General features: G+C 50.7%; 50 protein-coding genes, 1 tRNA gene and 1 pseudogene (1 of these 52 running past the window's edge). 30 read left to right on the top strand and 22 right to left on the bottom strand.

Translation table 11 applies throughout. From position 1 onward, the window contains the following. Nucleotides 1-272 precede the first annotated feature (272 nt). A complete protein-coding gene (gene tmpT / locus CRO03_RS08895; protein WP_097111294.1) occupies nt 273-911 on the top strand; it encodes a thiopurine S-methyltransferase in 639 nt (212 codons plus the stop codon). Nucleotides 912-1034: 123 nt separating this feature from the next. Beyond that, complete coding sequence (locus CRO03_RS08900; RefSeq protein ID WP_097111295.1) at nt 1035-2309, top strand: O-acetylhomoserine aminocarboxypropyltransferase/cysteine synthase family protein; 1275 nt, start codon at nt 1035-1037, stop codon at nt 2307-2309. A gap of 48 nt (nt 2310-2357) precedes the next feature. Here CRO03_RS08900 and CRO03_RS08905 read toward each other — a convergent pair whose 3' ends face one another. Then, nucleotides 2358-3662: a glycerophosphodiester phosphodiesterase family protein gene (locus CRO03_RS08905; RefSeq protein WP_097111654.1), complete on the bottom strand. Its 1305-nt coding sequence runs from the start codon at nt 3660-3662 to the stop codon at nt 2358-2360. Between the two features lie 279 nt (nt 3663-3941). On the opposite strand from CRO03_RS08905, the gene mtgA reads away from it, so the two are divergent. Beyond that, nucleotides 3942-4631, top strand: coding sequence for a monofunctional biosynthetic peptidoglycan transglycosylase (gene mtgA, locus CRO03_RS08910; RefSeq protein ID WP_097111296.1), 690 nt, complete (start codon nt 3942-3944; stop codon nt 4629-4631). Here the strand turns inward: mtgA and CRO03_RS08915 are convergent. Continuing rightward, nucleotides 4611-6533: a putative bifunctional diguanylate cyclase/phosphodiesterase gene (locus CRO03_RS08915; protein WP_097111297.1), complete on the bottom strand. Its 1923-nt coding sequence runs from the start codon at nt 6531-6533 to the stop codon at nt 4611-4613. The two genes, mtgA and CRO03_RS08915, sit on opposite strands and share 21 nt — an antisense overlap. Nucleotides 6534-6767: 234 nt before the next feature. Between CRO03_RS08915 and CRO03_RS08920 the strand changes: the two genes are divergently transcribed. The 4 genes from CRO03_RS08920 to CRO03_RS08935 all read left to right on the top strand — a co-directional run bounded on the left by CRO03_RS08920 (nt 6768) and on the right by CRO03_RS08935 (nt 10991). Continuing rightward, complete coding sequence (locus CRO03_RS08920; protein ID WP_097111298.1) at nt 6768-7598, top strand: DNA ligase; 831 nt, start codon at nt 6768-6770, stop codon at nt 7596-7598. Nucleotides 7599-7760: 162 nt separating this feature from the next. After that, the gene (locus tag CRO03_RS08925) at nt 7761-8168 is read left to right on the top strand and encodes a BlaI/MecI/CopY family transcriptional regulator (RefSeq protein ID WP_097111299.1); all 408 of its coding nucleotides are present in this window, start codon (nt 7761-7763) and stop codon (nt 8166-8168) included. A 1-nt stretch (nt 8169) separates the two neighbouring features. Further along, nucleotides 8170-9558 carry a M23/M56 family metallopeptidase gene (locus tag CRO03_RS08930; protein WP_097111300.1) on the top strand — a complete coding sequence of 463 codons (1389 nt, stop codon included), beginning with the start codon at nt 8170-8172 and terminating at the stop codon, nt 9556-9558. A 65-nt stretch (nt 9559-9623) separates the two neighbouring features. Beyond that, on the top strand, nt 9624-10991 hold the full coding sequence (locus CRO03_RS08935) for a peptidoglycan DD-metalloendopeptidase family protein (protein WP_097111301.1): 1368 nt from the start codon (nt 9624-9626) through the stop codon (nt 10989-10991). A 111-nt stretch (nt 10992-11102) separates the two neighbouring features. Here CRO03_RS08935 and CRO03_RS08940 read toward each other — a convergent pair whose 3' ends face one another. The 5 genes from CRO03_RS08940 to CRO03_RS08960 form a co-directional block, all read right to left on the bottom strand. After that, nucleotides 11103-12983, bottom strand: coding sequence for a hypothetical protein (locus CRO03_RS08940; protein WP_097111302.1), 1881 nt, complete (start codon nt 12981-12983; stop codon nt 11103-11105). Between the two features lie 112 nt (nt 12984-13095). Beyond that, a complete protein-coding gene (locus CRO03_RS08945; protein ID WP_212682397.1) occupies nt 13096-13401 on the bottom strand; it encodes a hypothetical protein in 306 nt (101 codons plus the stop codon). 131 nt (nt 13402-13532) lie between these two features. Beyond that, on the bottom strand, nt 13533-14459 hold the full coding sequence (locus CRO03_RS08950) for a DMT family transporter (protein ID WP_097111303.1): 927 nt from the start codon (nt 14457-14459) through the stop codon (nt 13533-13535). A gap of 88 nt (nt 14460-14547) precedes the next feature. After that, nucleotides 14548-15447, bottom strand: a complete 900-nt coding sequence (locus tag CRO03_RS08955) for an AraC family transcriptional regulator (protein ID WP_097111304.1) — start codon at nt 15445-15447, stop codon at nt 14548-14550. A gap of 122 nt (nt 15448-15569) precedes the next feature. Then, complete coding sequence (locus CRO03_RS08960; protein WP_097111305.1) at nt 15570-16184, bottom strand: TetR/AcrR family transcriptional regulator; 615 nt, start codon at nt 16182-16184, stop codon at nt 15570-15572. 412 nt (nt 16185-16596) lie between these two features. Here CRO03_RS08960 and CRO03_RS08965 point away from each other — a divergent pair, with 412 nt between their 5' ends. From CRO03_RS08965 to CRO03_RS08975, 3 genes are read left to right on the top strand one after another with little or no spacing between them, the layout of a single operon-like run. Continuing rightward, nucleotides 16597-17868 (top strand): efflux RND transporter periplasmic adaptor subunit, encoded by a 1272-nt coding sequence (locus tag CRO03_RS08965; protein ID WP_097111306.1) that lies wholly within the window; start codon nt 16597-16599, stop codon nt 17866-17868. A 6-nt stretch (nt 17869-17874) separates the two neighbouring features. Further along, nucleotides 17875-21078 carry an efflux RND transporter permease subunit gene (locus CRO03_RS08970; protein ID WP_170948994.1) on the top strand — a complete coding sequence of 1068 codons (3204 nt, stop codon included), beginning with the start codon at nt 17875-17877 and terminating at the stop codon, nt 21076-21078. Then, entirely contained in the window at nt 21071-22453 is a 1383-nt protein-coding gene (locus tag CRO03_RS08975) for an efflux transporter outer membrane subunit (protein ID WP_097111308.1), read from the top strand. The genes CRO03_RS08970 and CRO03_RS08975 overlap by 8 nt, the downstream gene beginning before the upstream one ends. A gap of 188 nt (nt 22454-22641) precedes the next feature. On the opposite strand, the gene CRO03_RS08980 is transcribed toward CRO03_RS08975, so the two are convergent. Further along, nucleotides 22642-23088 (bottom strand): SRPBCC family protein, encoded by a 447-nt coding sequence (locus tag CRO03_RS08980; protein ID WP_097111309.1) that lies wholly within the window; start codon nt 23086-23088, stop codon nt 22642-22644. 219 nt (nt 23089-23307) lie between these two features. On the opposite strand from CRO03_RS08980, the gene CRO03_RS08985 reads away from it, so the two are divergent. Continuing rightward, on the top strand, nt 23308-23931 hold the full coding sequence (locus CRO03_RS08985; protein WP_097111310.1) for a LysE family translocator: 624 nt from the start codon (nt 23308-23310) through the stop codon (nt 23929-23931). 8 nt (nt 23932-23939) lie between these two features. On the opposite strand, the gene CRO03_RS08990 is transcribed toward CRO03_RS08985, so the two are convergent. Both CRO03_RS08990 and CRO03_RS08995 read right to left on the bottom strand, forming a co-directional pair. Beyond that, a complete protein-coding gene (locus tag CRO03_RS08990; protein WP_097111311.1) occupies nt 23940-24551 on the bottom strand; it encodes a DUF502 domain-containing protein in 612 nt (203 codons plus the stop codon). A 129-nt stretch (nt 24552-24680) separates the two neighbouring features. Beyond that, entirely contained in the window at nt 24681-25754 is a 1074-nt protein-coding gene (locus CRO03_RS08995; RefSeq protein WP_097111312.1) for a DUF2891 domain-containing protein, read from the bottom strand. A gap of 206 nt (nt 25755-25960) precedes the next feature. On the opposite strand from CRO03_RS08995, the gene CRO03_RS09000 reads away from it, so the two are divergent. From CRO03_RS09000 to CRO03_RS09015, 4 genes and pseudogenes are all read left to right on the top strand, one after another. After that, a complete protein-coding gene (locus CRO03_RS09000) occupies nt 25961-27121 on the top strand; it encodes a phage tail sheath family protein (protein WP_097111313.1) in 1161 nt (386 codons plus the stop codon). Nucleotides 27122-27265: 144 nt separating this feature from the next. After that, nucleotides 27266-28726 (top strand): aminoacyl-histidine dipeptidase, encoded by a 1461-nt coding sequence (locus CRO03_RS09005; protein WP_097111314.1) that lies wholly within the window; start codon nt 27266-27268, stop codon nt 28724-28726. A 177-nt stretch (nt 28727-28903) separates the two neighbouring features. Then, nucleotides 28904-29503: pseudogene (locus CRO03_RS09010) on the top strand (alternative oxidase); the annotation flags it as partial. A gap of 240 nt (nt 29504-29743) precedes the next feature. Next, nucleotides 29744-30721, top strand: a complete 978-nt coding sequence (locus CRO03_RS09015; protein WP_170948986.1) for a S1 family peptidase — start codon at nt 29744-29746, stop codon at nt 30719-30721. Nucleotides 30722-30817: 96 nt separating this feature from the next. On the opposite strand, the gene CRO03_RS09020 is transcribed toward CRO03_RS09015, so the two are convergent. Continuing rightward, nucleotides 30818-31483, bottom strand: coding sequence for a peptidoglycan recognition protein family protein (locus CRO03_RS09020; protein WP_097111317.1), 666 nt, complete (start codon nt 31481-31483; stop codon nt 30818-30820). A gap of 341 nt (nt 31484-31824) precedes the next feature. On the opposite strand from CRO03_RS09020, the gene CRO03_RS09025 reads away from it, so the two are divergent. Beyond that, nucleotides 31825-33189 carry an MBL fold metallo-hydrolase gene (locus tag CRO03_RS09025; protein WP_097111318.1) on the top strand — a complete coding sequence of 455 codons (1365 nt, stop codon included), beginning with the start codon at nt 31825-31827 and terminating at the stop codon, nt 33187-33189. A 198-nt stretch (nt 33190-33387) separates the two neighbouring features. Here the strand turns inward: CRO03_RS09025 and CRO03_RS09030 are convergent. The 4 genes from CRO03_RS09030 to rpsU all read right to left on the bottom strand — a co-directional run bounded on the left by CRO03_RS09030 (nt 33388) and on the right by rpsU (nt 38001). Then, nucleotides 33388-33464, bottom strand: a tRNA-Ile gene (locus CRO03_RS09030). Nucleotides 33465-33953: 489 nt separating this feature from the next. After that, nucleotides 33954-35795, bottom strand: a complete 1842-nt coding sequence (gene rpoD / locus CRO03_RS09035) for an RNA polymerase sigma factor RpoD (protein WP_097111319.1) — start codon at nt 35793-35795, stop codon at nt 33954-33956. Nucleotides 35796-35881: 86 nt separating this feature from the next. Continuing rightward, nucleotides 35882-37639 (bottom strand): DNA primase, encoded by a 1758-nt coding sequence (dnaG, locus tag CRO03_RS09040; RefSeq protein WP_097111320.1) that lies wholly within the window; start codon nt 37637-37639, stop codon nt 35882-35884. Between the two features lie 146 nt (nt 37640-37785). After that, nucleotides 37786-38001 carry a 30S ribosomal protein S21 gene (gene rpsU, locus CRO03_RS09045; RefSeq protein WP_019675131.1) on the bottom strand — a complete coding sequence of 72 codons (216 nt, stop codon included), beginning with the start codon at nt 37999-38001 and terminating at the stop codon, nt 37786-37788. A 238-nt stretch (nt 38002-38239) separates the two neighbouring features. On the opposite strand from rpsU, the gene tsaD reads away from it, so the two are divergent. Beyond that, complete coding sequence (gene tsaD / locus CRO03_RS09050) at nt 38240-39253, top strand: tRNA (adenosine(37)-N6)-threonylcarbamoyltransferase complex transferase subunit TsaD (RefSeq protein ID WP_097111321.1); 1014 nt, start codon at nt 38240-38242, stop codon at nt 39251-39253. Nucleotides 39254-39434: 181 nt separating this feature from the next. Here tsaD and plsY read toward each other — a convergent pair whose 3' ends face one another. Further along, on the bottom strand, nt 39435-40040 hold the full coding sequence (gene plsY / locus CRO03_RS09055; protein ID WP_097111322.1) for a glycerol-3-phosphate 1-O-acyltransferase PlsY: 606 nt from the start codon (nt 40038-40040) through the stop codon (nt 39435-39437). 137 nt (nt 40041-40177) lie between these two features. Between plsY and folB the strand changes: the two genes are divergently transcribed. Genes folB through CRO03_RS09070 form a run of 3 tightly spaced genes read left to right on the top strand, consistent with a single transcriptional unit; the run spans nt 40178 to nt 41858 of the window. Continuing rightward, the gene (folB, locus tag CRO03_RS09060) at nt 40178-40558 is read left to right on the top strand and encodes a dihydroneopterin aldolase (RefSeq protein ID WP_097111323.1); all 381 of its coding nucleotides are present in this window, start codon (nt 40178-40180) and stop codon (nt 40556-40558) included. Next, entirely contained in the window at nt 40558-41055 is a 498-nt protein-coding gene (gene folK / locus CRO03_RS09065) for a 2-amino-4-hydroxy-6-hydroxymethyldihydropteridine diphosphokinase (RefSeq protein WP_097111324.1), read from the top strand. Before folB ends, folK begins: the two co-directional genes overlap by 1 nt. Further along, nucleotides 41052-41858 (top strand): undecaprenyl-diphosphate phosphatase, encoded by an 807-nt coding sequence (locus CRO03_RS09070; RefSeq protein ID WP_097111325.1) that lies wholly within the window; start codon nt 41052-41054, stop codon nt 41856-41858. The genes folK and CRO03_RS09070 overlap by 4 nt, the downstream gene beginning before the upstream one ends. A 25-nt stretch (nt 41859-41883) precedes the next feature. Here CRO03_RS09070 and CRO03_RS09075 read toward each other — a convergent pair whose 3' ends face one another. Continuing rightward, complete coding sequence (locus tag CRO03_RS09075) at nt 41884-43104, bottom strand: multifunctional CCA addition/repair protein (protein ID WP_170948987.1); 1221 nt, start codon at nt 43102-43104, stop codon at nt 41884-41886. A 79-nt stretch (nt 43105-43183) separates the two neighbouring features. Between CRO03_RS09075 and CRO03_RS09080 the strand changes: the two genes are divergently transcribed. Then, a complete protein-coding gene (locus CRO03_RS09080) occupies nt 43184-44119 on the top strand; it encodes an ExeA family protein (protein ID WP_097111327.1) in 936 nt (311 codons plus the stop codon). Between the two features lie 30 nt (nt 44120-44149). Continuing rightward, on the top strand, nt 44150-44893 hold the full coding sequence (locus tag CRO03_RS09085; RefSeq protein ID WP_097111656.1) for a general secretion pathway protein GspB: 744 nt from the start codon (nt 44150-44152) through the stop codon (nt 44891-44893). 11 nt (nt 44894-44904) lie between these two features. Here CRO03_RS09085 and CRO03_RS09090 read toward each other — a convergent pair whose 3' ends face one another. Beyond that, on the bottom strand, nt 44905-46050 hold the full coding sequence (locus CRO03_RS09090; protein WP_097111328.1) for an HD-GYP domain-containing protein: 1146 nt from the start codon (nt 46048-46050) through the stop codon (nt 44905-44907). Nucleotides 46051-46317: 267 nt separating this feature from the next. On the opposite strand from CRO03_RS09090, the gene CRO03_RS09095 reads away from it, so the two are divergent. Then, nucleotides 46318-46815: a winged helix-turn-helix transcriptional regulator gene (locus CRO03_RS09095; RefSeq protein ID WP_097111329.1), complete on the top strand. Its 498-nt coding sequence runs from the start codon at nt 46318-46320 to the stop codon at nt 46813-46815. A gap of 14 nt (nt 46816-46829) precedes the next feature. On the opposite strand, the gene CRO03_RS09100 is transcribed toward CRO03_RS09095, so the two are convergent. Continuing rightward, the gene (locus tag CRO03_RS09100) at nt 46830-47447 is read right to left on the bottom strand and encodes a TIGR04211 family SH3 domain-containing protein (RefSeq protein ID WP_097111330.1); all 618 of its coding nucleotides are present in this window, start codon (nt 47445-47447) and stop codon (nt 46830-46832) included. Nucleotides 47448-47588: 141 nt separating this feature from the next. On the opposite strand from CRO03_RS09100, the gene CRO03_RS09105 reads away from it, so the two are divergent. Both CRO03_RS09105 and glnE read left to right on the top strand, forming a co-directional pair. Further along, a complete protein-coding gene (locus tag CRO03_RS09105) occupies nt 47589-48536 on the top strand; it encodes a CYTH domain-containing protein (RefSeq protein ID WP_097111331.1) in 948 nt (315 codons plus the stop codon). Next, nucleotides 48533-51334, top strand: coding sequence for a bifunctional [glutamate--ammonia ligase]-adenylyl-L-tyrosine phosphorylase/[glutamate--ammonia-ligase] adenylyltransferase (glnE, locus tag CRO03_RS09110; protein ID WP_097111332.1), 2802 nt, complete (start codon nt 48533-48535; stop codon nt 51332-51334). The genes CRO03_RS09105 and glnE overlap by 4 nt, the downstream gene beginning before the upstream one ends. On the opposite strand, the gene CRO03_RS09115 is transcribed toward glnE, so the two are convergent. The 3 genes from CRO03_RS09115 to tolC all read right to left on the bottom strand — a co-directional run bounded on the left by CRO03_RS09115 (nt 51331) and on the right by tolC (nt 54342). Continuing rightward, on the bottom strand, nt 51331-51912 hold the full coding sequence (locus CRO03_RS09115) for a TcpQ domain-containing protein (RefSeq protein WP_097111333.1): 582 nt from the start codon (nt 51910-51912) through the stop codon (nt 51331-51333). The genes glnE and CRO03_RS09115 overlap by 4 nt on opposite strands. 2 nt (nt 51913-51914) lie before the next feature. Further along, nucleotides 51915-52874 (bottom strand): LpxL/LpxP family Kdo(2)-lipid IV(A) lauroyl/palmitoleoyl acyltransferase, encoded by a 960-nt coding sequence (lpxL, locus tag CRO03_RS09120; protein WP_097111334.1) that lies wholly within the window; start codon nt 52872-52874, stop codon nt 51915-51917. Between the two features lie 109 nt (nt 52875-52983). Next, nucleotides 52984-54342 (bottom strand): outer membrane channel protein TolC, encoded by a 1359-nt coding sequence (gene tolC / locus CRO03_RS09125; protein ID WP_097111335.1) that lies wholly within the window; start codon nt 54340-54342, stop codon nt 52984-52986. Nucleotides 54343-54458: 116 nt separating this feature from the next. Between tolC and nudF the strand changes: the two genes are divergently transcribed. The 5 genes in view from nudF to parE are tightly spaced (at most 24 nt apart) and all read left to right on the top strand, a layout consistent with a single transcriptional unit that may run on beyond the window. Beyond that, nucleotides 54459-55106, top strand: a complete 648-nt coding sequence (gene nudF / locus CRO03_RS09130; protein WP_097111336.1) for an ADP-ribose diphosphatase — start codon at nt 54459-54461, stop codon at nt 55104-55106. Beyond that, the gene (locus CRO03_RS09135; protein ID WP_170948988.1) at nt 55093-55551 is read left to right on the top strand and encodes a DUF1249 domain-containing protein; all 459 of its coding nucleotides are present in this window, start codon (nt 55093-55095) and stop codon (nt 55549-55551) included. Before nudF ends, CRO03_RS09135 begins: the two co-directional genes overlap by 14 nt. Continuing rightward, nucleotides 55551-56321, top strand: coding sequence for a metallophosphoesterase (locus tag CRO03_RS09140; RefSeq protein WP_097111337.1), 771 nt, complete (start codon nt 55551-55553; stop codon nt 56319-56321). The genes CRO03_RS09135 and CRO03_RS09140 overlap by 1 nt, the downstream gene beginning before the upstream one ends. A 24-nt stretch (nt 56322-56345) precedes the next feature. Next, entirely contained in the window at nt 56346-56936 is a 591-nt protein-coding gene (locus CRO03_RS09145) for a YqiA/YcfP family alpha/beta fold hydrolase (protein WP_097111338.1), read from the top strand. Nucleotides 56937-56955: 19 nt separating this feature from the next. Beyond that, nucleotides 56956-57671 carry the start of a DNA topoisomerase IV subunit B gene (gene parE, locus CRO03_RS09150; protein WP_097111339.1) on the top strand. It continues 1177 nt past the right edge of the window, so 716 of the gene's 1893 nt are visible here — the first part of the coding sequence; it begins with the start codon at nt 56956-56958; its stop codon lies beyond the right edge, outside the window.

Genomic DNA, 57671 nt, shown 5'->3' on the forward strand with positions numbered 1-57671 from the left:
ACGGCCTCCTTGGAAATAGTTTTTTTCGACGGCAATCAAAAAATAGCTATTAACTCGGAGGCCGTCCAAGGCCACTTAGGCTAGATGATTATCAGATCAAAATTATCCTTGCCCAAACCTCAAATCAAACTCCATTTAGTGCCAGAAGCCAGCTGAGTTAGTGCCAAAGCGTGTGCAAGAATCAGTGCAAACAATGTTAATATCGACGGCAAATGGGTTGTGCGAAATGGCATTGCCGAAGTAACTGACAGCAACACAGTAAAGGAGGGCGCGTGGACCCGGATTTCTGGCAGGAAAAGTGGCAAAAAAGAGAGATTGCCTTTCATCAGGCAGCGGCTAATCCGTTGCTGGTAAACCATTTCAGTCAACTATCAATAGCACCTGGTGCCAGGGTGTTTCTGCCCCTTTGTGGGAAAAGCCTGGATAGTCACTGGTTGCTGGCATGCGGTTATCGGGTAGTTGGTGCAGAGCTAAGCGAAGTTGCGGTAAAAGAACTCTTTGCTGAGCTGGGGCTAACACCGAGCGTTAGCACAGTTGGTAAATTGCAGCATTATAGTGCAGATAAGCTTGAAGTATTTGTCGGCGATATTTTTGAATTGTCAGAAGCCACCTTAGGCCCGGTTGCCGCGATATATGACCGCGCTGCGCTGGTGGCGTTGCCAGATACCATGCGCCAACGCTATGCCCAGCACCTGATAACCATCAGCCAGGGCGCGCCGCAACTGGTTATTTGCTTTGAATATGATCAAGCGCAGCTGGCAGGGCCGCCTTTTTCGGTTGATAGCGCAGAAATGCATAACCTCTATAGCAATGCATATCATCTTAACTGCCTGGAGCAACGTGAAGTGCCGGGTGGCTTAAAGAAAAAATGTCAGGCCACAGAGCTTGCCTGGTTTTTAAGCAAGCAATAACCTTGTCTGTAATAAGTTGGCGCTGGTTATCTGCCACTCTTTTTTTAGACGTCCAGATGTGTAGATTGACATATTATCAAGGCTATGCTTTGATGAAAGTCTATTTATTCTGGAAGATTGGCGATGAAAAGAGAAACGATAGCACTACATCATGGTTACCAGCCCGATAATCAGCATTCGGTAGCCGTACCTATTCACCAAACCAGTTCGTTTAGCTTTGACAGTGCCCAGCACGCGGCAGACTTGTTTGATTTAAAAGTGACCGGCAATATCTATTCCCGCATCATGAACCCTACTTGTGAGGTACTGGAGCAGCGCATCGCGGCTCTGGAAGGCGGTATAGGTGCGCTGGCAGTGGCATCCGGCATGGCGGCTATTACCTATGCCATTCAAACTATTGCAGAGACCGGCGATAATATTATTTCAATTAATGAGCTTTATGGTGGCACTTACAACTTATTCGCGCACACTTTTCCTCGCCAGGGCATTGAAGTGCGCTTTGCGAATAAAGACGACTACCATGCTATAGAGCAATTGATTGATGCGCGCACCAGAGCCGTATACTGCGAAAGCATTGGTAACCCCTCTGGCAGTATTGTTGATATTGAAAAACTGGCGGAACTGGCACACCGCCATGGCTTACCTTTAATTGTTGATAACACTGTTGCTACGCCATTTTTGTGGCGACCTATTGAGCATGGAGCCGACATAGTGGTGCATTCGGCGACCAAATACATTGGCGGCCATGGCACTACTATAGGTGGCCTGATTGTCGATTCCGGCAAATTTCCCTGGGCTGAACATGCCAAACGTTTTCCGTTATTAAACGAGCCGGATATTTCTTACCATGGGGTTAGTTACACCCGCGATGTTGGCGAAGCTGCCTTTATTGCCCGCGCCAGGGTAGTACCGCTGCGTAATATGGGAGCGGCGTTAAGTGCCCAGGCTGCCTGGAACTTATTGCAGGGGCTGGAAACACTGGCTTTACGTATTGAGCGCGTTAATCAAAACACGCTGGCGGTGGCCAGCTGGCTTGAGCAGCAACCCCAGATTGGCTGGGTGAAATATGCTGCTTTGCCGCAGCATAAAGACCACGCTTTAGCCCAAAAATACATGCAGGGGCAGGCATCAGGTATTCTTAGTTTTGGCATTAATGGCGGTCGGGAAGCCGCAGCCCGCTTTTACGATGCATTGCAGCTTATCCTGCGGCTGGTCAATATTGGTGATGCTAAAAGTTGTGCTGCTATTCCTGCTGCAACAACCCACCGCCAGCTGAACGATGAAGAATTGGCTGCGGCAGGGGTATCGGCTGATATGGTGCGTTTATCCATTGGCATTGAGCATATTGATGACTTACTGGCTGATTTACAGCAAGCCTTGATTGCGGCTTCTGCCTGATAACGTCAGTCCGGCTACCCATATGGGTAGCCGACAACCGCAGTCTGGTCAGGGCAGGCTCATGCAGTTGGCATAGTAGCTAACGGTAGCAGGCCAGTCTGAGAATACCCCTGTTACGCCGACGTCTTGCGCCATAACGTGCAGCACTTCCAGCATATCGCCATCGTTGTTAATCACCGGGTTGACCGTTTGGTAATACCAGCCGCCGCCATTGTCTAACGGCCCGGAGCGCTCGAATGACCAGGCGATAATGTCCAGCCCGGCATCTTTAGCGTTACGGGCATAAACAGAGGGTACGATGTTGTTAGCTGCGTCCAGTTCCAGCAGGGCCCACATCGGCGGTGCCACAATGTTAATATTTTCAGCGGCATAACCTTGCAGTTCTGTCGCTGATGGCAGATCGACAGGCGTATTCGCATCATCCAGATAGACAGCCTGCCGGCCGAATGCAGGCTCGTTGGCTATCCAGTAGCGAATGTCGGTAATATCGAATGACTGCGGCCAGACGTCTTTCGGTTTTACACCGGCGGCACGATACTCATCGATAAGCTGCTGGGCATAGTCAGTCTGGCTGTATGTGCCCTGATACGGCATGGCCACCTCTGCCGCTTTTAATTCCGGGGTAAATTTAACGCCCAGTTGTTTAAACAAGGTAATGCTTTCTGCGTGGGTAAGCAGGGTGCCGGTGTTGGCGTACAGATCGGTGCGCCAGGGTGGTGTGCCTTTCATATACTCTGCAGCGGTCGTCGCCTGTGGGTTAAAGGCGTCCATTTTGCCCTTTAACATTTTAAACTCGGCCAGCGTCAGGTCACTGGTGCAGCACCTGGCGCTGGCCGGCGTACCAGCGGCAAGGTCTGCCGGGGTAAAGGGTTCGCTGCATTTTGCTGCCAGTTCCGGTATCGCCAGAATGTTAGTGGTTGTGTGCAGGTCGCATTGGGAATGGCGGCAAACCAGCTCGGTGTCTTTGGTAAAGGTGACATCACACTCCATGATGCCGGCGCCCATACTGGCTGCTGCTTCATAAGACTCTCTGGTGTGCTCCGGAAACTGCAACGGCGCACCACGGTGACCAATTGAAAACATTGTCTTTTTTAACTTACGGCCGGTATTACAGCTTTGCAGGCGCTCCTTTAGCGGGCTCGGGTCCATATTATCAACCAAGTATGCGGGGCGGGGCCCGAACTGCACAGCATATTTGTCGGGTACTTTAAGAGAAGGACTACTGATATTAGTCTGGCTATCGTTTTTTCTGAGAACGGTGGTAGTATCGCCGAAGGCAAACACCGGGCTCAGTAATAGGGCGACATGCAGGGTGGATATGCCAAGACCGCGCAAGATCTTTAAATTGAGCATAAAATTTTCCTTGGTAGTTAGTTTAACAATAGCAGCATTAAGGAACGCATTTAACAGCCGATTCACTGCACGGCAGTGCTACCCTAGCCAATCTTTGTGAATTAAAAGCGCAAATTTAATGACGATAATGTGATCAGCTTATCTGCGCCGGCTGGTATGGATCTTTGTTTTTACAGTTCAGTCTACGGTAGGCTTAAAGCCTGTATGCTTGAACATTGCGAATGGCAGCGCCGTACAGCGGCTTTTTTCTGGAATCTGACATCGGGTGGTAAAGAGTGAATGACCCAGGGTGAACGCGGTTTTGTAGGCTGGACATGGTTTGTGCTGTGGCGCGTCGTGCTGGGCATGGTGCTGTTGTTGTTGATCCTGCTGCTGACACTGCGGTTTGTGCCGCCTCCCACATCGTCATTTATGCTGCAAAGCCCCTATCCGGTGCGCCAGCAGTGGGTAAGCATTGATACGTTGCCCGGACATGTGGCACTGGCCATGGTTGCCTCTGAAGATCAGCGTTTTCCAAAGCATTTCGGTGTTGATCTGTCTGCGATAAGTGATGCCCTTGAGCAATCAGAAGAGGGGGGTGGCCTGCGTGGCGCCAGCACTATCAGTCAGCAAACCGCGAAAAACCTGTTGCTATGGCCCGGCCGCAGCCTGGTTCGAAAAGGCATGGAGGCGGGGTTGGCAGTGAGCCTGGAAGTTATCTGGGGCAAAAAACGCATTTTAGAGGTGTATTTAAATATTGCTGAATTTGGCAAAGGCATTTACGGCGTAGAAGCGGCCAGCCAGCATTACTTTGCTAAACCGGCCAGCAAACTAACCATTAACGAAGCCGCCCGCCTGGCGGTGCTGTTGCCAGGCCCGCGTAGCCGGGATGCCCGCCAGCTAACCCCTTACCTACGGCAGCGCGTGGCCTGGGTTGAACGGCAAATGCAGCAATTGGGCGCTGGCTATCTAGACACCATCTTCAATTAACAAATTGGTATTGCTAGTGGCTGGCGAAGCTTGAGCGGATAGCTGCAGTGCCGTAAACAAAGCGGGTAGCTGTTCTATTGGCACGGCGGGTGACCAGTAAAACCCCTGGCCCTCATTACAGCCCAGGGCTTGCAGCTTGCGGATAGCATCTGCACTTTCAATGCCTTCTGCTATGGTATTTAAACCCAGACTGACTGCCATCTGAATAATGGCTTGCACCAGGGGGGCGTTGGCTTGCCATTGCTCTTCTGTTGAGATAAACGAGCGATCTATTTTCAGCGTGCTGGCATTAAAACGGCGCAGATAACTTAAATTTGAATAGCCTGTCCCAAAGTCGTCAATTGCAATGGTAACACCCAGCTGGCTCAACGTATCCAGTTGTAACAGAATATGCTCGGTATCGTCAGCCAGCAATGACTCGGTTAGTTCCAGCTCAAGCGCCTCTGCCGGCAATTCAGCCTGTTGCAGCGCAGCGTGAACAGTGCCCGGCAACAAGCCATCTTTAAACTGAATGACGGACAAATTCACCGCAACCCGCAATTCAGCAAAACCTTGCCGGCGTAATAGTGCACAATGTTGGCAGGCTTGGCGCAGTACCCAACTACCCAACTCACAAATTAAACCACTGCTTTCGGCCAACGGAATAAATTGATCGGGGCTTATCATGCTACCGTCGGCCTGAGGCCAGCGCAGCAGGGCTTCAACTGCGGTTATCTGGCCACTGCCTAAAGCAATTTGCGGTTGATAGTACAGCCGGAATTGCTGCTCAGTTAATGCCAGGCGCAGCAGTTGCAATAATTTGAATTTGTCATCGTTGGCTTTATCTAGGCTGTCATCGTAAAAGTGGTACGTATTACGGCCATCTTCTTTAGCGCGGTACATGGCAATATCAGCTTTGCGGCACAACTGTTTAAAATCATTACCATCTGCTGGCGCACAGGCAATCCCGATAGAAGCAGACACCGTAACCTGGTTCTGTAATATGTTGAATATTGCAGTAACGTTTTTAATTATGTTAGCTGCTAACTTAATTAAGTGATCGCGACCGGCTGGGCCCGGCGCCAATACCAGAAACTCGTCACCACCAAACCGGATAAGGTGATGGTCACCAGGTAATATATCGCTAAGACGACGGGCGAGTTGCTTTAGTAATTCGTCTCCGGCGGCATGGCCTAAAGCATCATTAACCGGTTTAAAGTTGTCCAGATCGAGAAACAGCAGGGCAAGTTGCTGCTGCTTGCGCTGGCAATATTCTAATTTTTGCTGAAACAACTGCTCGCCATATAACCGGTTTGCTAAGTTTGTCAGCGCATCGTGATGAGCCAGGTGCTGAATTTTTACCTGGCTGAGTTGCACTTTGGAATTTTCATGTTGCAACGACAGCATCAGCCGCTTCATGTCTCGTACTAAAATATAAACACTAAACCCCGTGATAATAAAAATAATCAGAATAAACACCAGGTGCGGCCAGCTTAAACTGGGGATATTTGGGGTGATATGGTCATGCAGGGTAAGCCAGGTAAGCAAGATACATTGCGCAATAATAAACGACAGTATTGATACGAACAGGCCAATATTGCCCAGTATGGCAGCGAAAATAAGTAAACATGGGTAGCCCAGAATTGCCAGATCAAACAAGCCGGCGCCGGTTAGTGCGAATGCTGACAGCATCGCAGCCAGTGACCAGAGTAAAATGTGGGCCGATATTTGTAGTTTATGCTGAAAGGCAAACCCAAAAGCCAGCAGCAGGCAGCCCAGACCAGTAGCAAAAATAATAAAAGTAATGCCATTAGCCACAGCTAACGCAATAAGTAAACCGAGCGCCGATATCGCGCAAATCTGCATTAGTCTGCGCCGACGAACCAGGCCGAAATTAACATTTTGTTCGATAATCTGCTGCATAGTTCCCGTTGCGTTATAAGTTGGGGTCATTGCACATCGTCGGCCGTACTATGTCATTCACTTTACCGTGTAAATTCAGAAATACCAACTGTTATGCCAGGCACGCCGAAAAGTAAGCGAAGTAGATGATGTCCGGCCCAATCTGCGGGCAAGTCCTGAATGTTTCCAGTAGTTTGCTTGCTGCAGCACCAATCCTCACTATACTTTCAATTTTAAATGAAAGGATGCTGAGTAGTGATTAGATTGTTAACTTTTTTGCTGGCGCTCTGCAGTGTTCAGATCACAGCTACTACGAAACCCGACTTGTTACTGGCCGAAGTGTATCAGGAGAATATTGAGGTACAGCAGTATTGGGTCAGTGAAAAGCTCGATGGCGTACGGGCCTTCTGGAATGGCGAGCAGCTTATTTCCCGCGGCGGCAATATTATAGCGGCGCCAGAGTGGTTTACTGCCGGTTTTCCTGAGCAACCCTTAGATGGTGAACTGTGGCTGGGCCGTAATAAGTTTGCAGATACCTTAAGTATTGTCAGTAAACAGCAGGCGGTAGCTAGTGAATGGCAGCATATTCGTTATTACCTGTTTGAACTACCCAATGCCGCAGGCACGTTTAGCGAACGTAGCAGGGCGCTACAAACTATTGTTCAGCAGCAAAACAGCCGCTATTTAATGGTAGTGCCGCAGTTTCGGATTAAAGATAACACCGTACTACTGGCTAGACTTAACGAGCTTGAAAGCGCTGGCGCTGAAGGCTTAATGCTGCATCATCAGGATGCGTTATACAAAACCGGTAGAAGCAGCGATTTACTAAAGCTGAAAACCTATCAGGACAGTGAAGCCCGGGTTATTGGTTATCGGCCGGGTAAGGGCAAGTATCGGGGGATGGTGGGGGCTTTAGTGGTTAAAACCCCTGACGGCAGAGAGTTTGCCATTGGCAGTGGCTTAACCGATGCACTGCGCCAGAGTCCGCCAGAAATTGGCGCTACGGTGACCTACCGCTATAACGGCCTGACTAAAAACGGCTTACCCCGCTTTGCCCGGTTTTTACGGCTGAACCAGCCGTTTTAAGTGGGTTAGGCGGGCGTTATTTGGCTTAGGGTAAATTTCTTCACCTTTTAAAACTGCCGCTGTGACAACTGTAGCTGCGACAACTGTCGCAAATTTTGCTTGACATAACTGTGACAAATGTCGCACTCTGGCGCCACTTAATGACTAGCTGACAACATTGCTATGCACCAGCCCACGGCGCCAGAACTGGAAATTCTTAAATTACTGTGGTTAAAACAACCGCTTACTGCACGTGAGCTGCATGATGAGCTGGCGCCTGTGCTGGGGTGGGGCTATTCGTCTACCCGCAAAACCCTGGAGCGGATGGCGGCGAAGGGATTTATTGCCTGTACCAGTTGTGCTAATAAAAACACTTACACCGCACTGCTGGATAAAATGCCTACGCTGGCGGCTTTTGTCCAGGATTTCGCCAACCGGGTATTTGAGATAAACGGGCCCTTGCCGGTAGCGATGTTTGCCAACAGTAAATTGGTTAATGCCAGTGAAATAGCTGATCTGGAGCTGCTGTTGCAGAAGTTAGCCCAGGAGCCGGCGGCCGACCCTCACCCTGCGGCCGGCAAGGACAACTGAGATGGCCCAGCAACTGCTTATTTCATTAGGGCTATGTAGTGTCTGGGCGGCACTGTTGTGGTGGGCCTGTCCGTTTTTACTGAGAAAAATACCCGGTCTGCAGCAATGGCCGGCCTTTTACTGGTGGCTGCTGGCCCTTTGTTTCCTGCCATTGTTACCGTTACCGCAACTGGGGCAGCAATGGGTGGTGCCCTCTGTGTTGTTGCAGGACACGTTCATTATCATGCAAACGCTTACCGCTCAGCCCGCGCATCCTGCGCTTAACCATCAGCCTGCCGCACTTCAGCAATACTGGGCTGAGCTGCTGCTGTTATTGCTGGCGATGGTAAGTTTCTGGCAACTGGCGCGGCTAAAAGCACAATGGCAAAAATTACAGCAGTTGGTGGCGCTGACCGAACCCTTGCCGCTGGCCAGCCTGTTAAGCGCGGCGCAGCGGGCTGCACTGCCGGCAGATGTTGAAATTCGCCAGACGCAGGCCGCATTGTCGCCTTTTACGGCGGGCTGGAGGCAGAAGGTCATCGTAGTGCCGGCCTATATCTGGCAGCTGACAGAGCAACAGCGCCAGCTACTGCTGACTCATGAGTGGCTGCATTTGCAACGGCGCGATCCGCAGCAACTGTTGTTACTGCGCATGCTGGTCGCTGCATGTTGGTTTATACCGGCCCTGAAACATATTGAACAGGCATTTATTCGCACTATGGAGCTGGCGGTGGACCAGGCAGTACTTGCTAAGCAACCCGAGCTGGCAACGCTTTATGGCCAGACATTACTGAGCTGTTTGCAGCTAAGCCGTTCTGGCCAGTTGTCTGGTCTCTCGGCAGGTTTTATTCATGGTAATGCCGGTAAGGGCTTTTATCAGCAACGCTTTCAGCAGCTGTTTCAACGCCCGGATGGCTTATCTGCCTGGCAACGCGGGCGGCTTTTTGGCATGTTTGCTGGCAGCGCAGTATTGCTGCAGCTTAGCACTGCGGCCTTTAGTTACAGCGAGCCCCCAGAGCAGTGGTTGCTGCCGGTCGAAAAGCCGGTAATTAGCTCTTTTTATGCGCAGCAGCACCCATTCAGGCAAAACCGTCCTCACCAGGGGCTGGACTTTGCTGCCGCCCGCGGCGTTGTCATCAGGGCCAGCCAGAGCGGTAAGGTACTGCTTGCTGACGCCAGCAGCCTGAATAGCCGCTATGGCAAAGTAGTGTTAATTGACCATGGCCATGGCTACCAGACTTTATATGCCCACCTGGATAGTTTTTCTGTCAAAGCGGGCCAGCGGATTGCCGCCGGCGAGCCAGTAGGTACGGTAGGAAGCAGCGGCCAGGTAACCGGTCCGCATTTACATTTTGAAATACTGGTTAACGGCCGGCAACAGGATCCGGCGGCCTACCTGAAATTACCCTGATAGCCGCAACGATGTATTCATTTATTTACCGCAAGCAAAACACCTTAATTATGGAGCGCTAACCCATGTCCAGCAACGGATCGCAGCTTAATCCGCGTCTTCTGCGCTTGTCGCTTATTCCCGCCCTGCACCGGCGGGCGATGCTGTTACTGATGTTATTAACGCTGATTATTCTGTTATGGCCGGCCCCGCGCAGCAGCTCAGCGCCGGTTGCTGCCCCGGTTACTGCTTTGGCAATACCCGGTTTGCTGGCCGACGGCTGGCGCGACTGGCAGCTTGCGCAACTGGCGGCCAACTGGCAGCGGGTCCAGCAGGCTGTTAGCGCAGTGCACAGCGCCATAGTCGCGGATGCACGGCTGCGTCATTATGCCATCGAGCCTGGAGATAGTCTGAGCCGGATATTCTCCCGCCAGGGCTTTAGCCAGCAGCAATTGCAGCAGGTATTGGCGGCTGATCAGTCTTTACTGGCGCTGGATGTGTTACGCCCGGGACACAGCCTGACTTTTACGCTGGATGACAAGCTGCAGTTGCAGGCCATGGAGCTGTATGTTCACGCCGGCAACCGGGTACTGTATCGGCGCGAAGCTGATGGCGAGTTCAGTTATCAGGAGTTGCTCGACCCGGGTGAGTGGCACAGTACTACGTTGGCAGGAACTATTAGCGGCAGCTTTTACCAGTCAGCGCAACAGGCCGGCCTGACAGATGCTGAAATTGCGACAGTGCATCAACTTTTCCGGGATAAACTTAATTTTTCCCGCGACATTCAGGCCGGTGCCCGTTTTCAGGTAGTACGCAGTGACAACTATGTTGGCAGTACAGCTACCGGCCAGAGCCGGATTGAAGGGGTGCGGCTGTTTAACCGCCGCCAGCAGCTCAATGCGTTTCTGCATGATAATGGCCAGTTTTACGATGCCAGTGGCGAAAGTTTAGAGCGGGCTTTTATGCGGCTGCCATTATCCCGTACTTTCAGGGTAAGTGACGACTTTAATCCGCGGCGGTTGCATCCGGTAACCGGCCGGGTGCGACCGCATAACGGTACTGACTTTGCCACCCCTACCGGCACTGCGGTGCTGGCGGCGGCTGAGGGCAAGGTGATCCGGGTTGAAAATCATCCGTTTGCCGGCCGTTATATTGAAATTCAGCATCATGGCCAGTTTAAAACCCGTTATCTGCACTTGCAAAGGGCGTTGGTGCGCCCGGGCCAACGGGTTGAGCGGGGCCAGCGCATTGCTCTCTCCGGCGCCAGCGGCCGGGTAACCGGCGCGCACCTGCATTACGAGCTGCACGTTAACAACCGGCCGGTCAATCCGATGACGGCCAATATTCCACTGGCAGAGCCAGTCCCGGATGATAGCCGCGACGCCTTTTTGCAGCGGGTGGCCTTTATGATTGAGCAAATGGAGCAGGAGACGGCGCTGGCGCAGTTGTTCTGATGGATTGATGTCAGTCCGTCTGGCTGCCAGCTACTATTTACCTGGGTAGTTTAGCTGTGTATTGCCCGCATGCCGCATCGGCGGCAGCGGGGAAATTCAGCGCAGACCGCTTTACTGTTTGGCGGGTTCAGCCTGTAGGTTGAGGCTGGCTTCAGCATCTTGTTGCGGGCTGGCCAGGCTGGCCTGGTCCGGGGTTACCGGCATAGCTCGCGACTGCTGATTAATCTGATAAATTTGCTCAGTATTAGATAAATCCTGGGCGTTTTTAACATTGGCAATAGTTTCACGCGCTGATAAAAAGCTCTGAATATCATCAATTATTGCCTGCATTTCCTGCGGGTTATCCTGCATTTCCAGAATATGCCGGGGGTGCTCTACATTCTTAGCGCCGCTGTCTGCAAAAGTACTGCTCATGATACGTGAGCTGATGACCCATGGCGTTAACGATGAGCGCATGACATAGTTTTCCGATGAAGTTGAGTCGTAAATGCCTTTACCCGTGGTCAGTTTGCTTTGGGTATAAGTTCCTTCGCATTTCAGATATACCAGTAACGAATCAAAGTTCAGTTCAGCCCAGAAAGTGTGGCTGTAATTTTCCAGCAGGCGGCCAAAGCTGTGGCAGATAAGCCAGCTGAAAATCAGGCTTAAGATAAACTGACTTTCATTAAACAGATTAACTACAAAGCTCTGGGTTACAGCATCACCGGGCCGCGCCAGCGCAGTAAATTCGCGTACCAGGCTCAGGACAGTTTGTGCCTCAAACAGCAGATAAAACAAAATAAAGGGGCCAATCAGTAGCAGCAACTGGCCAGTGATGGTCGCCCATATCCGTAAGTGCTTAAATAAGGCAGTATGCTGCAGCGGAGCATAAGCGGGCTGAGTTTCAATCATCACTTCGCCATTAAAATCGCCTTTGCTTTCAGATTGTTCGTTCAGGTTCGGTGCCAGTTCGCGATAGACGCGGTTGGGTATTTCCATATAGCGCCGGTTTGCCATCACAATATTGTCGATATTTACAAACAGTTCGCGCGGATGAATATTTTCCTGCCAGTTAGCACGATACTCAGATACTTTCGTCTGCGCCTGCACCTTGGCCGTGCGCTGTTTTAACAGCAGAAAAATAAAGGCGCCACTGATAGCGCCAAAAACCAGCACCAGCAATAACTGCGGCATCACTGCGAAGCTTTGTAGTTCAGCGGTCTGTAATTCACTGACAAAGTACTGCACGTCGGGCTGCTGTAACAGGAAGTTAATGGCTAACCCCAACAATACCGGCGCCAGGATGGCAAACGCCATAATTTTGGCCAGTTTCAGGTTGCCCTGTGTTTCAATGCTTTTTTCTGCCTTGCGATACACGGTACTGGCACCCCGCCAGCTCAGAATTAAATATACCACCAGCACAAAAGAGAAAAACGGCAGCAAAATATCGCCGGTGTCGCCGGCCAGCCCGGTTAAACAAACAAAGGCGGTGAGGGCGTAGGCCACCAGCGCAATGGCCGTGGCAATCAGGGCCCCGGCAAACCGCTGCGCCAGGTTACGCAGCGGATAGGGCAGGAATATCAGCTTAGGTACCAGAGTATGTACTAAGCGGGAAATAAAGCCGTCTGGTTCCACAAATGTTTTATTTTTGCGGCCCATCAGCATTTCTTCCAGATCAATGCTTTTGTAATGTGGCTGCTCCAGCTTGGCTGTTTCCCGCTCAGACTTACTAAAGTTAGGGGCCAGCGAGGTAGGCACGCTGCGGCCGACAAAAAACCGCATCATCTGAGCAATACCGCCGCCCAGCGCCTTTAAGCCGCCCGCCAGCAACAGGAAGCCTACAGCGGCGTATATCCAGGCCAGGGTTTTATCCTGCTGTACCAGGCTAACCACCTGCAGTAACGGGTAAATGCCCAGTAAACTCACAATCAAGCCACGGCTTGCCCGAAGCAGGCCCTCGGCTTTAAAGGGGTTACGGATCCCTAAGGACTCACTGCCATAATCATATGCCATGATTACATCCTTTTTAAAATCATATTGTTGGAATTGCAGGTATTCTGCCTGACTGGTTCATTATTGCAATTGATGGAGGGTGATATTTGCAGATTTTGTTAAAACTACGCTTTCATACGTCCGTCTTTTTTCTTATTGCAGCCTGCTGTGCTGCTTTAACCTCACTTTCGTGCTGCATTAGCAGCAGCGTCAGGTAAATTTTGGTGGGTAGCGACAGGATGAGTCCGAAAGCGCAGCATGCTGCTACCAGAATGATGCCGGGCACGCCCATGGTTTGCGGCAGGTCCAGGCCGACCCACAGGAAATGGCCAAGGATTACCATGGCAATGCCAAGCAGCATCGCCAATTTTAGCCAGAATAACCTGGGAGGCTTCACTGCAGGGGTTTCAGCACTTGGTAAGTCAGATTGTGTTGCCATCGTTATTTACCCGCTAACGCCGGCTGTAACTGGGTTGGTAGTACGAGTATAGAGCAACCACCTGGCAAGCAATTGATCTGCAACAAGCATCTGGATGCTTTAATTAAACAACAGAACGTGTCGAATTGTAATTACGGCAGAATCGGCTGTACCGGTAACTTTGGTTTAAACAATAACGCCTTTATTTTGGCAAAGGGCGTGAGGACCAGCGCATTGCCGGCCAGCACCAGCGCAAAACCGGCGAAGGTGTAGCCGGTCCAGACGAAACCTTCAAACAAGGTGCTTAATACCACCGCGACCAGCGGAAATAATACAATGACATAACTGGCTTTTTCCGGCCCCATCCGTTTTAACAGGGCAAAGTAAGTAGCAAAGGCAATAACCGAGCCAAATACCGCTAAATACAGCAAAGACAGGATAAAAGATGGTGATGTGCTAAAGCCAAACGGCTTACCGCTTAACCAGACCAGCAACGCCAGAGCAATACTGCCATACAGCATACCCCAGGCGTTTACCTGCATAATCGGCAGGCCGGCCCGCGAGTTACGCACACTGACCATATTGCCCAACGACGCACTTAGCGCACTGCCCAGTACCAGCAATAAGCCCAGCAGGCTGGCGTTAGTCAGATCAAGCCCGTCTAAGTCGGGATAAAACAGTACCGCAATGCCGGCAATGCCCATCAAAGCACCAAAGTAGATACGCTTGGCAACCGGGTTGCCGAAAAACAGCCGGGTGTTAATAATGTTCATCAGCAGCATAGTGGTAAAGGCAATGGCTGCCATCGCCGAGGTTAAGTGCTGCTGCGCCTGATAAATAAGCAGATAATTCAGGGCAAAATTAAGAATGGCCAGTAAGGCGATAAAACCGTGATCGGTCGGACTAAAGCGCATTGGTAAGCGGCGCCACCAGCAAAACAGCCACATCAACACGGCCGACAATGCAAAGCGGTAAAACAGCGATGCCTCTATCGCCACGTCACCAAGCTGAAACTCGATAGCAATCCAGGTGGAACCCCAGATCAGAACCGTAACAAGATAAAGCAGGGTGTTTTGCATAGTGAATGGCTTAGTGAGCTGAAGAGGCAACAGAGGCGCTGATCATAAAGCCTTGTGGGGGTTTTAAACAGTAGTTTGGGCAGAAAATTTACAGCGTCTGTCGAAAACGCGCGACATCGGCTTTCGGCGGTGCACCAAATAAGCGGCTGTACTCGCGGCTGAACTGCGACGGGCTTTCATAACCTACTTTATAGCTGGCGGTGGCGGCTTCTAAACCTTCGTACAACATAATACGCCGTGCTTCATTTAGCCGCAGTTGCTTTTGAAACTGCAACGGCGACATTGAGGTTACCGCTTTAAAGCTTTGAAACAAAGCCGACTCACTTAAATGCGCTACATCAGCCAGTTCTTTAATTCGCAGCGGCTGATTATAGCGCTGGCGCAATAATTCTATGACTTTACTGATGCGATTGGCCTGGCTGTCGAGCAGGGTAAACTCCCGTAAATGACCGCCTACCGGGCCAAGCAACAGGCGATACAACAACTCGCGCTTTAACAGCGGCAGCAATACCGCAATATCCTGCGGCTGCCGTATTAGTTGTAATATGCGCTGAAACACCGACAGTAAGGCAGGGTCTGCATCACCAACACTGATCCCGCGCGCAGGCGTTGGCTGGCGTGGCACTTTATCGCCCAGGTCGATCACTAAGTCTGTCAGTTCCTGCAAGTCCAGGTTAATGCTCATCCCAATATAGGGCTCTGCGTTGCTGGCCTTTATTATTTTACCGCTGACCGGCAGCATTACCGGCACCAGCAAGTACTGCAACTGGTTATACAGCAACAGTTCGTCACCCAGCAGCAGTTGCTTGCTACCCTGTAATAACAGACAAAGGGTTGGTTCATAAATAGTGGGGGTAGCAGAGGTTGGGGCATTACAGCGAAACAGTCGTACGCCCGGAATGACGGAATCACTGACACCGGTACTGCTAAGCTCAGTCAGCAGTGGCTGCAGCATTTGCTGACGCAGAAGTTCGCGTTCGTCCGTCATAATGGCCCCCGGGCAACGTTAATTAACGCAGTATAGGCAGCCAGAATGGTTTTGCCTATTACTGTAGCAGTGCTTTGCAGGATCGGGCAATAAGTATGGAGTTTAAGGCAGGCGGCACCGGCTTAACCGGCGCGCGGAAAAGCCAGCAGCGTCATCTCAGCAACCTGACGTAATTGGTCAGCGCTGGCACCATTGTTGGCCTGAATGGCCATTCCCTGCAAAACGGTGCCAAGGTAACGGGCCAGTACTTCAGCATCGACATGTTCCGGTAAGTCACCGGCCTGCTTGGCCTGTTCAAAACGTTGCCGCAGCTTATGCTCACCGTCAACCCGCCGGTTCATTAAGGCCTCTTTAACGGCGGCAGCCGCTTCGCTGCACGATAAAGCGCCCTGGATTATCACGCAACCCTGCGGGTTATTCTTGTCGGCCATGTTCATCGCAGCGCCATACAGCAAGTGTTCTGCCACCTGATACGCCGTGGGTTTTTCCAGCGCCGGGATAAAGAAAGCACAGGGCCGGCTTTCGTACAATTCGATGGCTTTTAAAAACAGCTGCTCTTTATTGCCAAAGGCCGCATATAAGCTGGGTTTATTAATGCCCATGGCTTCGGTTAAATCGGTTAACGAGGTACCGTCGTAGCCTTTGCGCCAGAATACTTCCAGCGCTTTTTCCAGGGCCGCGTCCATATCAAACGCACGTGGCCGGCCAATAGTCGGAGTACAACTTACTGCTGTCATTGTTCAGCTCCTGCCTTAAAAATCGCTTATAGAGTAAACAGCAAAATAGCCCTTGTCCAGCAAGGGTTATATACCTGATAGTACATTTGTAATATTACCCCAGTACACTAATTTTGCCTCTGTTAACCCGTCAGACAGCTAACTCCCGGTCAGCGTTCACTAAATTGTTGCCTCTGCACCAGCAGCGGAGTTTCAGGCAAGAATGCGCCAGCATCCGGCATTAAGTTGCACTAAGGCCTGCATTACACTGTTTGCCAGCCTTAGCACCAAATCATCTGTAATAGAATTAAATTAATTTACCGATCGGTACAGAAATCGATTGACAGTTCTTTACTGTCCTATATATTTACCGAGCGGTACAGATTGAGCAAGCTTATCAGAAAATGTGAGCGACAACACGGAGAACAGTGTCATGAGCACGAAAAACACAGTAAGAACTTTTATGTTAACCAGTATCACGGTTTTAGTGCTGGCGGCTTGTGGCAACCCGGAAGCTGCAGGCCCGGCTCAGGCGCCAGCAGCCCCTGCAGTGAGTGTGGCCGAAGTGGTGTATGAGCGGATCACCGAATGGGATGAATTCACCGGCCGGCTGCAGGCACCACAAACGGTAGCACTAGTTCCACGGGTATCGGGGTATATTGAGCAGGTACATTTTGCAGAGGGTGCCCTGGTTAAAAAAGGTGATTTGCTGCTGCAAATTGACCCACGGCCATTTGCCGCTGAAGTAGCCCGGCTGCAGGCCGAGCTGCAAAGTGCCCAAAGCGCTGCCAGCCAGGCGGTTAGCGAATATCAGCGGGCGGAAAAATTAAGTACAGAGCGCGCTATTTCAGCCGAGTTGCTGGACAGCCGCTTAGCCCGCCAGCAGCAAACCACAGCAACCGTAGCTGCAGTGCAGGCCGCATTACAACGTGCCGAGCTGGAGCTAAGTTATACCACGATTACCGCACCCATCAGCGGCCGGGTGTCTTATGCCATGGTCACTGCCGGTAACTATGTCAATGCCGGCCAGAGCCAGCTAACCCGCCTGGTTTCTACCGATAAAATGTACGCCTACTTCGATGTGGACGAGCAAAGCTACCTGAAATACGCCAGCCTGACAGAATTGGGTCAGCGGGCCGACACCCGCGAGGCCAGCGCTAACCCGGTGTATATGGCACTGGCGAATGACAACAATTATCCGCACTCAGGTCAGATTGACTTTGTCGATAACCAGTTGAATGCCCAAACCGGCACCATCCGTATTCGCGCCAGCTTTAGCAACGTTGACAACAGCCTGCTGCCTGGCTTATTTGCCCGGATCAGAATAGCTGGCAGTGCGTCATATGACGGGATCCTGATTGATGAAAAAGCTATTGGCACTGATCTGAACAACAAGTTTGTGTTGCTGGTAAACAGCGATAATCAGCTGGAATACCGGGCGGTAACCCTGGGTGAAAAAGTCAACGGCCTGCGCATCGTCACAGATGGCCTGGCGGCGAGCGACAAAATTGTTGTTAACGGCCTGCAGCGCGTAATGCCGAATATGCAGATTGAACCGAAACTGGTCGAAATGGCCAGTAGCGAGCAGTTAGCCGGCTTACGCAAAGAGCAACAACTGCTGGATCAAACCAGCACTGCGCTGACGGCTCAGGCAGACAGCGCAGCAGCAACAGTCAACACCGGCAAAACGCCGGGACAGGGTTAAGGAAGCATCATGTTCTCACAATTTTTTATCCGCCGGCCGATATTCGCCGCTGTTATCTCACTGTTGTTTTTTATTACCGGGGCGATAGCAGTATGGCAACTGCCGATTACTGAATACCCTGAAGTGGTGCCACCAACAGTAGTGGTTACCGCAAACTATCCGGGCGCTAACCCGAAAGTCATTGCCGAAACCGTGGCCTCGCCTCTGGAGCAGGAAATTAACGGTGTGGAAGACATGCTGTATATGTCATCTCAGGCTACATCGGATGGCCGGATGACGTTAACCATCACTTTTGCCATCGGCACTGATGTCGACTTGGCGCAAACCCAGGTGCAAAGCCGGGTAGAGCGTGCTAAACCACGCCTGCCGCAGGAAGTGCAGCGCCTTGGCGTGGTTACCGAGAAATCATCACCGGATCTCACCATGGTGGTGCATTTAACCTCTCCGGACGAACGCTACGACATGCTGTATTTGTCAAATTATGCGGCGCTGAACGTCAAAGATGAACTGGCGCGGGTAGAAGGCGTGGGTGCGGTGCGTTTATTCGGTGCCGGCGACTACAGTATGCGGGTCTGGCTTGACCCTGAAAAAGTGGCGGCGCTGGGCTTATCGCCGGCGCAGATTACTGCGGCCATACGCGAGCAGAACCAGCAGGCGGCGGCCGGCAGTTTAGGCGCCCAGCCCAGCGGTGATGCTGAGTTTCAGCTGCTGATCAACGTTAAAGGCCGCCTGGCCGCGGTAGAAGAGTTTGAGAACATTATTATTAAGGTCGGGGCAAATGGTGAAATCAGCCGGCTGAAAGATGTCGCCAGGCTGGAACTGGGCGCCTCATCTTATGCCTTGCGTTCGTTGCTGAATAACAAAGATGCGGTTGCCCTGCCCATATTTCAGGCATCTGGCTCTAATGCTATTCAGATTTCTGACGATGTGCGGGCTAAAATGGCCGAGTTGTCGAAAAGCTTTCCGGACGGTTTGGCGTACGACATTGTGTATGACCCGACAGTGTTTGTGCGCGGCTCAATTGAAGCAGTAGTAAAAACCCTGCTGGAAGCCGTGTTGCTGGTGGTGCTGGTGGTAGTGCTATTTTTACAAACCTGGCGCGCTTCTATTATTCCGTTGGTGGCGGTGCCGGTGTCACTGGTTGGTACCTTTGCCTTTATGCATCTGCTGGGTTTTTCATTAAATGCCCTGTCGCTGTTTGGTCTGGTCTTGGCCATCGGTATCGTGGTTGATGACGCCATCGTCGTAGTGGAAAACGTTGAGCGTAATATCAGTGAGGGTTTATCACCGATAGCGGCAACCCAAAAAGCGATGAAAGAAGTGACCGGGCCAATAGTAGCCACTACTCTGGTGCTGGCTGCAGTGTTTATTCCTACCGCTTTTATGTCGGGCTTAACCGGCCAGTTTTATAAGCAATTTGCCTTAACCATTACTATTTCAACCTTTATCTCGGCGATTAACTCGTTAACGCTAAGCCCGGCGCTGTCGGCATTGCTGTTGAAAGGCCATGGCGAGAAAAAAGACGCGTTAACCAGTGGTATGGACAAGTTATTTGGCGGCTGGTTGTTCAACCCTTTTAACCGCTTTTTTGCCAGGTTATCCAGAGGTTACGGCTGGTTAATCAAAAAAGTGATCCGCTTTGGTGCCATTGTTGGTGTGATGTATGTGGTACTGGTGGGCTTAACCGGTTTGCAATTTGCCAGTACACCTACCGGTTATGTACCGGGCCAGGATAAGCAGTATTTAGTTGCTTTTGCCCAGTTACCGGATGCCGCTTCACTGGAGCGCACCGACGCAGTAATTAAAGACATGTCGCGCATTGCGCTGGAATACCCCGGTGTGGCTAACGCTATCGCTTTCCCTGGTTTGAGTATCAACGGTTTTACCAATAGTCCAAACTCCGGCATCGTATTTGTGGGGCTGGACGCGTTCGATGAGCGTGATAGCGCAGAGTTGTCTGGCAATGCCATAGCCGCGGCGTTAAACCAGCAGTTTGCCGGAATTGAAGATGCTTTTATTGCTATCTTCCCGCCGCCACCGGTACAGGGCCTGGGAACTATTGGTGGCTTCAGGCTGCAAATTCAGGACCGTGCCAACCACGGTTATGAAGAACTGTACAAGGTTACCATGCAGGTAATGCAAAAAGCCTGGGCAACCCCAGAGCTGGCCGGGGTGTTTTCCGGTTATCAGGTGAACGTGCCGCAGCTTGATCTGGATATCGATCGCACCAAAGCCAAGCAACAGGGTGTTGACATGGGAGAGGTGTTCCAAACGCTGCAAGCTTATATGGGCTCGGTGTATGTGAATGACTTCAACCAGTTTGGCCGTACCTATCAGGTGAATATGCAGGCCGACGAGCAGTTCCGCCAGACACCGGAGCAAATTGCCCAGTTAAAGGTGCGTAACATCCAAGGTGAAATGATCCCACTGGGCTCCTTTATCAACGTGACCAATACCGCAGGGCCAGACCGGGTAATGCATTACAACGGCTTTACCACTGCCGAAATCAACGGTGGCCCGGCGCCAGGTTATAGTACCGGCGAAGCACAGGCGGCGATTGAGCAGATCCTGGCGGAAACTTTGCCAAACGGGATGACCTACGAGTGGACAGAGTTAACCTACCAGCAAATTCTGGCCGGTAACGCCGGGATGTTTATCTACCCGCTGGTTATTTTGCTGGTGTTTATGGTGTTGGCAGCCCAGTACGAAAGCTTAAGTTTACCGCTGGCAATTATCCTGATCATTCCGATGACGTTGCTATCGGCACTGAGTGGCGTCCTGATTTACGGTGGTGACAATAATATCTTCACCCAGATTGGCTTAATAGTGCTGGTGGGGCTGGCGACCAAAAACGCCATCTTAATTGTCGAGTTTGCCAAAGAACTGCAAGACCACGGCATGAGCGCAATGGAAGCTATTCTGGAAGCTGGCCGGCTGCGTTTACGGCCAATCTTAATGACCTCTATCGCCTTTATTATGGGGGTAGTGCCAATGGTGTTCTCCAGCGGCGCCGGTGCTGAAATGCGCCAGGCCATGGGCGTGGCGGTGTTCTCCGGCATGATAGGGGTAACTATTTTCGGCTTAATTTTAACCCCGCTGTTTTATTACATGCTGGCCAAACGCGGTGACGAAAAAGTCCGTGGCGAGAAAAAAGCGCTGCAACCGGCAACAACAGCGGTAACAGATGCTGTGGAGGCAACTCATGCGTAATAGTTTAAAACTGTCGGCTATTGCCGTGCTGCTGGCATCATTAAGTGCCTGTGCGGTGGGGCCGGATTACCAAACCCCGGCAAAAGTGGCCGATATCAGCTTTACCAGCCCGTATCAGCAGGCTGATCAGGTGCAAAGCTGGTGGCAGGCGTTTGACGATAAAGCGCTGAACCAGCTGATTAGCCGCGCACTGGCAGAAAACCGCACCCTGGCCCAGGCCAGAGCTAACGTCGACCGCGCCTATGCGGTGTTTCGTGATGCCAATAACGACTTTCTGCCGAAAGGTAGCCTGGATGCCGGCTATCAGGCCAGTGAAAATGCAACGCTGGCAGAAAACGATAATGGCGTAATAATCCGCGGTTATAGCGCGGGTGCCAGCTTGAGCTGGGACCTGGATTTATTTGGAAAGTTGCGCCGCGCCACAGAAGCTGCTGCAGCCCAGGCCCAGCAAGCCGATATTTTATGGCACGATGCCCAGGTGCAACTGATTAGCCAGGTCGCCACCAGTTATGGTGAATACCGTGGCGCCCAGCTGCGTTTAGTAGTAGCCGAGCAAAACCTGCAGAATTTGCAGCAAAGCCGGGCCATCGTCATGGCCAGAATGGAGGCGGGAATGGCTTCCGAGCTGGAGCTGACGCAGATAGATGTGCAGTTGCACCAGGTGCAGGCAGCAGTACCGGCTTACCGGGTTGCACTGCTGACAGCCGATGCCACCTTGTCAGCCTTACTGGCACAACGGCCGGGCAGGTTAAGCCTGGGGGCAGTGCCGCATTTGCCAGAGTTAACAAAACCAGTAGCCGTCGTGGCAGGTGAAAACTATCTGCGCTATCGCGCTGACGTGGCCAGTGCCGAGCGCGTACTGGCTGCCCGCACTGCTGAAATTGGCGTAGCTACGGCCGACTTATACCCTAACTTGTCGGTACGTGGTTTTCTGGGCTTTTTATCCGGTCCGGGCCTGGCCCTGAACAGCGACAGCCAAAGCTGGTCGGTTGCACCAACCCTAAGCTGGCAGGCGGCCGATTTAGGCTCGGTAAAAGCGCGAATCCGCCAGGCCGAGGCTAGCTCACAAATGGCGCTGGCTCAGTTTGAGCAGCAGGTGTTTAATGCCATTAACGAAATGCAGTTAGCGCTGAACAGCTATAACCTAAGTCGTGAACAACAACTGAGCACCGAGTTGCAGTGGCAGGCCAGCAAAAAGGCGATGAATATTGCCCGCCAGCGCTACAACGCTGGTAGTGGTGAGTTTCTGGCCCTGCTGGACGCCGAGCGCGAACTGCTCAGAAGCCGTGACCAGCTGGCGCAACTGCAACAGCAAAGCTTTATCCGGCTGGTTGGCATTTACCGCAGTTTTGGCGGCGGTATTCAGTTGATTTAACGGTAGTTTAGATATAAAGCCCGATTGATTTGCGATGCTAATCATCCAAGCATGATCGGTTTGCTCTAAATCAACCGTTGGAGGCCATGGAGGGCCGGAATCGAGCCTCAGGGATGATTCATGGCGTGTTGATGTGAGCAAACTGCGTCATGCGGGCGGCTACACTAATGAAAGTCAGGCGATCAAGCCTAATCCGGTATCTCCGGCTCGGTTAACAACGCAAGTAGCTGCAGCGATTCCTGCCAGCCGGCGTAACAAAACTCTACCGGTATCGCTTCGGGCACACCCGTTTGCTCAATCTTAAGTTCAGTGCCGCAAATAACCGGCTTTAAGCGAATAGTTACCTGCATTTGCCCTGGCAGGTTGGGGTCGTCAAACTGATCGTTCAGCCGAATAAGTTCATTTGGCTTTAATTCCAGAAAAGTACCAGCAAAGCTATGGCTTTTGCCGGTACTAAAGTTGGTAAACGCCATTTTATAACCGCCACCTTCCCACGCATCCATGCTATGCACTTTGCAGGTATAACCGTGCGGCGGGTACCACTTTACCAGCGCCTCCGGCTCTAAAAAGGCGCGGTACACCCGCTCTGGCGTGGCTTTTATTACCCGGTGCAATGTTACGGTATTGCCTGACATAACGAATCTCCTGTATTAAGCGCGGCCAGCAAAGGCCGCAGTAAATTGCTGTATCACAGCTTAGTCGAAACAGCGGGGGAGGATTCGACAGTTAAGAAGAGATTTGTTTATTAAAGGTTTGTGTATGGCTGCGGTTATCATACTAAAAAGCCCGCTCAAAGGTATTGCGGGCATTTATACAACCAGCCAGAATAGCGCCAGTTTGCAGTTGAGGTTGCTATGGTTAATCTGGCCCTGATGGGTGCTTTTATTCCGACGTTTTTATTTGTCTCTGTTACTCCTGGCATGTGCATGACGCTGGCGATGACGCTGGGCATGAGCCAGGGCGTGCGTCGCACGTTGTGGATGATGTGGGGCGAAATGCTGGGGGTGGCACTGGTAGCCATGCTGGCCGTGCTGGGTGTGGCGGCGATTATGCTGCAGTTTCCCACAGTTTTTCAGTGGTTTAAAATTGTTGGTGCCTGTTATCTTGCTTATATTGGCCTGCAAATGTGGCGCGCTAAAGGCAAGCTGGCGATACCGGCTGCGGGGTTGCTGCCACAGCTGCTGCCAAGGCGCACGCTGTTTAGCCAGGGTTTTATTACTGCAGTATCTAACCCGAAAGGCTGGGCTTTTCATATGGCGCTGTTACCGCCTTTTATTGATACCCAGCTGGCGTTCTGGCCGCAGCTGGTTATTCTGATCAGCATTATTGTGCTGTTTGAGTTTCTGTCGATGCTGCTGTATGCCAGTGGTGGTAAGGCGCTGGCGCTGTTTTTAACCCGTTCTAACCGGGTACAGTACTTAAACCGGATTGGCGCCAGCTTGATGTTTGGCGTAGCGCTATGGATGGTGTTAGGGTAATTAAACTATTATTCCCAGCCTTTACCCGGTGCTTTGGCGCTGCCCAGGCCACCGCTTAGTACCAGTTGTAAAGCCTCGGCCGGTTTCATATCAATGTTGCGGGTGCAGCTGCGCGGGATGATAATAGTATAGCCGCCGACGTTGTAGGCCATGGGGATAAACACCGCCAGTTGATCTTGCTGCATTAATGCTGACATCCGATCAGTTGGCTGGCCGCCGTACTTGGTGACAATACCAATCAGCTCAATTTCGGATGATGGCAGTTTCACCATGACCACTGAACCGTCGGTGAAGTTTTTGCCTGACATCAGGTCAATAATGTCCTGCAGCATGCCATACACCTGTTTGGTGCCGGGCAGTTTCATTAAAATCTTGCCGGGTAATTGCCAGAACCAGTTAAAGTTAGGCCAGCGGGAACTGTAGCCGACAGCGATACAGACCAGTAAAAAGCTTAATATTGCCATGCCGGGCAGGTACCACCGCTCAGGCAACACCAGCTGCAGCACCGGATTTAATACGGTTTCCACCGTATGCAGCAGCCAGCGGATTAATTCCAGGGTAATAACCAGTGGCAGGATAATAACCAGGCCTTTCAGTAAACTTTTAATAATGATTTTCATGGGGCTCTTACACAGGGCAGCTTAGCGGACGGGCGCTAGCATAGCAGTTAAGTAAACGACTAAGCCAGCGCCGGTACAATGATTCTGCGGTACAATTTGCTCTTAAACTTGGTCTTAACCCATTGCGGGTTACGGCTTTGCCAAGTTGGCGCTGTTTAAGGCATGAATAGCAAAGCTGCCCAGCCAGTGACCGCCCTCGTAGCTGTCACCAATAAGGTTAGGGTACGAGTAAGCCATGTGTTGATCAGCGACTTTGCGCAGGTGCGCATATTGTGGATACTGGTTAGCCAGCGCATATAAATTCCAGGCCCGGCTGAAATTTAACCCATCCAGATGAACCAGCTTACCGTCGGTTCTGTCGCTTACTTTACCGGGAGCTAACTGATAGTCAGGCTCTGCCAGCTGGGGCATAAAGCGGTTTAGCCAGGTTAAAAACTGCTCTGCGGGTAAAATACGCTGCATCAGGCCAATTTCCTCCAGGCACGGCGAGATAAAGTCATAGCCGCTGGGCTCCCAGGCTATCGGGCAGTTGCTGTCCTGTAAGTAATATTCTGTGGCGCGCTGGCTTATCAGTTGCTGCAGCTCAGGTAACTGCTGGTTGACGGCATAGTCATATGCGAAGCTCAGGCCAAAAGCGGTGTTAGTGTGCTCGCCCACCCGCACCGGGTAAAGCAGTCTTGGCAAAAAATTCTGATACCGCGCGACGATAACATCGACCAGCGGTTGCAGGTTAGCTGCCAGCTGTTTTGCCATCGGATCCTGCCATAACTGCAATTCGTCAGACAGCTTAAGCAGCCAGGCCCAGCCATAGGTGCGCTCAAAAGAGGCATTAATGTCTTTACTGAAAAAAGCGGCTTCCTGCGCCACATTTTCCGCGGTTAAATTGCGCAGCAGAATCGCTTTGGCTTCTTCGGCCTGGGCCATTTGCGGAAACTGTCGCAACAAAGTAACCAGAGACCAGTAACCATGCACCGCGCTGTGCCAGTCGAAGCAGCCATAAAAAACCGGGTGTAGCTTCGAGGGTTCTTGCAAATCGGCCGCGCTGGCCAGCACCACGCCGGTTTTGTAGGGGTAGGGGGTTTCGACACAATGCAGCGGCAGGCTTAGTAATTTATCAGCTTCAGTCAGGTTAAGTTGCTGAGGCTGACTACTAACGCTAACGGATGCAAATAATAAAGTGCTAAAAATGATTTTCATTTTCATGATGTTACCTTTGTGCTGGCGTCATATGCCACGCTGGCTAAACAAAACTATACCAGCAGATTATCGCACTTCAGGGTAACTGTCTTGGTATTAGGTGAACAGAGCCAACCCTGAAGCCAAAAGCGGAGTTTTAATACTATTGATATGGTAATCACTAATATTACTGACTACTTTTAATTGGGTGCAACATTGCAAGGGGACAGCTCATGGCCAACTATTTACAGCCCGGTGTTTATGTAAATGAAACTCCGGTTGTTGTTAAGTCGGTAACCGCAGCAGCGACCACCAGGGTTGCGTTTATTGGCAGCGCTGATTCGGGCCCGCTGGCTAAGCCAGTGCTTATTGCCAGCTTTGCTGATTATCAGCAGCAATTCCAGGACCCTGAGCAAGACGCTGCGACCATCCCGGATCCGATGACGCAGGCTGTAATGGCTTTTTTTGGTAACGGCGGCAAAAGTGCCTATATCTGTCGCGTAACAGATAACAATTATCAGGCGTTTTACCAGGATGTATTATGTAATTACCGGGATTTCAGTCTGATAGTGCTGCCAGGCCAGTACTGGGGAAACACGACAAGTAAGGCGGCGATAATGGCTACGCTGACATTTTGTCAGCAGGTGCGCCATTGTATGGTGTTACTGGATATGGCGCCCGGCCAGCAACTGCACAGCAAAGCCAGTGTCAACGCAACCAAGCTGCCAACGTCCAGCTATGCCGCTGTGTATTACCCCTGGTTAATGATGGCTAATCCGCTACATCATGCCACTACCAACCCGGCCGCACCCAAAACATTGCTGATCGCACCATCGGCGGTGGCGGCGGCAGTTTTTGTCAAAACGGATAATAAATATGGTGTATGGAAGGCGCCGGCAGGAGTCTCTGCTAAGATCGCCGGCGTAAGCGGCCTCGAGTTTAATGTTGATGATGATAGTCAGCAGCAGTTAAATCCACTTGGCATAAATTGCATCCGCACCCTGCCCAGATTAGGCACGGTGGTGTGGGGTGCCCGGACCCTGGCCAGCCAGACTGACCCGGAGTGGCGTTATATTTCAGTAAGACGCACCGCCATTTTTCTGGAGCAAAGCATTATTCAAAGCTTGCAGTGGGCCGTATTTGAACCCAATGATCGACCGCTGTGGCAAACGGTCCGTCTTAATATCAGTAATTTCCTGGTAACCCTGTTTCGGGCGGGTGCGATGCAGGGAACCACGCAAAAGGAAGCTTTTTTTGTCCGCTGCGGCTTGCATGAAACCATGAACCAACAGGATCTTGACCAGCAGCAACTGGTTATTGAGCTCGGCTTTGCGCCGGTTAAACCGGCGGAGTTTGTTGTGCTGAGAATCATTTATAAACTGAACCCGCCGTAAAACGCTGGCAGCACATCTTTACAGTATATTTTACAATGCAGCGGGGCTCTGTCGGCACTGGCCCGGGTAGTCCTCAACTCCACAGGTAGCTTATGTTAAACTGACGCAAATTTCGCATAGTTAACCCTTTTTCAGGAGTTTTTCGTGGCTGCATTAAGCGCTTTATATCCGCAACCATTATGGCAATGGTTTGAACAGATTTGTGCCATTCCTCACCCATCGAAACATGAACAGGCATTAAGCCAGCATATTCAGAACTGGGCGCGCAAGCTGGGCCTGAATGTGGTGGAAGATAAGGTAGGCAACCTTATTATTAAAAAGCCTGCTACAGCGGGTATGGAAAACCGCAAGCCAGTGGTTATTCAGGCCCATTTAGATATGGTGCCGCAGAAAAATGCCGACAAAGTTCACGACTTCACTAAAGATCCTATTGAGGCCTATGTTGACGGTGACTGGGTAACCGCTAATGGCACTACCCTGGGTGCCGATAACGGCATTGGTATGGCATCCGCCCTGGCAATACTAGGTAGCAGTGAGATAAAACACGGGCCGTTAGAAGTGTTGTTAACCATTGATGAAGAGGCCGGCATGACCGGTGCCTTTGGCCTGCAGCCCGGCGTGTTGCAAGCTGAGATCCTGATCAACACTGACTCTGAGCAGGAAGGTGAAATTTATATGGGCTGTGCCGGCGGGGTGGATGCTGAATTCAGCGTGCCGGTAAGCTGGCAGAGTGTACCGGCAGGCAGTCAGGCCGTTACCCTCAGTTTAAGTGGTTTAAAAGGCGGCCACTCCGGGGTCAATATTCATTTAGGTCGTGGCAATGCCAATAAGCTGCTGGCCCGTTTTCTGGTGGCTGAAGCACAAGAGCTGGAACTGCAGCTAAGCTCGATATCCGGCGGCTCGCTGCGAAATGCTATTCCGCGCGAGGCTGCAGTCAGCCTGTGTTTGCCTGCCGCTAAACTGGATTTACTGCAGCAGAAAATCAGCCGGTTTCAGCAGTTAGTGCAACAGGAACTGGCGGCAGTTGAGCCGGCTATTAAACTTAGCCTGAGCCAAACCAGCCTGCCAGAGCAGGTGATGACGCCCGCCAGCCAGCGGAAGCTGTTAAATTTACTGCACGCATGCCCGAACGACGTGATGAGGATGAGCGACGAAATTCCGGGGGTTACCGAAACCTCATTGAATATGGGCGTGATTAATACCTCGGATAATCAGGTGCAGGTATTGTGTTTAATCCGCTCGTTAATTGATTCAGGCCGTGAGCATGTTGAAACCATGCTGGCCTCGCTGGCAGAGCTGGCAGGGGCTGAAGTCAGTTTCAGTGGTGCCTATCCGGGCTGGAAGCCAGACCCCAGCTCACCGGTGATGAAAATCGTTAACGATACCTATCAGGATATTTACCAGAAACAACCGGTCATTATGGTTATCCACGCTGGTTTAGAGTGCGGTTTGTTTAAAAAGCCCTACCCGGAAATGGATATGGTGTCGATTGGCCCGACTATTCGCTACCCACATGGCCCTGATGAAATGGTTAATATTGAAACGGTTGGCCAGTACTGGCAATTGCTGCTGGCTGTACTGGAACGGATCCCCGCCAGGAGCTGAAGCCGCTAACCTATACTATCTCGTGGCAGAGTCTGGCTATTAGCCGATGGCAAATGGTCAGACTCAGCAAGGGTTAAGCTGAAAGCCAACATACTGCGCTAATTCTGTTAAACCGGGGAGTGATTAACGTCAGCACCTGCCGACAACACGCACAATACAGACACTACAGATGATCCATTAGCCCGCCATCATACACCCGCCAATATATCTGATCGCATTGCTTTTCGCCTGACTAAAATGCTGCGTTTTTGCGCTGATACCTTTTTTGCCAAACGCTATGGCCACCGCGCGGTTATTCTGGAAACGGTAGCCGGGGTGCCGGGTATGGTCGCGGGTATGCTACGCCATATGCGCAGTTTGCGAAGAATGGAAGACGACCACGGCTGGATCCGCACTTTACTGGATGAAGCCGAAAATGAACGGATGCACCTGATGACCTTTATCGAAATTGCCAAACCAAACTGGTTTGAGCGGTTTCTTATTCTGCTGGCCCAGGGGATGTTTTTCAGCGGCTTTTTGCTGCTGTACATTATTTCGGCGAAAACGGCTCACCGGTTAGTCGGCTACTTTGAAGAAGAAGCGGTGTACAGTTATAGCTGCTACCTGGAAGAAGTAGACAATGGTGCCATTGAAAATATACCGGCGCCACAAGTGGCAATTGATTACTGGGATTTGGCAGCCGATGCCCGCTTACGTGATGTGATTATTGCGGTGCGGGCTGATGAAGCTAACCATCGCGACGTAAACCACGATTTTGCTAACCAGCTGGCAGGATAGTGCAGGTCTCATCTTCTACCGCAACCAGCGAAGCGCTAGCGAGAGTAGATTATTCATCGTGAGTAATTTTTTACATTTGTCCTATCATTTTTGTCGGGTTATTTTACACCACTCTTATCGTTAACTATTAAATTATTGATTTTATTTGATATTTTATGGTGGTCCGTTTTTTGCTTTACCGACCCCGCAAAATGTAACTTAATGTAATTTTTTCTAAAAATGAACCGAGAGATAATAAAAATGAAAAAACAAGTAGTGCTCGCGTCCATGCTCGCCTTATTGTCTGCAGATGCTATGGCTGGTGTAATTCGTGACGATATTAGTGATATAGCTTACCGGCAGCTTTCTTACAACCAACAGTTTGACAGTGTAGGCGCAATTTTATTTGATACAGCTGCAGGAGGTTACATTTGTAGCGGCACGGTAGTAGCCAGTAATTGGGTGCTAACTGCAGGCCACTGTGTGGATGAAGCAATAAATATGACATTCTTGCTGCCACAATTTAATGAAGAGAGAACGACACTTTTAGGCCACGTTGCGCACACTGCTACAGATTGGACGGCACATGAAAACTGGACCGGCGCCAATTTATGGAGCGGTTGGGATATCGGGTTAATGTATTTTGATAACCCATTTAATGTCACTCCTGCAAATTTGTATAGCGGAGACAGCGAGACGGGCGCCGTCACTACCCATGTCGGTTACGGCGCGACAGGTAACGGATTAACAGGCGTAACCGCAGGCGCAGGTACCAGACGAGCTGGCCAGAATGTAGTTGATGGCCTGTATTCTGATGCCGGAACTGGTCAGCAAATTCTTGTTTCGGATTTTGATCATCGTGATGAAACAGCTCTGAATACTGACTTCGGCATGACTCACAATGATTTTGTTAATTATGCATATAGTGTATTGGGGTTTGGCCTGACATCGGACAATGGGGCTCTTGATTTAGAGTACGGTATTGCCGGTGGAGACTCGGGTGGTGCCGCTTTCATCGAGCAAAGCGGAGAGTGGTTGCTGGCTGGAGTGCATTCTTTTGGTAGTGGCTTGTACCGGGCGCCTACCAGTCGCTACGGTGAAATTTATGGTTCCGTGCGGGTTAGCGATCACTATGACTGGATCCAATCATATACTGCTATGGCAGTGCCAAATCCGGCGACGCTGGCACTATTTGGCTTCGGGCTAACCATGTTATGGGCACGTCGCCGCCGCCGTTAACATAAATTTCTGCTTAAATTGTTTATTGAAAAAACCACCTTTTAAGGTGGTTTTTTTTAGCGTAGTGTTCTTGCAAACTATAGCTGTATGCAATTATCAGGGCAGCGGTTTAAGCGACAAACTGCTTAATTGGCTGCGCAGCCGGTTCATAAAAGCAATATCCGGGTCATTCTTTTCGGTAAAATAATTGGCATCGGTTTCCTTCCACCAACTGGTATCCCTGAATCGGTGGTATTCGCTATGGCCCAGCACATATTCTATCGGATACTTATTTGCTAAGTAGCTGATAAGTTTGGTATTGGCCTCCAGCTGCGCTTCAGTCATCGGCAGGCTGTCACCATCGGCAATATTTTCAATACCAATGGCGGTGTAGTTCAAGCCAATGGTGTGCCGTGCCATGGTGTTTTCGGGCATCAGTTGGTAAATAGTGCCATCCCGGTCAATGACAAACTGGCTGGAGACATTTAAATCGCCGCCGGCCCGAATCCCATCGCGTGCAGCTGGCAACTCTGGCGGGTTAAAGACCTCGAAGGTTTTTTCGAAAGTGGGGATCACCGTCCAGTGTACCACCACCATCCGCGGTTCAATGGTGGGTTCTTTCTGAACCATGCCGTAACGCTCCTGCATATATTGCAGGGTCAGCGCTTTGCGCTTCTCATCAAAAATAATTGGTTTTTGAATAATCACCAGATCGTCTGGCACAGTGTCGGCAGCAGATAGCGGTGACAGCAAACCAAGCAGACAGAGCAGTAGTTTTTTCATAGTTATTCCTTATCCGTCAGGACCCTTCAGAGTAATGACTGTAAAGCTGATTCCTGGCGTAACACGGCAGGTGTGGTCTTTGCTAAAGAGTAACATTGTTCCCGGCAATGTAAATATTACCTTTAGCAGACAAACGGACTGCTGCTTATTACTTCGCAACGTTCTCCCAATATCTTATAACCGGAAGGAATGCGGCTAACTAATGGCAATTTTTCAGTTAGTTAGTGACTTTTCCACTGAGCGTGACACTTCTGGAAGGGTAGCACAGTCAATGGGTATTAATTATGCATCAGACAGCTATAAGCAGATCGGCTATAAACTTGAATAAGGAGACAACGACAATGAAGCTTCGACGCATTGAAACTCCCGGTATTGCCCATTATGCCTGGCTGCTGGCCGACGGCGAGCAGGCGATGTTAGTGGACCCCAGCCGGCATGTGCAGAAATATCTGGACACAGCCCGGGAGATGGCAACCCGGATTACCCATATTGTTGAGACCCACCGTCATGAAGACTTTGTCATGGGTGCGGCATGGTTAGCAAGGCGCAGCGGCGCCAGAATTTACAACGGCAACCATGAAACCTTCGGTCATGGCGATTGCCGGCTTGAGGACGGCGATACGTTTTACGTGGGTAACTTGTTAATACGGGCGTTTCATACGCCTGGTCATACCCCGGAAAGTATGTGTTACGCCGTTTATAAAGATGACGATGCTGAGGTAGCCTGGGCGATATTCACCGGAGATACCTTATTTTTCGGTGATACCGGCCGTTCCGATTTACCGGATGAAGACAGCGCGGTGGAAAATGCCGGCTGTATTTATGATGCAGTGCACAACAAGCTGGCTGGCCTGGGCGATACCGCATTAGTATTGCCTGCCCATGGGCCAGGATCAGTATGCGGTAGCGGTATGGCAGAGCGTTCGTGGTCGACCATTGGCGATGAAAAAACCTACAATGATGTTTTTACGCTATCGCGGGAAGCGTTTGCCCAAAAGAAAGGCGGCGAACGACTGCCACGGCCCCCTTACTTCCGGCATATGGAGAAGGTTAATCTGCAAGGTGGCTTGCCACCAAAGCTGCGGGATGGTGATGTAGGTTTGGTTAATGTAGCTGATTTTGCGCAAGGTGGAGAAAACCAGCATGTTTACGACACCCGTTTGCCGGAAGCCTTCGCCGGTGGCCACATTCCGGACAGTTACAGTATCTGGCTTGGCGGCCTACCAGTATTTGGTGGCTGGGTTGGTGATGCCAACAGCCCTGTTTACCTGGTAACAGATCGTAATGATGATCTAGACCCTGCTGTCCGTCATTTAAGCAATATTGGCCAGGATAATGTACGTGGTGCCTTAGCCGGTGGGTTTGAAAGCTGGCGGGACGCCGGGCGCGACGTGGAGCATAGTGGCGTGATTACTCCAGGGGTATTACATAACATGGATAACAAGCTGCAAGTGCTGGATGTGCGTGAGATTGACGAGTTTGACAGTGGGCATATACCCGGTGCGGTACATTGTTACGTCGGCTATCTGGCTGATAAACTCAGTGAGTTACCTTTAGACAAAGCTAAGCCTGTGGTCGTTACCTGTGGGGTAGGACATCGGGCCGGCCTGGGTGTCAGTATTCTGCTACGAGCCGGTTTTCAGGATGTGAGCAATTTATTAGGTGGCATGAAAGCCTGGCAAGCGCTCGATTTACCTGTTGAATAAACGAGTATAGTTGGTTAAAGGCTGCAAAAGGTATAGTGTACAAAGAGTTGACAACAAGGCGCTGCGTGAAACGGTGGACCCAGTTGGGTGAAACGAGCGTAGTAACAAAGTATTGCTTTGTGCGAGTTGAACGCGTAGCAGCTTTAGCTGCAAGAGGGAATAGTTCGCTGAGGGTTAACATGAAAGCGTAGCTTGAAATGGTGGCCCCAGCTGGACTCGAACCAGCGACCGATCGATTATGAGTCGAGCGCTCTAACCAACTGAGCTATGGGGCCATGTTAAACTTTTTACTGAGGTGCCAGGGTACATCCTGTAGCCTCATTCCGGCTCGACCATCCACGGTCTCGCCTTCGTGTCTTTCGGCGTGACGTTAAGTCACCCCTCATCGCCTAATGGCGACCGCCCCTCAGCCAACTCAGCTATGGGGCCATGTTAAACTTTTTACTGAGGTGCCAGGGTACATCCTGTTGCCTCATTCCGGCTCGACCATCCACGGTCTCGCCTTCGTGTCTTTCGGCGTGACGTTAAGTCACCCCTCATCGCCTTGCGGCGACCGCCCCTCAGCCAACAGAGCTATGGGGCCACACTATCGCTATATTGCTGTGCAACATGAAGCGGCAGGCAGTATAAAAACTTTTGTTCGCTTTGTCATCCGGCTTGTTAGGCTAAGTGCAGTTAATTGCTGCTTTTTTAGGCTTTAAGCTGTTTTAAATAACAAAGGCGCCGGTTGGCGCCTTTGTTTGTGTAGCTGCACTATCCGAAGTTTACTCGTCCAGGAAGCTTTTTAATACTTCTGAGCGAGAAGGGTGGCGCAATTTACGCAGTGCCTTGGCTTCAATCTGACGGATCCGCTCACGGGTTACGTCAAATTGCTTACCTACTTCTTCCAGGGTGTGGTCGGTATTCATATCAATACCAAACCGCATCCGCAGTACTTTGGCTTCGCGGGCGGTTAAGCCGGCCAGTACTTCGTTAGTGGCGTTTTTCAGGCTTTCCATGGTGGCAGAATCTAACGGTGATTCACCGCCGGCATCTTCAATAAAGTCGCCCAGATGCGAATCTTCATCATCGCCAATCGGGGTTTCCATGGAAATAGGCTCTTTGGCTATTTTTAACACCTTACGAATTTTGTCTTCCGGCATTTGCATCCGCTCTGACAATTCTTCTGGTGTTGGCTCGCGCCCCATCTCCTGCAACATCTGGCGGGAAATCCGGTTTAGCTTGTTGATGGTTTCAATCATATGCACCGGGATCCGGATGGTGCGGGCCTGGTCAGCGATAGACCGGGTAATGGCCTGCCGGATCCACCAGGTGGCGTAGGTTGAAAACTTATAACCACGACGGTATTCAAATTTATCAACCGCTTTCATCAGGCCGATGTTGCCTTCCTGAATTAAGTCAAGGAATTGCAAACCGCGGTTGGTGTATTTCTTAGCAATAGAGATAACCAGACGCAAGTTGGCTTCAACCATTTCTTTCTTGGCGCGGCGGGCTTTGGCTTCGCCTATCGACATACGGCGGTTAATATCTTTAATTTTAAAGATACTTAAGCCGGTTTCTTCTTCAACTTTTTTCAGTTTCTCAACGCTGCGAACCAAATCTTCGCGCATTTCTTCCAGGCGCACTGAATAACCTTTGCCGGCTTTAATTTCAGCATCGATCCAGGCAGTGGAGTTTTCATGGCCGGTAAAAGCTTTCACGAAGGTTTTCTTCGGCATTTTGGCGTATTCAACGCAATGCTTCATTAACAGCCGTTCCTGGATCCGTACCCGGTCCATCATTTCACGCATGTTTTTAACCAGGCGATCGAATTGCTTTGGTACCAGACGGAAGCAGCGGAACACTTCACTTAATTTTTCAATTTCAGCTTTGGTGGTTGCGTGTTCGCGGCCATTTTGCTCGATGGAGTTACGGGTAACATCGTACTGGCTGCGCAGTTCGCCAAATTTAATCCGGGCTTCTTCCGGATCCGGACCGGTATCGGCTTCAGCATCGTCATCACTGTCGTCGTCATCACTGTCGTCGTTATCATCGTCCTGCTTATCTGCAGGCACTTCAGAGCCGATATGGCTGGCGATAACTGGCGCTTCATCAATTTCGTTAGGGTCGATAAAGGCAGAAACAATGTCGCTTAAACGAATTTCCTCTGCTTCAAATTTGTCCCATTGCTCCAGCAGGTAGGTAATGGCTTCCGGATACTCGGCGACCGAGGTTTGTACCTGATTGATGCCTTCTTCAATCCGTTTGGCGATGTCAATTTCGCCTTCGCGGGTTAACAGCTCAACGGTACCCATTTCCCGCATGTACATCCGTACCGGGTCGGTGGTGCGGCCAAGCTCTTTGTCGACACTAACCAGCGCCTGAGCGGCTTCTTCGGCAGCGTCTTCATCCGTAGAGGCGTCAGCCATTATCAAATCATCGGCATCGGGGGCGTTTTCAAACACCTGAATGCCCATATCATTGATCATTCGAATAATATCTTCGATTTGATCAGAGTCGATAATGTCTTGTGGAAGGTGATCGTTAACTTCGGCAAAAGTAAGATACCCTTGCTCTTTACCTTTAATGATCAGGAGTTTTAACTGCGACTGAGGACTTTGCTCCATAGAGACTTATCTTCCACCAATGTTGATTAATATAAAAATGCGAACTAGCGATTATAACAAACCGAAGCTTTTCTAGCCAGTCGGAGTTAGCTTGCTGGTCGCGGTTTTTTGCTTTTCAGTGCTTTTAGCAACAGCACATATTCACGTTGTTCGGTCTGGGTCAGCTGTTTTAGTTTATCTTTTCGTTCCAGTGCTTCCAGCCGTTGTTGCAGATATTGATCTTCAATCGAGTGGAACGTGTCCAGAAATTCGGCTGACAGCTGCTCCGGTTCTATCTGGTGTTGCCATGCTGCCAGTTTCAAAAGGATGGCATGCTCTGGCAGATCGCGCCAGTATTCCAGCAATTGCGCTGTGGTAAGCCCAGGCTTATCCAGTAAATGCTGCTGTACGGCCAGTAACAAATTAATACCCGGAATGTCGGCACTTGCCAATTCCGGCGCATGGGGCATGACATTTACCAGTTCCGGCGTTTGTAATAACAGAGCAATGGCCCGGCGCATTGGCGTCATTTTGATACTGGCTGGGGCTGGCCTTGCTTGTGGCCGGTTACTCACTGGTTTTAGCCGCTCGCTGGCCCGGCCTAACAAATTATTCAGTTTCTGCTGCAGGGTCTCCTGATAAAAGCTGCTGGGAATTTGCTTAATCAGTTCACTGCCTTTCACCATTAGTGCCGACTTGCCGCCGTCAGTATTGGCATCAAACTCTTGTAATAAATGCTCAAATAAATACTGGCTTAACGGCAGCGCTTGTTCTAACCGCGCCAAAAAGGCGGCTTTGCCCTCTTTTTGCACCAGAGAATCCGGGTCTTCACCGTCGGGTAAAAAAACAAAATTAAGCTCAACACCATCTTTTAATTGCGGCAGAGCATTTTGCAAAGCACGCCACGCGGCATCGCGGCCGGCTCGATCACCGTCATAACAGCAAATCACTTTAGGGCTATACCGAAACAAAGTATGCATTTGGTCTGACGTTGTGGCGGTACCGAGGCAAGCCACTGCAAAGCGGATGTCGTGCTCTGCCAATGCCACCACGTCCATATAGCCTTCTACCACCAGCACTTGCTTCAGATGGCCTGGCTGCTGGCGTACCTGGTACAAACCATACAGTTCACGGCCTTTATGAAACAAGCGGGTTTCCGGCGAGTTCAGGTATTTCGGCTGACCATCATTTAAAATACGGCCACCAAAAGCGATAACCCGGCCCCGTTTGTCGTGAATAGGGAACATCAGCCGGTCACGGAAAAAATCATACTCGCGGCCATTATCGTTGCGGTTTACCAGCTTCAGCTCTATTAGCTGTTCGCGCACCGCTCGCGGTTTGCCATTGCTTAGCTGTTTTAACACGCCGTCCCAGCCATCCGGCGCGTAGCCCAGCTGAAAGTCATTAATGGTTTGCGGCGATAAGCCCCGTTTTTGCAAGTATTGTTGCACTGTCGGGCCATTAGCATGTTGCTGCAGCTGCTGCTGGTAAAAATCGGCAGCTTGCTGCATCAGACTGTAATCGTCGGCCTGAGCCGCCGGACGAGCCGGCCCTTTGCCTTGCTCGCGTGGTACTTCCATATGCAGCTGTTTCGCCAGCTCTTCAATGGCTTCGACAAATTCCAGTTGCTCAAACTCCATCATAAAACTAATGGCATTGCCATGGGCGCCACAACCAAAGCAGTGATAGAACTGCTTATCGGGACTTACAGTAAATGATGGACTTTTTTCGTTATGGAACGGACAACAGGCAGCGTAGTTTTTACTACCTGCTTTTTTCAGCGGTACACGTTGGTCGATCAGTTCAACGATATCTGTTCTGGCAAGCAGATCATCAATAAACTGACGGGGTATTTGTCCTGCCACTGCTGTCCTTTTATATGGTTTCCAGAAAAAGACAAACCGTGCTCATAGAACACGGTGTGCAGATATCGGCCTTGCGCCTGATTGCGAACCTGCTGGTTAGAACCGCTATTGTGCGGTTGAGCAGGTTAACGCCGGTTGACTGTAACTTAGTACAGGCGGATCCGACGTGCATTCTCGCGAGAAAGCTTTTTAGCGTGACGTTTTACCGCCGCTGCTTTCTTGCGCTTACGAACCCAGGTAGGCTTCTCGTAAAATTCTTTTGCGCGTACATCAGCTAATACGCCAGCTTTTTCACAAGAGCGCTTAAAACGACGTAACGCTACGTCAAAGGGTTCGTTTTCTTTTACTTTAACAACAGGCATTAAATTCTCACCTCGGTCAAACTTGGTTATCTGTAACCAATTACGATTAAAAATGGTGCGGCATTTTACGCAAAAACCCCTACCAATGTAAAGCGAATAAGTGATCTTAAATCAGATCTTCTGGCTCTGACAGGGTGAAGTCGTTACAATGCGCGCGTTAAAGGCCGGCAAGTGTACCTGAACTTTCCGGCCAGATCCTACTATTTGCTGATTTTTTAACATGATTTCCGGGAAGACGATGCGCGTATTAGGTATAGAAACATCCTGTGACGAAACCGCGATAGCAATCTATGATGGCGAAAAAGGCTTATTAAGCCATGTGCTTTACAGTCAAATTCCGCTGCATGCCGATTACGGTGGGGTAGTGCCTGAGCTGGCATCACGTGATCATGTTAAAAAAACCCTGCCATTAATAAAGCAAGCACTACTGCAGGCCGGTACTAACGCCAGTGAGATTGACGGCGTTGCTTATACTGCCGGCCCGGGTTTAGCCGGTGCCTTGCTGGTTGGCGCTACTATTGGCCGCAGCCTGGCTTATGCCTGGCAAAAACCGGCATTGGCGGTGCACCATATGGAAGGCCACTTACTGGCACCTATGCTGGAAGATAACCCGCCGCCGTTTCCGTTTTTAGCGCTGTTAGTATCGGGTGGCCATACTCAGCTGGTAGGGGTAGAGGGTATTGGCCGTTATCAGTTACTGGGTGAGTCGATAGATGACGCGGCCGGTGAAGCCTTTGATAAAACTGCAAAGCTGATGGGCCTGGATTACCCGGGTGGCCCTTTGCTGGCCAAGCTTGCGTTAACCGGTGACAGTAAAAAATATAAGTTTCCGCGGCCAATGACTGACCGGCCCGGGCTCGATTTCAGTTTTAGCGGCCTGAAAACCTCTGCTGCTAATGTCATTGCCAAAGAGGGCAGCAGTGAACAGGTGCAGGCCGATATCGCTGCATCATTTCAGCAAGCGGTGGTGGATACCTTAGTAATTAAATGTGAACGGGCGCTGGAGCAAACCGGCTATCAGCGTTTGGTGATTGCCGGCGGGGTAAGCGCAAACCTGTCGTTACGCGAGCAACTTGCGGTGCTGTTAAAGCAGCGCGGTGGCGAGGTGTATTACCCGCGCAAAGAGTTTTGTACCGACAACGGTGCCATGATTGCTTATGCCGGTTATCAGCGGTTACAGGCCGGTCAGCAGCAAGACCTGACCATAGGCGTAACACCACGCTGGCCAATGCAGGATTTAGCGCCGGTCTGAATAGAGAAAGAACTATAGAGGTCGGGGTGTTGGCTTCGGTTGCAACTCCCGCTTTGGCTCGCCACAGCAACTCGCTCGCGCTGACGCACTCACTCAGACACTCTGTGGCGCCCAAATCGGGATTCCAACCTCGCTTTAATTGATGCATATAATCTTTATAAAAAGCTAAGAAGTGCTGAAATTACTCTCGAATGCGTTTAGACTTGTCCCACACTTTGCTTTCTTTGCCCTGATACAGCCGGACAATATTCTGGCGATGGCGGGCGATAATCAGAATGCTTAGCATCAGCACCGGTAGGGTATATAACGGTTTAATCCACCAGGTAAACAGCGGCGCCAGCGCGACAGTAATAATAGCAGCTAGCGACGAATAACCGCTTAGTGCAACCAGCAATACCCAGCTGGCAATTAACAGGCCGGCTAAGTCGAGGCCAATTGGCATCATAGCGCCAAAAGCGGTAGCAACAGCTTTGCCGCCCTTAAAACCAAAAAATACCGGATAAATATGGCCGAGGCAGGCACAGATGGCGATAGCACCCAGCCAGACCGGTTCGATTTGCAAAAAGTATGAGCCCCAGACCGGAATAGTGCCTTTCAAAATATCAAATAGTAAAACCAATACTGCCGGGAAAGCACCCCCGAGGCGCAAAACGTTAGTGGCACCGGGATTGCCAGAGCCATGAAAACGCGGGTCGGGCAGGCGAAATAACTGACAAACCAGCACTGCTGATGACACCGAGCCCACTAAATAGGCGGCGAACATCATAATAACAATCAGCAGGGTCATTTCGACGGTTCCTCAGCACCAGTTTTTGCGATAAGATTGCGGCTCGCTATACAGCAGCAGGATAAGGGTTTGGTGGCTTTTTACCTATCCGACCAGCCTACCTGAAACGAAAAATAACGCAATCCGGATTTAACTGAATGGACATAGTTTTTATAAAACAGCTACAAGTCGATACCATTATAGGGGTGTACGACTGGGAGAAATCCATTCTGCAGCGGTTGTTGCTTGACCTGGCCCTTACGGCAGACCAGCGTACGGCCGCTGCCAGAGACGATATCAGCCTGACGCTGGATTACGCCGTGATTGCCGAAAAAGTAACAACGCTGATAACCGCTGAGCCAATAGAGCTGATAGAAACGGTTGCCGAAAGAGTCGCTGAAATGCTGCTCACTGAATTTGCTACCAGCAAGGTGGAAGTCACTGTTAGCAAGCCCGGGGCAGTTGCCAATGCCCAAAGCGTTGGTGTGCATATTGTGCGCACTGCTCCGGTTACAACACCGCCGCAGGATTACGCTTAATGGCCCGCATTTTTATCAGTATTGGCAGTAATACAGACCGTGACCATTACATCCGGGCCGGGGTATTGTCACTGCAGCAGTTCTTCGGTGAGGTGCAACTTTCTTCGGTTTATGAAAGCGAAGCTGTGGGCTTTAATGGCGATGCGTTTTATAACCTGGTGGCTGCAACCGATACGGCGTTAACTATTGCCGATTGTGTGCAGGTACTAAAACAAATTGAAGACAGCCACGGCCGTATTCGTGGTGCTGAAAAATTCTGTGGCCGTACTCTTGATTTAGATCTATTGACTTATGATCAGGTGGTTTGTCAGCAGCCTATTACTCTGCCACGTGGTGAAATTACCTACAATGCTTTTGTGTTATGGCCAATGGCTGAACTGGCGCCAGCAGCAATTCATCCGTTGACTCAGCAAAGCTACGCCGAAATGTGGCAAGCTTACCCTAAAACAAAACAAAAAATCTGGCCTGTGCCTTTTACCTGGAGTGAATCTAATTGAGTACATTGGAAGTCATCATTTTAGCAATTCTGCAGGGCATAACTGAATTTTTACCTATTTCGTCGTCGGCTCATCTTATTTTGCCTTCTGCCATTTTCGGCTGGCAGGATCAGGGAATCGCCTTTGACGTTGCAGTACACGTAGGCACCCTGCTGGCCGTAATGCTGTATTTCCGCCAGGATATCGCTCGCTTAATGGTAGGCTGGGTGCAAAGTCTCGGTGGCCGGCACAGTACTGACAGTAAACTGGCCTGGTGGGTTATTTTAGCGACGATTCCGGCAGGGTTAGCCGGGTTACTGGCAGCCGATTACATTGAAAGCTATTTACGCTCGCCCTGGGTGCTGGCCGCTACTACTATTATTTTTGGATTAGCACTATGGTGGGCTGATGCTACCGCCAAACAGCAGCAGAGCATGGAACAACTTAATTGGCGCCAGGCACTTTTTATCGGAGTAGCCCAGGCGATATCGCTGATCCCCGGCACCTCGCGCTCAGGCATTACCATGACCGCCGCTATGTTGCTGGGGCTTGATAAAGTCAGCGCTGCCCGCTTTTCGTTTTTACTGTCGATCCCGATTATTGTATTAAGTGGGGGTTATCAGGCCAGCAAGCTTTTGGCTGAGCCGGAACGGTTTGACTTACCAGCTATTTTTCTTGGTATGGGCCTGGCGTTTATCAGTGCATTAATTTGCATTCACTTCTTTTTGAAAATTATCAGCAGGATGGGCATGCTGCCCTTTGTGATTTACCGGCTGCTGTTAGGAGTGGGGCTGATTATTTTTTTAAGTTGGTACGCGGTTTAACTTACTACCCGGTTTAAGTATTCGGTCAGGCCCGTTTTGCTGCGCTAATAGCGGCTAAGCGGGCCTTTTGCAATTCAGCCCCTATCGCCTCACCTTTCAGGCCTTTCGCTACTATTTCCCGCACATTAACCGCCAGTGCTGCATTTGCCAGTTGTTGCAGATAGTCAGCTTGCGGGTACTCCGCCTGTTCAAAGCCGGTTCGGCCGCGTAAATCAGCTTTACAGCACAACAGAATATCGTCTAGCCGCTGCGGTTTACGCCATAGATCAATACCATTAAATAGCTTTAACACCGTTGCCGGTTTTAATTCGCGGGTTTTATGCACAAGTTGATGATACTCGCAAACCAGCAGCGCCAATTCTTTACAATCATTGGGTACCCGCAGCCGCTGGCATAGCTGGTTAATTAATACCAGGCCAGTGTATTCATGGCCGTGATGAGAGGGCAGCAGCTCTGGTTTGGTCACCCCTTTGCCTAAATCATGCACCAGCGAGGCAAAGCGAATATCCAGCCGCTCAGATAACGCCGCCGCTTGTTCCAGCACCAGCAGGGTATGAATGCCGGTATCGATTTCCGGGTGCCATTTTTCCGGTTGCGGAACGCCCCACAGCGCTGCTAGCTCTGGCATCAGTGCGCTGAGCGCCTCGCAATTATACAACAGCTGAAAATAGGCAGCGGGGCTTTGGCTGCTAAGGGCTTTAGCGGTTTCCTGCCACACCCTTTCCGGGCTTAAGGTATTGAGCTCACCGCTTTCGCTAAGCTTACGCATTAACGCCAGCGTTTCGTCAGCAACGGTGAAACCTAAGTGGGCATAACGGGCATAAAAGCGGGCCACCCGCAGCACCCGCAGTGGGTCCTCTGCAAAGGCGTCTGAGACATGGCGCAATATTTTCTGTTCAATATCAGCGCGGCCATTATAGGGGTCGATATAATTGCCGGTACTGTCTTGGGCGATAGCGTTAATGGTTAAATCACGCCGTTGTAAGTCCTGCTCCAGCGTAACATCCGGTGCGGCATACACGCTAAAGCCGGTATAACCCTTACCATTCTTTCTCTCGGTTCGGGCCAGCGCATGTTCTTCTTTGGTTTGCGGGTGCAAAAATACCGGAAAGTCTTTCCCAACCTGTTGATAGCCGGCATCCAGCATTTGTTCCGGGGTAGCACCGACGACCACCCAGTCCCGCTCATGAAATGGATAGCCTAACAGCTCGTCCCGCACTGCTCCGCCCACAAGATATATCTGCACATGCTTTCCTGATTGCTTATTTTTTGCCATTATAGCGCCGTCAGTCTAATTTGCAGCGCTATTAACGCAGGATGCTTTGATGTATACCGGTTTTTTCGGTTTAACCAGCCCCCCTTTTTCCATTGCCCCGAATCCGGATTTTATGTATCTGGGGGCCAGACACACTGAGGCATTGGCTCACTTACGATATGGCTTGGGCGATGCCGGCGGCTTTGTGTTGCTCACTGGCGAAGTGGGCACCGGCAAAACCACTGTGTCCCGCTCGTTATTGCAGGAGCTGGATAGCAATACTGATGTTGCCTTTATTCTAAACCCGACCTTATCAGAGCTGGAACTGCTGGCCGCCATTTGTGATGAGCTCAGAATTCGTTATAAAAAAGCCGACGCCAGCTTAAAAATACTTGGTGATAAAATCACTCAGCGTTTGCAAAAGAATCATCAGGCGGGCAAGAAAACCATTTTAATAATTGATGAAGCACAGCACTTGCAGCCGGCGGTACTGGAGCAGTTACGGCTGCTTACCAACCTGGAAACCAATACCAGGAAATTATTGCAGGTTATTTTAATTGGCCAGCCAGAGTTACAACAGTTGTTACAGCGCAATGACTTGCGCCAGTTAGCGCAGCGGATCACCGCTCGCTATCATCTGCTACCACTGGATTTAAATGAAGTGCAGCACTATTTAAAATATCGCTTACAGGTAGCAGGCTGCAGCCGGCCTGTTTTCAGTCAAAAAGCGGTTGCTGCGCTTTATCAGCATAGTGGTGGCATTCCGAGATTACTTAATCTACTGGCTGATCGCGCCATGCTGGCCGCATACAGTCAGCAAATGCCGATGGTAGAAACGGCCCAGGTACAACGGGCGGCGACAGAGGTGTTGCCAATGAGTCAGTCAGCGGGTAATGCAGCTGTCAGGATGCCGTTACCGGGGTGGTTGTGGCCGGTACTGGCCGGCACTGGTATAGTGATCGGGTTTTTACTGGCGATGGTTTTACTGCCCGTATTTAAAGGCTAAGAAGTTAAGAGGTTAATGGTGTCAATTTTAATGGATGCACTGAAACAACAGGTAAAGCCGACCACAGCAGTAACGGGCTCGCAACCGGCTAATGGCTGGCGTACCCTGGCGCTGGCGCTGGGGTTCTGCCTGACGTTGCTACTGGGTTTTGCCCTGGCCAGCTGGTGGCAGAACACAAGGTTAGCTACTACAAGCAGCACGCCAACAATCGACCAACCTGCGCAACCTGAGCTAGCGGACAGTGCCAGTATCGTTGCGGCCCTGGTCAGTGCTGAACCAGAACCAGAACCTGCCGCAGAAATTAAGCCTCAGCAGCCTGTACAGGAGCAACTTGCAGCTGAACCTGAAGTGGTCACTATTACTGCGCCGCCACCCGAGCCAACCTCCCGGCCAGTTGCGGAGCAAACCGCTGCTGTATCACAGCCAGAGGTAGAGGTGTCAGATGAGTTGCGTCAGCGTTTTGCCTCGGCGATGGCAGCCAGTGAGGCGGATAACCGCCAGCCGAGCAAAGCGTTACGCGGCAATAGCGCACCGGCCCAAGATATCAGCGAACTGGCGCCGGCACTACAACAGCAAATTCCCGCCCTGCGATTTGAAGCTCATGTGTATGCCACGCAAAGCTCTCAGCGTTGGGTTAAGGTTAATGGCAAAAGCCTGCAGGAAGGGCAGTGGGTGACGGCTGACATTCAGTTGTATGAAATTACCCCGCATTTCGTTCTGCTGGAAATGGGTGAGGAATTATTCAGTATCGCAGCGCTGACTGACTACAAATAATAGCTGACAGGCTAAAGGTAGTTACGTACGTCAAGACCATACTTTTTCAAGTCTACACAGCCTTCAATATGCTCTTCCTGTTGCCGTGATAAGTCCATAACCTTGGGGGTAATGTGGTGCTGATGGACGCTGTGGTAAAACAATTTTACTTTTGGTTGAGTAGGCTTTTTCGGATTGTTTTCCAGCACCAGTGCTAACTTGCCGGTGGTTAATTTGACCACAGTTCCCGGCGGATACACACCAATACATTTAATAAACAGTTGCAATAAATCGGTGTCCAGCTGCAGCGGTGTCAGGCTCAATAAGTAACGCGAAGCCGCTAACGGACTCTGGTTGCTATTGGCCGGGTTAGTCAGTTTTTCATATTGATTAACGATAGCCAGCATCTGGCTGCCTTTGGCTATTTGATTACCCTTGATTGGCGGTGAACCACTGCCATCCAGCAAGGCGCAGTGCTGACTGATCCATAGCGATACCTGGCCGGCCAAATCTTTATTGCGTTGCAATGCCGCCAGGCTGGTGCCGATGGCAGCAGCATCGGGCTGGTTCATTAATTCCGGTTTCAGGGCTTTCCCCACATCATGCAACAAAGCAGCTGTGATAAGTGTTTTGCTGCGATCGCTGGGTAAATTAATAAACTTGGCAAAGGCCGCAATATATACCGCACAGTTAACGCTGTGTTGTAACAGACTGTCGCTTTGCTCAGCTATCCGGGTTAAACATAATAAAACGTCCTGATTACGACTTACCGAGTCAGACAAACCTGAACTCACTTCATGTACCAGCATTAAATCGATGGGTTGCTGACTGCGTGTGGCTTCTAATACCAGTTGTTGCACCCGCTGGCTTTGTAATAACGCTTTCTCGGCCCGAGGCCATTCGTCGGCGAATAAATGCCGTACTGGTACAGTGTCAGTTTCAGTTGGAGCTGGTGCAGCTTTTTCGGCAGGGGGGGCAGTTGATGGTTCTTCTGCGGTTAAAAATCTGGCGGGGTCAACCAGAACGGTCAGTACCCCTTTTGCCTGCAATTGGGCGATAGCTTGCTGGCTGCGAACCCAGCCAGCATGCTTAACGATAATATCACCGCGTTGCTCTACAACTTCAACAACATAGCTGCCAGGTCGCAGCTCTGTGACAGAGACTTTTTGATATGCCATCCAATTGCCAGCTTAAACCTATGCCAAAAAAGTTAAATAATTATACGCTAAACGACTTAACCGGACGTTAACGCTTCGATTAAAGGTCATTATCCTGCGGTTAAGTGGTTTTTCCAGCGCTATATAATTTGTTTAGCTAAAGCATAGCAAAAGCTGGCATTTTTGTTGTTTTAGTTTGTTATCCGGGGCCGGGTGGTCAGGCGGGTTATTTTTAGCAATTAACAGTATATAATCTGGCCAACAGTTCCTGAGCCTGACACTTGTATAATGACACTACCATTAAAACCAAAAAACCTGGATCGTATTGACCTCAATATTCTTGATACGCTGCAAAAAGAAGGGCGGATAGCCAATGTTGATCTGGCAAAGAAAGTAAATTTAAGTGCCAGCCCCTGTATTGACCGGGTAAAACGGCTGGAAAAAAGTGGTTATATCGAAGGTTATGGCGCCCGCTTAAATGCTGCTATGCTCGGCTTTGGTACCACCGTTTTCATTGAGATAACGCTGGATAATACCACCAGCGCGGTGTTTGATCGTTTTAAAGATGAGGTATTGAAAGTACCACATGTGGTGGAGTGCCATATGGTCGCGGGTGGTTTTGACTACCTGTTAAAATTGCGACTGCCTAATATGGATGCGTACCGGATTATTCTGGAACAAATTGTCGATTTACCCGGCGTAGTAAAGAATCATACCTACGTGGTGATTGAACAGGTGAAGCGGGATACCGGGCTGCCGCTGAAAGCCAACGACAGCCTCGGTTAATTTATTACATTAAATTACATCCAGCGTTCGCTTTCGCGACGTTTGGGCCACAAAGCGGGAAGTACTAAGCCAAAAATAAGACCAATTAACAAGATGGCGGAGCCGATAACCATTGGGTTTTGCCAGATACTGGTTTGGGTTGCTTCCAGTTGCGCTTTTAACTGTTCGTAGGAGCGGTTTGCCTGCGCCAACTGTTCCTGAGCGTTCTCCCGCTCGACAATAGCGGTATTCAGCTTGCTGCTTAAGTCATCGCGTTGTTGGCCCAGTTGCTGCAACTCGTCGCGCTGGCTGTTAAACTGGTTGGTCAGGGTTTCTAATTGGGTGACCAGACCTGGTGTGTAACTGACGTATTCTTTTGGTAACCAACCGGTTTTATTGTCTTCATATCTGATTTGAGCGTAGCCGCTATCACTGTCTTCACTAAGAAAAGTGACTTCCTGACCGGCATTGATAGTGCCTACTATCCGGTATTGATTACCCGGTCCTGAGTGCAGATAAACAAACAATGCGTCGCTGATGAAGGCAGGTTTTTCTGCAGCAGATTGCTGCGCCAGCAACGGCCAGCTTAATGTCATTAATACTAACGGCAGGAAAAATATCCGGGAAACAGAGCTGCGAAATAATCTAAACATAGGTATCCTAATCCATTCTAATCAACGGTTACGCTTGAACAGGGGTTAATACAATACCCCGGATGATAGGGAGTTGTCAGCAAATTGACAAGTGTAAAAGTTGGCTTGCAGGTCGCAGCCTGATACAGAGGATAGCCTAACATGAGTATAGAGCTGGAATTAAAGTTTTTAGTGGCAGCGCCAGACAGCTATCAGTTGCCAGCGTTGTTAACGTCCTTTGGCGCAATGACTGACAATGGTCAGGCAGCGCTGCTTAATGCATACTTCGATACATCAGATAATTGGTTTCGCCGTCATGGTATGGGGCTGAGAACCCGCCAGAAAAAAGGTGTTTTTGAACAAACGCTTAAGCTGGCGGGGCAGCAACATGGTGCCTTGCAAGCCCGGCCGGAATTTAACGTGCCCGCAGCAGGTATTGTCCCTGAGCTAGCGGCTTTTCCTGACGAAGTCTGGCCTGCCGATACTGATGTTGCTACTTTGCAACAGCAATTAACCGAAATATTCCGCACGGATTTTATCCGTCACAGCTGGCAGCTTGCCTGTGATGGCACCTTACTGGATGTGGTATATGATAGTGGTGAAGTGCTGGCAGGTAGCAAAACAGAAATCATTGCCGAACTTGAGCTGGAGTTGTTAAGTGGCAGTGTCAATCCGCTGTTTAGCGTGGCTGAGCAACTTATCAGTACAGTGCCGTTGCGCACCGGCTGGCTTAGCAAGGCGGCCCGGGGGTATCTGCTGGCAGACAAGCAGCAACTGAATATGCCGGTATCTGAACCACAGGGTTTAATTGCCAACCTGCAAGCACTGCAATCTACTGAAGCCTTATTCTACCGACGTTCAACCATTGCGTCTGAGCAGCAAGAGAATTTGCCGCTACTAGAGCATGCCAGTCACTACCTGCTGCTGTTGAGTGCTGAGCTCGCTGCCTTGCAATATACTGAATACAGCCAACAGGCAATCGCCTTAGCCAGGCAGTTACAGCAAGGTGTGGTGGTGTTTGAACATCCGCCGTATAACCAGTTATTGCTGGCGCTGACGGTCTTATTGCTGCAGCAAAGTGACATGGAAAGTGGTCAGGGGCCACTATGAGTAATACTGACAGTTACTGGCAGGATGCTTTTAATCAACTTGCTGGCACTGAGCTTGCTATCAGTCAGCAACAGCAACTTATTGCTTTGTTAAAAGCCAGTTTATTCCTGGGTCGCACGTTAATTCAGCAGCCAGAGTTGCTTAGCCTGTTGCTGGATAAAAGCGCGTTGGCACAACAAATTTCCCAGCCTTGGCAGGACCCGCTGACAAAGGTTGAGTTCACCGATGAGGCGGCGGTGTTCAGTAGTTTGCGGCGCTACCGCAACCGGGCGCTGGCGTTGCTGCTGACCGCCGATATTTATCAGCTACAAAGCACAGAGCAGGGGCTGTCCAGGGTGTCGAACCTGGCCGATTGTCTGATCAACAGCGCTTATCGCTGGGCGTATCAGCTGCAACAGGAGCAAAACGGTACACCGCATGATGAGCATGACATCGCCATGCCGATGCTGATTCTGGGAATGGGTAAGCTGGGTGGCAAAGAGCTTAACTTCTCATCTGATATTGATCTGATTTTTACCTATCCAGGTCATGGCGAAACCCGTGGCGGCCGCAGGTCGCTGGAACATCAGCAATTTTTCACCAAGGTCGGCCAGAAACTGATTGCGGCCTTACATCAGGCAACAGCTGATGGCTTTGTTTATCGGGTAGATATGCGGTTGCGGCCATTTGGCGATAGCGGCCCGCTGGTGCTGAGCTTTGCTGCACTGGAAGATTATTATCAGGAGCAGGGCCGTGACTGGGAGCGCTATGCATTACTCAAAGCCAGAGTGCTGAACCCTGACCCACACCATGCGCCAGAATTACAGAAGTTATTGAAACCCTTTATTTACCGGCGTTATATCGATTTTTCAGCGATAGAATCGTTGCGACGAATGAAGCAATTAATCGAGCAGGAGAACCGGCGACGCAACCGGGTAGACAACATCAAGTTGGGCGCCGGTGGTATTCGTGAAGTGGAATTCGTCGTGCAGACGCTGCAGTTGATCCGGGGGGGCCGGATCCCCCAGCTGCAGCAGCAAAGCCTGTTAACGGCGCTTGATGGTCTGGTGCAGCATGAGATGCTAACTGCCAAGCAAGCTAATGAATTAAAAATAGATTACTTACTATTGCGTCGGGTCGAGCAGGCGCTGCAGGGCATTGATGATAAGCAAACTCAGACATTGCCAGCAGATAGTACCGGCCGTACACAGCTACTGGCGTGTCTGAATATCGCTGACTGGTCAAGCTTGCTGCAGCAGGTAACAGATGCGATGAGCAGGGTGCATCAGCAATTTAAGCTGGTGATCGACCACGAAGACAGCCCGGAGCAGGAAGAACTGGGCGTAGGCCGCTTGTTGTGGGGCAGCCAGTTACCGGCGGCTGAGCTGGCTGAGCACCTTGACTGGCTGGACACTACTGCCGCTATTACCATGATTGAGCATATACAGGCGTTTCGGCAGGATTGTCAGAAGCGCAGCGTCGGACCACGTGGCCACGACTTTTTAAGCAAACTGCTGCCGATTTTATTGCATTTGCTGCAAACTGAGCAGGCCGACAGCTTAGTACTGAGCCGGGTATTGGGCGTATTCCGGCAAATAATGACCCGGACCGCCTATCTGGAATTATTGTTTGAAAATCCGGCGGCCTTGCAACAATTAGTGCTGTTATGCACCCAGAGTGGTTGGCTGGCAGAGCAGCTGGCGCGTTACCCGATGTTACTGGATGAACTGATTGACCCGGAACAGTTGTACCGGGTGGCCGACAAGGCAGATTATCAGGATCGGCTCCGCCAATATTTGTTGCGGGTACCGGAAGATGACTTAGAGTTATTGATGGAAACGTTCCGGCAGTACAAGCAGGCACAGCAACTGCGGATAGCAGCAGCCGATATTAGTGGCGCTTTACCACTGATGCAGGTAAGTGATCATCTGACCTGGCTGGCTGAAGTGGTGCTGGAGCAGGTGGTGACGCTGGCCTGGCAGCAAATGACAGCCCGCTATGGTCTGCCTGAAGGTGCAACCGACACAGACCGGGGCTTTGCGGTTATCGCCTATGGCAAAATGGGCGGTCTGGAGCTGGGTTATGGCTCAGATCTTGACCTGGTGTTTGTGCATCACTGCGACAGCCTGGCCAGTACCAGCGGCGATAAGGCAATAGATTCGCGTCAGTTTTATCTGAAGTTAGCCCAGCGGGTCTTGCATCTGGCAACTACCCGCACCAACAGTGGCGTGTTGTACGATATTGATACCCGGCTGCGGCCCTCCGGCAATTCCGGCCTGCTGGCCATTCATATTGATACCTATTATCAGTATCTGCATGATGAAGCCTGGACCTGGGAGCATCAGGCGTTGGTCAGGGCCAGGTTAATTATTGGCTCAGAACGGATGGCAGCGCGTTTCAATAAAATCCGGGCCGACATTATTAAGCTGGAGCGTGACCCCGCTCAGTTGTGCCACGATGTAATAACCATGCGCCAGAAGCTGCGCAGCCACCATGGTAGTGCGGACGATGATGTAAAGCATAGTAGTGGTGGCATTGTTGATCTGGAGTTTATCAGCCAGTATCTGGTGCTGGCGCATGGCAAAGCACACCCGGAACTCTACCGCTTCAGTGATAACATCCGCATTCTTGCTGCCGCGGCTGATGCCGGCTTACTTGCCAGGCAGCAGGTGACCGAGTTACAGCAAGCTTATCAGTTGCTGCGGGGCTGGGGGCACCGGCTGACGCTGGCGCCGGCCAGAGTGCCTACCGAAAGCAGGCTGGCAGCGGCGCGCGCTACCGTAGAACAGGTTTGGCAGCAGTTATTTGCCACTAATTAGCCGGCTGTAGGGCTGATGATTGGCTGACAATGTTGCTGCAGGTAGGGGGTAAGCCGGTTAGTGATCACGGCGGCCCGCTCATTTGGGCAAAAGTAGGTTAATACCGGTTCAGCAAAGTCAGGTGCTATTGCTTTGCCAATATTATGCACAGTGCCAAGCAGGGTAGTGTCGGTTTGAAAATACTGTTTAACCACATAATCCCGTGGTAGCGTCCAGTATATTTCGATGCCTTCGCTACGTGCATAGTTGCTTAATGTAGTTTTTAAGCTTTCACCGGCACGGAATCGCCGGTCGGTTACCAGGCCCTGCCAGTTTGCCGGAGCGGGCTTTACTTCACGACCGCGCTGCGCCAGATTGCGGCTTAGCTGACCACTGGTGTCAGGCAGGGCGATATGATAGTCACTCTGTTCGTCACTACCGTCCTGGTTGCCACGAATTTTACTGTAAAACTCACTGAAACCGCGGGCTGCGGTATTAACGGTTTCTTTCTTAAAAATCATATCTGCTTTGGTCAGCAGCAAGTAGCCAGCAACCGCCAGCATGCCCAGAATAATTAAGGTTCGTACCCAGTACCACATTATTACTGTCTCCCGTTGGCATTGGCGGGCGTCTCTGTTTTATACAACGACGGGTCTTCGGGCTGTGGCCGGGTTTTAAAGCGGCGGTGCAACCACATGTACTGTTCCGGATGCTTAAGTACTGCCTGCTCAACCCATTGGTTGACCCGGGTGACATCGGCTTTGTTATCACCACTTGGAAAATTACTGAATGCTGGCAGCACCTCGACCTGATACCCCTGATAACCCGGTAAACGGTAAGTATAGACTGGGATCACGACACAGTCAGCGGCATTAGCAAATAGCAAAGTACCGGTAGTGGTCGCCGTTTCAGCCACGGCAAAAAAAGGCACAAACTCGGCGCGGTTGCGGCCATAATCCTGATCTGGCAGGTAAAAACACACTTCCTGCTGATTAAGCGCCTGAATCAGCCCCTTTACATCTCGTTTGCCAACCATATATTTATTGGCGCGGTTGCGGCCATGGTATTGCAGGTAATCCATTAACGGGTTGTTATGTGGCCGGTAAAAGCCGACACTGGGATGGGTCAGACCAAACACCCGGCAAGCCGCTTCTAAATGCAGAAAATGGGCGGCCAGCAGCAGCACGCCTTTACCCTCTGCCAGGGCTGCTTCGATATGTTGGTAACCCTGGAAATGCGCCAGTTTTCGCACCCGCCAGTTGGGCCACCACCAGCCAATGATAGTTTCAAACAAGGCTTTACCCGACTCGGCAAAGTTCGCTTTTAAAAGTGCCTGTTGCTCTTTTGCCGGCATGTCTGGAAAACATAAGGCAATATTGCGGGCGGCCACTTTGCGTCTGGATGGCATCAGCTTATACAGCAAGGCGCCGACAGCACTTCCCAATTGCATTAACACCCGGTAGGGCAACCAGCTTATCAGCCACATCAAACCTACGCCCAGCCATAATAACCAGTATTGGGGAAGCAAAAAACGCCAGCTAAAACGGGGAGCATTAACCACAGTGGCTGTCTCAATAGAAAATAATGGCGCTATTGTAACGGAAAAAAACAACCAGAAAAGGCTAAACTGGTAGGAGGTTCACCGCGATTGCGGTGAACCTGAACTAAAATTACTCGGTTAACGCCTGATTAATTGCCAGTAAGTCTTGCTCAGACAGGTTACCCGCCGCCTGTTTCAGCGACAGAATCGCAATAACATAGTTATAGCGGGCGCCTGATAAATTACGGCGTGCTTCAAACAGGTTACGGGTGCTTTGCAACACATCGACGATGGTACGGGTGCCTACTTCAAAGCCAGCTTCGGTGGCATTTAACGCACTTTCTGCCGAAATGACTGCCTGCTCCAGGGCACGGATGGTGGCGATATTGGCGTTAATATCGTTAAACGATACCCGCACCTGGCGCACCGCTGTACGATAGCTTTGTTCTAAATCCTGACTGGCTGCTACATAGTTGGCCCGCGCTACGTCAGTTGCCGCTACTGTGCCACCACCGCTGTAAAGTGGTACCCGCAAGTTCAGGCCTATACTGTTATTGTCAAATCGTGGTGGATTACTAGATTGCACCATACCAGCAAACTTTCTATCTGCCTCACCATCTTCGGTACCATAGCTGGCATCGAGGCTCAGTGTTGGATAATGACCGGCCTTAGCATTTTCTATATCATTCTGGGCAACATCCAGTGCCAGTTTGTTGGCTTTAATATTAAGATTCAGCTCTTCAGCAATAGCTACCCAGCCATCAGCTGTGGCCGGTGAGGGCTGCACCGTATCAAACTTATCGGTATCTAAACTGGCCAGCTCGTTGTGGTACTGACCGGTAATTTCGCGTAGTGTCTCGCGGGCGGTTTCCAGCATGTTCTGGGCAGCAATTTCCCTCGCTACAGCACTATCAAACTGGGCCTGGGCTTCATGCACATCGGTAATAGCGGTTAAGCCTACCGCAAAACGTTGCTTGGTTTGCTCCAATTGACGTTCAATCGCCCGCTTCTCTGATCCGGCAAAACCCAGGTCATCAACAGCTTTTAACACATTAAAATACGCTTGTGATACCCGGACGATCAAGCCCTGTTTTTCAGCATCCAGAATAGTCTGGCTCTGCATCGCCAGCTTTTCGGCGGTATTGAGGTTTTTCCAGTTAGTCCAGTCGAAAATTGACTGACTCAGCCCTACCTGCGCACTCCAGCCTGTGGTCTCAACTTCAACGTTAACCAGGTTATCTCCGATAAATGTCTGGCTTTCGCGCATACTTTTGCTATAACCCGCAGTTAAATTAATCTGTGGCAGTAAGCTTGCTTTGGAGATATCAATTCGCTCTTTAGCGGCATCACGTACCGCTGTTGCTTTGAGCAGCTGGGGATCTTTCTGGGTGGCCTGCTGGTACACCGTGGCTAAATTTTCTGCAAGGGCGCTAACGCTGAATACGGTTAACGACGACAGAATTAAAGTACTTAAAAACGTTTTTTTCATAATCACCAAGTCCTGGCTTAAAGGAAACTGCCCAAATGATAACCTGTTACGGTAAACTAAGTCAGGATTAAACCGTAAAGTTACCGTCAAGAGTGTAACAAAATGTGAGGGCAGACATGTCTGGAGTCAATAGTAACGATTATCCATCATTTGCAGCGCAAGATGTAGAGGTAATCGATAAAAGCACGGTTTTTCAGGGTTTTTTCCGGGTTGAACGTTGTCAGTTGCGCCATAAACTGTATAGCGGTGGCTGGAGCAGTGCTATGGTTCGGGAGATTTTTGAACGGGGCCACGCTGTTGCTGTGTTACCTTATAATCCAGACACTGATCAACTGGTGTTAATTGAGCAGTTCCGGGCGGGCGCGATGATTGATAACCGCAGCCCCTGGTTGCTGGAAATTATTGCCGGTATGATAGATAACAACCAGAGTGCTGAGCAAACAGCCAGGCGCGAGGCATTAGAAGAAGCCGGGCTTGAACTGGGCGAGCTATGGCCTATGCTTAGTTATTTTTCCAGCCCGGGGGGCAGTACCGAGCGGGTGCAATTATATCTTGGCCAGTTAAACCGGCCTGTTGTTCCCGGCATTTACGGCCTGACTGCTGAGCATGAAGATATTAAAGTGCAGCTGTTATCCCGCGCAGATGCTCTGGAATTGCTGGCGGAAGGAAAAATTGATAATGCCGCCACCGTCATTGCGCTACAGTGGCTAAGTTTACATTTAACCGAGGTTCGTAGCGCCTGGAGTAACAATGCTGTTGACTAAACCGCGGCAATATCAGCCGCAGTTACCCGATTTTCTCAGTTTGTGCGAGCGTAATTATGCCCGCCTGAACCGCTTGCTGCCGGCAGATTTTGCGCCTGGCCTGCAATGGGGTATTACCATTAATCCGCAGCAACATTATCAGTTAACTGTGCTCGAATGCGGCCCTTTTACTACCCGGTTGCAAATTGAATCGGTAACGGCGGGCCAGCCGATATCGTTAGACAACTTTGTCAACCCCGGTTTTGATGTGCAGCTATACCATGATGCCCAGTTAGCGGAAGTGGTGCGGGTCGCCCGTTACCGCAAGTTTGCGCCGCGCTATTCTTACCCCAACCCGCAAATGATGCAGCCGGATGAAAAACGCCAGATCAACCTGTTACTGGCCGACTGGCTGAAGTTATGTATCAGTCAGGGCTATAATGCGGCGGCTGTGGAACTGAAGTAATGACAGTATTGCAGTTAGCCGATAAAGCGCACTATCAGATAGTGCAAATAAGTGATTGCCACTTACTGGCTGACGTTGACGGCCAGTATCAGGGCGTTAAACCCGGTCGCTATCTGGAATGCGCCATCAAGGCCATTGCCAGTAACAAGCAGCAGCCGGATGCGCTGATTCTCAGTGGCGATTTAAGCCAGGATCACAGTACACAATCATACCAGTTGCTGGCCCGGTTACTGGCGCCATTAAGCTGTCCGGTACTGGTGTTACCCGGCAATCATGACGATTACGACCAGCTCAACTGGCTAACCGGCCAGGCACCACTGCTTGCGGCGACAGCGTTACAGCTGGCGAATTGGCAGCTGCTGTTGCTTGACACCAAAGGCGATACGCCGGCAGGTGTGTTTGATGTATCGCGCCGTCAGGCACTGGCGCAACGTTTTCAGCACAGCAACGCCAGCCATTTCTGGTTATTCAGCCATCATCACCCTTTACCTGTTGGCAGTGCCATTGATAAACACGGTTGGCAGGATGCTGCACCTTTCTGGCGGCTACTGGCAACTGAGCCCCGGGTGCGGGGCCTGGCACATGGCCACTGTCATCATGCCTACAGCAAACAACATCAGGCAATTCAGCTGGTGGGGTGTCCGGCCAGCTCGGTACAGTTTTGTCAGCAAGACAGTTGGCATACCCTTGATCAGGGACCGATGTATTGCCAGTGGCAATTTAAGGCAGATGGCCAGGTAAACTGGCAATTTATTACCGTTAAACGGTAACCTGAATAGCAGGAGAGTATAGGTTTGACCCTTTATTATTTACATGGCTTTGCCAGCTCGTCGCTGTCGGTTAAAGCGGTGCAGGCCCGCCAGTATTTTGCAACACATTATCCTTCTGCAGACTTTGTCGCTCTGGATTTAGCTTACACTCCGGCGGAAGCGATGGCCCAGTTAACCGCGGCAATGAGTAAAGCGCCGCCGACAGCGATTATTGGCAGTTCGCTCGGTGGTTTCCTGGCGACAGTTATGGCTGAACGGTATCATTGCCGGGCCTGTTTAATTAACCCGGCGGTTGCGCCACATCAGGTATTGGCAGATTATCTGGGTGAATATCATCATCCGGTATTGCAGCAACATTTTACCGTTCGGCAAAGCCACATGGCTGAGCTGGAACAACTGATGCCTTTGCAGTTACGCTACCCTGCCAACTATTTAGTACTGTTGCAAAGCGGTGATGAAGTGTTAGATTACCGCAAAGCCGTTAGCTATTATCGGGGAGCCCGGCAACAGGTGATTGATGGTGGTGATCACAGCTTTAGCCGTTTTGCCGATTATCTGCCGGCGATTGCTGAATTTTGCCAGTTAGTGCCGCCGGCTACCGCGGGCTCCCAGTGACCAGACAGTGACAAAAACTATGACAGAACAACTGTACAACGCCGAATCGATTGAAGTATTAACCGGGCTTGAACCTGTGCAGCGCCGTCCAGGCATGTATACCGATACGACCCGTCCTAACCATCTTGCCCAGGAAGTTATTGATAACAGCGTGGATGAGGCGCTGGCGGGCCATGCTGATTTGGTGCAGGTTATTTTACATGACGACCAGTCTATAGAAGTAATCGATAATGGCCGTGGCATGCCGGTCGATATTCACCCGGAAGAGGGGGTGTCGGGGGTCGAGCTTATTATGTGCCGCTTGCATGCTGGTGGTAAGTTTTCCAACAAAAATTATCAGTTTTCGGGTGGTTTGCATGGTGTGGGTATTTCTGTTGTTAACGCCTTATCGAGCCGGGTGGACGTCAGCATTCGCCGCGACGGCAACGTATATGATATTGCCTTTGAACATGGTAATAAGGTCAGTGAACTGGCAATTACCGGCACGGTAGGGAAACGCAACACCGGCACCCGCCTGCGCTTCTGGCCAACCCCCAGCTATTTTGATTCACCAAAATTTTCAGTCAGCAGAATGCTGCATGTATTAAAAGCCAAAGCTGTACTCTGTCCGGGGCTAACGGTAAAGTTTGACGATAAAGTCAATCAGCAGCAGTACAGCTGGTGTTACCAGGCCGGGATCCGGGATTATCTGGCCGAGGCAGTGCAAAACTATATTGCCCTGCCGGAACAACCTTT

This window comes from Arsukibacterium tuosuense (assembly GCF_900215315.1).
Taxonomy (GTDB): Bacteria; Pseudomonadota; Gammaproteobacteria; order Enterobacterales; family Alteromonadaceae; genus Alishewanella; species Alishewanella tuosuense.

Excerpts from the sequence above, each read along its gene's own strand:
- CRO03_RS08900 (WP_097111295.1), top strand. The coding sequence starts at position 1,035 with ATGAAAAGAGAAACGATAGCACTACATCATGGTTACCAGCCCGATAAT.
- CRO03_RS08905 (WP_097111654.1), bottom strand. The coding sequence starts at position 3,662 with ATGCTCAATTTAAAGATCTTGCGCGGTCTTGGCATATCCACCCTGCAT.
- mtgA (WP_097111296.1), top strand. The coding sequence starts at position 3,942 with ATGACCCAGGGTGAACGCGGTTTTGTAGGCTGGACATGGTTTGTGCTG.
- CRO03_RS08915 (WP_097111297.1), bottom strand. The coding sequence starts at position 6,533 with ATGCAGCAGATTATCGAACAAAATGTTAATTTCGGCCTGGTTCGTCGG.
- CRO03_RS08925 (WP_097111299.1), top strand. The coding sequence starts at position 7,761 with ATGCACCAGCCCACGGCGCCAGAACTGGAAATTCTTAAATTACTGTGG.
- CRO03_RS08930 (WP_097111300.1), top strand. The coding sequence starts at position 8,170 with ATGGCCCAGCAACTGCTTATTTCATTAGGGCTATGTAGTGTCTGGGCG.
- CRO03_RS08935 (WP_097111301.1), top strand. The coding sequence starts at position 9,624 with ATGTCCAGCAACGGATCGCAGCTTAATCCGCGTCTTCTGCGCTTGTCG.
- CRO03_RS08940 (WP_097111302.1), bottom strand. The coding sequence starts at position 12,983 with ATGGCATATGATTATGGCAGTGAGTCCTTAGGGATCCGTAACCCCTTT.
- CRO03_RS08945 (WP_212682397.1), bottom strand. The coding sequence starts at position 13,401 with ATGGCAACACAATCTGACTTACCAAGTGCTGAAACCCCTGCAGTGAAG.
- CRO03_RS08950 (WP_097111303.1), bottom strand. The coding sequence starts at position 14,459 with ATGCAAAACACCCTGCTTTATCTTGTTACGGTTCTGATCTGGGGTTCC.
- CRO03_RS08955 (WP_097111304.1), bottom strand. The coding sequence starts at position 15,447 with ATGACGGACGAACGCGAACTTCTGCGTCAGCAAATGCTGCAGCCACTG.
- CRO03_RS08960 (WP_097111305.1), bottom strand. The coding sequence starts at position 16,184 with ATGACAGCAGTAAGTTGTACTCCGACTATTGGCCGGCCACGTGCGTTT.
- CRO03_RS08965 (WP_097111306.1), top strand. The coding sequence starts at position 16,597 with ATGAGCACGAAAAACACAGTAAGAACTTTTATGTTAACCAGTATCACG.
- CRO03_RS08975 (WP_097111308.1), top strand. The coding sequence starts at position 21,071 with ATGCGTAATAGTTTAAAACTGTCGGCTATTGCCGTGCTGCTGGCATCA.
- CRO03_RS08980 (WP_097111309.1), bottom strand. The coding sequence starts at position 23,088 with ATGTCAGGCAATACCGTAACATTGCACCGGGTAATAAAAGCCACGCCA.
- CRO03_RS08985 (WP_097111310.1), top strand. The coding sequence starts at position 23,308 with ATGGTTAATCTGGCCCTGATGGGTGCTTTTATTCCGACGTTTTTATTT.
- CRO03_RS08990 (WP_097111311.1), bottom strand. The coding sequence starts at position 24,551 with ATGAAAATCATTATTAAAAGTTTACTGAAAGGCCTGGTTATTATCCTG.
- CRO03_RS08995 (WP_097111312.1), bottom strand. The coding sequence starts at position 25,754 with ATGAAAATGAAAATCATTTTTAGCACTTTATTATTTGCATCCGTTAGC.
- CRO03_RS09000 (WP_097111313.1), top strand. The coding sequence starts at position 25,961 with ATGGCCAACTATTTACAGCCCGGTGTTTATGTAAATGAAACTCCGGTT.
- CRO03_RS09015 (WP_170948986.1), top strand. The coding sequence starts at position 29,744 with ATGAAAAAACAAGTAGTGCTCGCGTCCATGCTCGCCTTATTGTCTGCA.
- CRO03_RS09020 (WP_097111317.1), bottom strand. The coding sequence starts at position 31,483 with ATGAAAAAACTACTGCTCTGTCTGCTTGGTTTGCTGTCACCGCTATCT.
- CRO03_RS09025 (WP_097111318.1), top strand. The coding sequence starts at position 31,825 with ATGAAGCTTCGACGCATTGAAACTCCCGGTATTGCCCATTATGCCTGG.
- rpoD (WP_097111319.1), bottom strand. The coding sequence starts at position 35,795 with ATGGAGCAAAGTCCTCAGTCGCAGTTAAAACTCCTGATCATTAAAGGT.
- rpsU (WP_019675131.1), bottom strand. The coding sequence starts at position 38,001 with ATGCCTGTTGTTAAAGTAAAAGAAAACGAACCCTTTGACGTAGCGTTA.
- tsaD (WP_097111321.1), top strand. The coding sequence starts at position 38,240 with ATGCGCGTATTAGGTATAGAAACATCCTGTGACGAAACCGCGATAGCA.
- plsY (WP_097111322.1), bottom strand. The coding sequence starts at position 40,040 with ATGACCCTGCTGATTGTTATTATGATGTTCGCCGCCTATTTAGTGGGC.
- folB (WP_097111323.1), top strand. The coding sequence starts at position 40,178 with ATGGACATAGTTTTTATAAAACAGCTACAAGTCGATACCATTATAGGG.
- folK (WP_097111324.1), top strand. The coding sequence starts at position 40,558 with ATGGCCCGCATTTTTATCAGTATTGGCAGTAATACAGACCGTGACCAT.
- CRO03_RS09080 (WP_097111327.1), top strand. The coding sequence starts at position 43,184 with ATGTATACCGGTTTTTTCGGTTTAACCAGCCCCCCTTTTTCCATTGCC.
- CRO03_RS09085 (WP_097111656.1), top strand. The coding sequence starts at position 44,150 with ATGGATGCACTGAAACAACAGGTAAAGCCGACCACAGCAGTAACGGGC.
- CRO03_RS09090 (WP_097111328.1), bottom strand. The coding sequence starts at position 46,050 with ATGGCATATCAAAAAGTCTCTGTCACAGAGCTGCGACCTGGCAGCTAT.
- CRO03_RS09095 (WP_097111329.1), top strand. The coding sequence starts at position 46,318 with ATGACACTACCATTAAAACCAAAAAACCTGGATCGTATTGACCTCAAT.
- CRO03_RS09100 (WP_097111330.1), bottom strand. The coding sequence starts at position 47,447 with ATGTTTAGATTATTTCGCAGCTCTGTTTCCCGGATATTTTTCCTGCCG.
- CRO03_RS09105 (WP_097111331.1), top strand. The coding sequence starts at position 47,589 with ATGAGTATAGAGCTGGAATTAAAGTTTTTAGTGGCAGCGCCAGACAGC.
- glnE (WP_097111332.1), top strand. The coding sequence starts at position 48,533 with ATGAGTAATACTGACAGTTACTGGCAGGATGCTTTTAATCAACTTGCT.
- CRO03_RS09115 (WP_097111333.1), bottom strand. The coding sequence starts at position 51,912 with ATGTGGTACTGGGTACGAACCTTAATTATTCTGGGCATGCTGGCGGTT.
- tolC (WP_097111335.1), bottom strand. The coding sequence starts at position 54,342 with ATGAAAAAAACGTTTTTAAGTACTTTAATTCTGTCGTCGTTAACCGTA.
- nudF (WP_097111336.1), top strand. The coding sequence starts at position 54,459 with ATGTCTGGAGTCAATAGTAACGATTATCCATCATTTGCAGCGCAAGAT.
- CRO03_RS09135 (WP_170948988.1), top strand. The coding sequence starts at position 55,093 with ATGCTGTTGACTAAACCGCGGCAATATCAGCCGCAGTTACCCGATTTT.
- CRO03_RS09140 (WP_097111337.1), top strand. The coding sequence starts at position 55,551 with ATGACAGTATTGCAGTTAGCCGATAAAGCGCACTATCAGATAGTGCAA.